At 64.1% G+C, this 57671-nt stretch carries 48 protein-coding genes, 3 tRNA genes and 1 pseudogene (1 of these 52 running past the window's edge); 32 read left to right on the top strand and 20 right to left on the bottom strand.

Annotation, left to right across the window (positions count from 1 at the left end):
- Positions 1 to 237 precede the first annotated feature (237 nt).
- Positions 238 to 648: an LPP20 family lipoprotein gene (locus tag JKV55_RS09215; RefSeq protein ID WP_202084485.1), complete on the bottom strand. Its 411-nt coding sequence runs from the start codon at positions 646 to 648 to the stop codon at positions 238 to 240.
- Positions 638 to 1378, bottom strand: a complete 741-nt coding sequence (locus JKV55_RS09220) for a FlgO family outer membrane protein (protein ID WP_202084486.1) — start codon at positions 1376 to 1378, stop codon at positions 638 to 640. Before JKV55_RS09220 ends, JKV55_RS09215 begins: the two co-directional genes overlap by 11 nt.
- A 168-nt stretch (positions 1379 to 1546) precedes the next feature.
- Between JKV55_RS09220 and JKV55_RS09225 the strand changes: the two genes are divergently transcribed.
- The 3 genes from JKV55_RS09225 (at position 1547) to JKV55_RS09235 (ending at position 3754) form a co-directional block, all read left to right on the top strand.
- Positions 1547 to 2686, top strand: a complete 1140-nt coding sequence (locus tag JKV55_RS09225) for a flagellar assembly protein T N-terminal domain-containing protein (protein WP_202084488.1) — start codon at positions 1547 to 1549, stop codon at positions 2684 to 2686.
- An 80-nt stretch (positions 2687 to 2766) separates the two neighbouring features.
- Positions 2767 to 2842: transfer RNA gene (locus tag JKV55_RS09230), tRNA-Arg, on the top strand.
- A gap of 81 nt (positions 2843 to 2923) precedes the next feature.
- Positions 2924 to 3754 carry an SDR family oxidoreductase gene (locus JKV55_RS09235; protein WP_202084490.1) on the top strand — a complete coding sequence of 277 codons (831 nt, stop codon included), beginning with the start codon at positions 2924 to 2926 and terminating at the stop codon, positions 3752 to 3754.
- 3 nt (positions 3755 to 3757) lie between these two features.
- Here the strand turns inward: JKV55_RS09235 and JKV55_RS09240 are convergent, their stop codons facing one another.
- Positions 3758 to 4096 (bottom strand): DUF1904 domain-containing protein, encoded by a 339-nt coding sequence (locus JKV55_RS09240; RefSeq protein ID WP_202084492.1) that lies wholly within the window; start codon positions 4094 to 4096, stop codon positions 3758 to 3760.
- Between the two features lie 76 nt (positions 4097 to 4172).
- Between JKV55_RS09240 and JKV55_RS09245 the strand changes: the two genes are divergently transcribed.
- From JKV55_RS09245 to JKV55_RS09265, 5 genes are all read left to right on the top strand, one after another.
- Positions 4173 to 5030, top strand: coding sequence for a TraB/GumN family protein (locus JKV55_RS09245; protein ID WP_202084494.1), 858 nt, complete (start codon positions 4173 to 4175; stop codon positions 5028 to 5030).
- A gap of 69 nt (positions 5031 to 5099) precedes the next feature.
- Entirely contained in the window at positions 5100 to 5240 is a 141-nt protein-coding gene (locus JKV55_RS09250; protein WP_202084496.1) for a DUF3149 domain-containing protein, read from the top strand.
- Between the two features lie 235 nt (positions 5241 to 5475).
- Positions 5476 to 6951: a carboxypeptidase M32 gene (locus JKV55_RS09255; RefSeq protein WP_202084498.1), complete on the top strand. Its 1476-nt coding sequence runs from the start codon at positions 5476 to 5478 to the stop codon at positions 6949 to 6951.
- Between the two features lie 65 nt (positions 6952 to 7016).
- Positions 7017 to 7394, top strand: coding sequence for a thiol-disulfide oxidoreductase DCC family protein (locus tag JKV55_RS09260; protein ID WP_202084500.1), 378 nt, complete (start codon positions 7017 to 7019; stop codon positions 7392 to 7394).
- Between the two features lie 104 nt (positions 7395 to 7498).
- The gene (locus tag JKV55_RS09265; protein ID WP_202084502.1) at positions 7499 to 8581 is read left to right on the top strand and encodes a ketoacyl-ACP synthase III; all 1083 of its coding nucleotides are present in this window, start codon (positions 7499 to 7501) and stop codon (positions 8579 to 8581) included.
- A gap of 60 nt (positions 8582 to 8641) precedes the next feature.
- On the opposite strand, the gene JKV55_RS09270 is transcribed toward JKV55_RS09265, so the two are convergent.
- Positions 8642 to 9118 (bottom strand): VC2046/SO_2500 family protein, encoded by a 477-nt coding sequence (locus JKV55_RS09270; RefSeq protein ID WP_202084504.1) that lies wholly within the window; start codon positions 9116 to 9118, stop codon positions 8642 to 8644.
- Between the two features lie 123 nt (positions 9119 to 9241).
- Between JKV55_RS09270 and JKV55_RS09275 the strand changes: the two genes are divergently transcribed.
- A tRNA-Tyr gene (locus tag JKV55_RS09275) sits at positions 9242 to 9326 on the top strand.
- 55 nt (positions 9327 to 9381) lie between these two features.
- Positions 9382 to 9466: transfer RNA gene (locus tag JKV55_RS09280), tRNA-Tyr, on the top strand.
- 193 nt (positions 9467 to 9659) lie between these two features.
- Here JKV55_RS09280 and JKV55_RS09285 read toward each other — a convergent pair.
- Complete coding sequence (locus JKV55_RS09285; RefSeq protein ID WP_202084506.1) at positions 9660 to 12752, bottom strand: efflux RND transporter permease subunit; 3093 nt, start codon at positions 12750 to 12752, stop codon at positions 9660 to 9662.
- Entirely contained in the window at positions 12739 to 13761 is a 1023-nt protein-coding gene (locus JKV55_RS09290) for an efflux RND transporter periplasmic adaptor subunit (protein WP_202084508.1), read from the bottom strand. Before JKV55_RS09290 ends, JKV55_RS09285 begins: the two co-directional genes overlap by 14 nt.
- 188 nt (positions 13762 to 13949) lie before the next feature.
- On the opposite strand from JKV55_RS09290, the gene JKV55_RS09295 reads away from it, so the two are divergent.
- Both JKV55_RS09295 and xthA read left to right on the top strand, forming a co-directional pair.
- On the top strand, positions 13950 to 14711 hold the full coding sequence (locus JKV55_RS09295; protein ID WP_202084510.1) for an SDR family oxidoreductase: 762 nt from the start codon (positions 13950 to 13952) through the stop codon (positions 14709 to 14711).
- A 48-nt stretch (positions 14712 to 14759) separates the two neighbouring features.
- Entirely contained in the window at positions 14760 to 15569 is an 810-nt protein-coding gene (gene xthA, locus JKV55_RS09300; protein WP_202084512.1) for an exodeoxyribonuclease III, read from the top strand.
- Between the two features lie 235 nt (positions 15570 to 15804).
- On the opposite strand, the gene JKV55_RS09305 is transcribed toward xthA, so the two are convergent.
- From JKV55_RS09305 to JKV55_RS09320, 4 genes are read right to left on the bottom strand one after another with little or no spacing between them, the layout of a single operon-like run.
- On the bottom strand, positions 15805 to 16497 hold the full coding sequence (locus JKV55_RS09305; RefSeq protein WP_202084514.1) for an ABC transporter permease: 693 nt from the start codon (positions 16495 to 16497) through the stop codon (positions 15805 to 15807).
- Between the two features lie 3 nt (positions 16498 to 16500).
- Entirely contained in the window at positions 16501 to 17241 is a 741-nt protein-coding gene (locus JKV55_RS09310; RefSeq protein WP_202084516.1) for an ABC transporter permease, read from the bottom strand.
- Positions 17242 to 17289: 48 nt separating this feature from the next.
- Positions 17290 to 18066: an ABC transporter substrate-binding protein gene (locus JKV55_RS09315; protein WP_202084517.1), complete on the bottom strand. Its 777-nt coding sequence runs from the start codon at positions 18064 to 18066 to the stop codon at positions 17290 to 17292.
- Between the two features lie 44 nt (positions 18067 to 18110).
- Entirely contained in the window at positions 18111 to 18878 is a 768-nt protein-coding gene (locus JKV55_RS09320) for an ABC transporter ATP-binding protein (protein WP_202084527.1), read from the bottom strand.
- Positions 18879 to 19340: 462 nt separating this feature from the next.
- On the opposite strand from JKV55_RS09320, the gene JKV55_RS09325 reads away from it, so the two are divergent.
- The 8 genes and pseudogenes from JKV55_RS09325 (at position 19341) to ycaO (ending at position 29895) form a co-directional block, all read left to right on the top strand.
- Entirely contained in the window at positions 19341 to 20249 is a 909-nt protein-coding gene (locus JKV55_RS09325; RefSeq protein WP_202084528.1) for a LysO family transporter, read from the top strand.
- A 431-nt stretch (positions 20250 to 20680) separates the two neighbouring features.
- Complete coding sequence (locus JKV55_RS09330) at positions 20681 to 22588, top strand: PTS mannitol transporter subunit IICBA (RefSeq protein WP_202084530.1); 1908 nt, start codon at positions 20681 to 20683, stop codon at positions 22586 to 22588.
- A 275-nt stretch (positions 22589 to 22863) separates the two neighbouring features.
- On the top strand, positions 22864 to 24015 hold the full coding sequence (locus JKV55_RS09335) for a mannitol-1-phosphate 5-dehydrogenase (RefSeq protein ID WP_202084532.1): 1152 nt from the start codon (positions 22864 to 22866) through the stop codon (positions 24013 to 24015).
- A 39-nt stretch (positions 24016 to 24054) separates the two neighbouring features.
- A complete protein-coding gene (locus JKV55_RS09340; RefSeq protein WP_202084534.1) occupies positions 24055 to 24594 on the top strand; it encodes an MltR family transcriptional regulator in 540 nt (179 codons plus the stop codon).
- 112 nt (positions 24595 to 24706) lie between these two features.
- Complete coding sequence (gene asd, locus JKV55_RS09345) at positions 24707 to 25810, top strand: aspartate-semialdehyde dehydrogenase (protein WP_202084536.1); 1104 nt, start codon at positions 24707 to 24709, stop codon at positions 25808 to 25810.
- 264 nt (positions 25811 to 26074) lie between these two features.
- Positions 26075 to 26623: a PAS domain-containing protein gene (locus JKV55_RS19945; RefSeq protein ID WP_237332789.1), complete on the top strand. Its 549-nt coding sequence runs from the start codon at positions 26075 to 26077 to the stop codon at positions 26621 to 26623.
- Positions 26624 to 27296: 673 nt separating this feature from the next.
- Positions 27297 to 27644, top strand: a pseudogene (locus JKV55_RS20285) (methyl-accepting chemotaxis protein); the annotation flags it as partial.
- Positions 27645 to 28137: 493 nt separating this feature from the next.
- Entirely contained in the window at positions 28138 to 29895 is a 1758-nt protein-coding gene (gene ycaO, locus JKV55_RS09355) for a 30S ribosomal protein S12 methylthiotransferase accessory factor YcaO (protein WP_202084540.1), read from the top strand.
- A gap of 277 nt (positions 29896 to 30172) precedes the next feature.
- On the opposite strand, the gene JKV55_RS09360 is transcribed toward ycaO, so the two are convergent.
- Both JKV55_RS09360 and JKV55_RS09365 read right to left on the bottom strand, forming a co-directional pair.
- Entirely contained in the window at positions 30173 to 30901 is a 729-nt protein-coding gene (locus tag JKV55_RS09360; protein WP_202084542.1) for a DsbA family protein, read from the bottom strand.
- Positions 30902 to 30969: 68 nt separating this feature from the next.
- Positions 30970 to 31596: an energy-coupling factor ABC transporter permease gene (locus JKV55_RS09365; protein WP_202084543.1), complete on the bottom strand. Its 627-nt coding sequence runs from the start codon at positions 31594 to 31596 to the stop codon at positions 30970 to 30972.
- A 276-nt stretch (positions 31597 to 31872) separates the two neighbouring features.
- On the opposite strand from JKV55_RS09365, the gene JKV55_RS09370 reads away from it, so the two are divergent.
- From JKV55_RS09370 to JKV55_RS09390, 5 genes are all read left to right on the top strand, one after another.
- Positions 31873 to 32820, top strand: a complete 948-nt coding sequence (locus JKV55_RS09370; RefSeq protein WP_202084545.1) for a TAXI family TRAP transporter solute-binding subunit — start codon at positions 31873 to 31875, stop codon at positions 32818 to 32820.
- Positions 32821 to 32954: 134 nt separating this feature from the next.
- Positions 32955 to 34967, top strand: coding sequence for a TRAP transporter permease (locus JKV55_RS09375; RefSeq protein WP_202084547.1), 2013 nt, complete (start codon positions 32955 to 32957; stop codon positions 34965 to 34967).
- Positions 34967 to 35341, top strand: a complete 375-nt coding sequence (locus tag JKV55_RS09380) for a DUF1850 domain-containing protein (RefSeq protein WP_202084548.1) — start codon at positions 34967 to 34969, stop codon at positions 35339 to 35341. Before JKV55_RS09375 ends, JKV55_RS09380 begins: the two co-directional genes overlap by 1 nt.
- Positions 35342 to 35475: 134 nt before the next feature.
- Entirely contained in the window at positions 35476 to 37107 is a 1632-nt protein-coding gene (locus tag JKV55_RS09385; protein WP_369409633.1) for a sensor histidine kinase, read from the top strand.
- Positions 37088 to 38413, top strand: coding sequence for a sigma-54-dependent transcriptional regulator (locus JKV55_RS09390; RefSeq protein ID WP_202084550.1), 1326 nt, complete (start codon positions 37088 to 37090; stop codon positions 38411 to 38413). Before JKV55_RS09385 ends, JKV55_RS09390 begins: the two co-directional genes overlap by 20 nt.
- On the opposite strand, the gene JKV55_RS09395 is transcribed toward JKV55_RS09390, so the two are convergent.
- A complete protein-coding gene (locus JKV55_RS09395; protein WP_202084552.1) occupies positions 38389 to 38838 on the bottom strand; it encodes an RrF2 family transcriptional regulator in 450 nt (149 codons plus the stop codon). The genes JKV55_RS09390 and JKV55_RS09395 overlap by 25 nt on opposite strands.
- Positions 38839 to 39049: 211 nt before the next feature.
- On the opposite strand from JKV55_RS09395, the gene JKV55_RS09400 reads away from it, so the two are divergent.
- Complete coding sequence (locus tag JKV55_RS09400; protein ID WP_202084561.1) at positions 39050 to 40585, top strand: GGDEF domain-containing protein; 1536 nt, start codon at positions 39050 to 39052, stop codon at positions 40583 to 40585.
- Here the strand turns inward: JKV55_RS09400 and JKV55_RS09405 are convergent.
- A complete protein-coding gene (locus JKV55_RS09405) occupies positions 40564 to 41307 on the bottom strand; it encodes a DUF3108 domain-containing protein (RefSeq protein WP_202084563.1) in 744 nt (247 codons plus the stop codon). The genes JKV55_RS09400 and JKV55_RS09405 overlap by 22 nt on opposite strands.
- 358 nt (positions 41308 to 41665) lie before the next feature.
- Here JKV55_RS09405 and JKV55_RS09410 point away from each other — a divergent pair, with 358 nt between their 5' ends.
- Positions 41666 to 42304, top strand: coding sequence for a response regulator transcription factor (locus JKV55_RS09410; protein ID WP_202084565.1), 639 nt, complete (start codon positions 41666 to 41668; stop codon positions 42302 to 42304).
- Between the two features lie 44 nt (positions 42305 to 42348).
- On the opposite strand, the gene JKV55_RS09415 is transcribed toward JKV55_RS09410, so the two are convergent.
- Together JKV55_RS09415 and JKV55_RS09420 are read right to left on the bottom strand one after the other, a co-directional pair.
- Positions 42349 to 45810 (bottom strand): hybrid sensor histidine kinase/response regulator, encoded by a 3462-nt coding sequence (locus JKV55_RS09415; protein WP_202084601.1) that lies wholly within the window; start codon positions 45808 to 45810, stop codon positions 42349 to 42351.
- Positions 45807 to 46952, bottom strand: coding sequence for a 3-phenylpropionate MFS transporter (locus JKV55_RS09420; protein WP_202084573.1), 1146 nt, complete (start codon positions 46950 to 46952; stop codon positions 45807 to 45809). Before JKV55_RS09420 ends, JKV55_RS09415 begins: the two co-directional genes overlap by 4 nt.
- 86 nt (positions 46953 to 47038) lie before the next feature.
- Between JKV55_RS09420 and JKV55_RS09425 the strand changes: the two genes are divergently transcribed.
- Entirely contained in the window at positions 47039 to 47938 is a 900-nt protein-coding gene (locus JKV55_RS09425) for a ChaN family lipoprotein (RefSeq protein ID WP_202084575.1), read from the top strand.
- A 31-nt stretch (positions 47939 to 47969) separates the two neighbouring features.
- Here JKV55_RS09425 and JKV55_RS09430 read toward each other — a convergent pair whose 3' ends face one another.
- Genes JKV55_RS09430 through JKV55_RS20160 form a run of 3 tightly spaced genes read right to left on the bottom strand, consistent with a single transcriptional unit; the run spans position 47970 to position 52220 of the window.
- Complete coding sequence (locus tag JKV55_RS09430; RefSeq protein WP_202084577.1) at positions 47970 to 50099, bottom strand: putative bifunctional diguanylate cyclase/phosphodiesterase; 2130 nt, start codon at positions 50097 to 50099, stop codon at positions 47970 to 47972.
- A gap of 11 nt (positions 50100 to 50110) precedes the next feature.
- Positions 50111 to 51019: a nitrate- and nitrite sensing domain-containing protein gene (locus JKV55_RS09435; RefSeq protein ID WP_202084579.1), complete on the bottom strand. Its 909-nt coding sequence runs from the start codon at positions 51017 to 51019 to the stop codon at positions 50111 to 50113.
- A 7-nt stretch (positions 51020 to 51026) separates the two neighbouring features.
- Positions 51027 to 52220 (bottom strand): methyl-accepting chemotaxis protein, encoded by a 1194-nt coding sequence (locus JKV55_RS20160; RefSeq protein ID WP_202084581.1) that lies wholly within the window; start codon positions 52218 to 52220, stop codon positions 51027 to 51029.
- Positions 52221 to 52595: 375 nt separating this feature from the next.
- Here JKV55_RS20160 and JKV55_RS09445 point away from each other — a divergent pair, with 375 nt between their 5' ends.
- On the top strand, positions 52596 to 53327 hold the full coding sequence (locus JKV55_RS09445; protein ID WP_202084583.1) for a glycerophosphoryl diester phosphodiesterase: 732 nt from the start codon (positions 52596 to 52598) through the stop codon (positions 53325 to 53327).
- A gap of 42 nt (positions 53328 to 53369) precedes the next feature.
- Here the strand turns inward: JKV55_RS09445 and JKV55_RS09450 are convergent, their stop codons facing one another.
- A complete protein-coding gene (locus tag JKV55_RS09450) occupies positions 53370 to 54266 on the bottom strand; it encodes a LysR family transcriptional regulator (protein ID WP_202084585.1) in 897 nt (298 codons plus the stop codon).
- Between the two features lie 109 nt (positions 54267 to 54375).
- Between JKV55_RS09450 and JKV55_RS09455 the strand changes: the two genes are divergently transcribed.
- The 3 genes in view from JKV55_RS09455 to JKV55_RS09465 are tightly spaced (at most 49 nt apart) and all read left to right on the top strand, a layout consistent with a single transcriptional unit that may run on beyond the window.
- Positions 54376 to 55434 (top strand): 4-oxalomesaconate tautomerase, encoded by a 1059-nt coding sequence (locus tag JKV55_RS09455; RefSeq protein WP_202084587.1) that lies wholly within the window; start codon positions 54376 to 54378, stop codon positions 55432 to 55434.
- Positions 55435 to 55483: 49 nt separating this feature from the next.
- Complete coding sequence (locus JKV55_RS09460) at positions 55484 to 56563, top strand: type 2 periplasmic-binding domain-containing protein (RefSeq protein WP_202084589.1); 1080 nt, start codon at positions 55484 to 55486, stop codon at positions 56561 to 56563.
- Between the two features lie 33 nt (positions 56564 to 56596).
- Positions 56597 to 57671, top strand: the 5' portion of a protein-coding gene (locus JKV55_RS09465; RefSeq protein WP_202084591.1) for a tripartite tricarboxylate transporter permease. It continues 881 nt past the right edge of the window; the window shows 1075 of its 1956 coding nt (coding positions 1-1075); its start codon is at positions 56597 to 56599; its stop codon lies off the right edge, out of view.

Raw genomic sequence — 57671 nt, forward strand, 5'->3', positions numbered from 1 at the left:
ACTCTACGTGCGAGGTCAGCGAATGCTGCCTCCAGGGTCCAACGGCCTCCCCGGTAACTGTTTTTAACTCTATCAGTTCATCTCGCTTCAACATACAAGGGTCCACTTCAGTGGAGCTCTCACCCACGGCGCCGGGGTTTGGTCGAATAAATTCGACCCTACGGGTCCGCTGCAGGATCCATTTCAATGGACCACCCCGACAACGGTGTCGCAAAGCGGAGATCCACTCCCCCAGGCTCACTGCCCCCGCCGCAGGCGCTGATAAAACGCCAGATCCAGCTCCAGCTCGGTGACATACATATCACCGTCCGGATAGCTGTTGACCACCCGAGCTCCCCGCACCATGCCCCGGCTGCTGCTGCTGACGGTACCGTCCTGCAGCACGTGGCTGTTCAACTGGCTGGAGCTGGAGGTCATCACGCCACTCAGCTGTTCGGTCAGCTCCCGGTAGGCATCGAGCTTGGAAGCCCGCATGGCATGCAGCAATTTCTGCTGGTAATCGGCGGGCCGTTGCAGGCTGATGGGTGCATAGCCCACCGCATAGAGGTGATTCTTCCTGGCCGGCACATCCTGGCTGCCATGGCCGCCCTGGGTACCGCTGCAACCGGTCAGCGCCAGCAACAACAGGGCACAGACTTTATTTCGCATAACGGCTCCTTTGCTCCGGTGTCATCACCACCTCGGGCCCGCGCTCCTTGAGCATGCCGGCCACCAGGTATTCGGGAATAAATTGCTGGGCGCTGGCCACCAGGCTGTTGTCGCCCATCGAGACCAGGCGGGCATTGACCAGGCGTCCGCCCATGGTCTCGCTGACGGTACCATGCAGCAGGTAACGGGCGCCGATCCGTGAGCCGAGCTGGCGATAATCGCGGCTGGTGCTGATGTCCCCCTCGGGGGTGATACGGATAAAGGGCAAGGCCTTGAAGTCGACCACCCGCAAGCCGTACTGATTCAGCTGGAACATCATGGTTTCCGACAGCAGGCGACCGAAGTAGTCCTGACCGCGGTAGTCTTCCTGGCTGACGAAACCGCTGACCGCGATGCCGGACTGGGCATCCAGGCCATGGCCGCTGGACACCAGCCGGTAGGCCAGGGCCGACATATGCTGCTGCAGCTGGGTCTGGCCGCCCACCAGCGAAGGGCCGGCGGAAGGCAGCTGGGCACTGCGGCTACCGGCGCTCATGCGCATGGGTACGCCGTCCTGGCTGTGCCGGGGCGAGCTGGCCGGCGCCGGTACCGGCCCCAACGGCTTGCGGCTGGTGTAGTGGGAAGCATGATCATGGGGCAGATGGTGGCTCTGGCTGTCGAACCGCTGCCCGCCCAGGCCGGCACAGGCTGACAGCCCCAACACGGCCACAAGCATCAATGGTCTTGTCATCAACAAGCTCCCGAAAAATTAACATGAAACTGGCTCTGTATCGGCCCCGGTTTGCCAAACTTTAACCGGCACCGGCAAGCTATCGGGCAAGAATTTTGCATAATTCTTGCCAAGATTTGACCCGGGCCGTGCTTTTATTGCCGCCCCTTTGTTACACAGGATCTCAGAGTGCCGAGAAAAGCCTTAGTTACCGCCCTGCTGCTTTCGCTGCTGCCCTTCGCCGCCCAGGCCGACTGGTATCAGGCCGACGGCTCGGCCCCGCTCAGCCTGGGGGTGGAAACCGCCCGCCAGCAAGCGCTGGAGCAGGCCCTGGCCGATACCCTGCTGCAGGCCGGCGCCTCCCTGACCACGGTGCAGTCGGTCACCAACGGCATGTTCTCGGGCCAGCAACTGGACATTGCCGCCCAGGGCGAGCTGATGGACTATGTGATCCTGGACGAGCGCCGCAGCCAGGGCCGGCTGTGGCTGACCGTGCGGGCCGACATCTGGCCCAATGAAAACGTGCAGCCCCAGTGCGTCGGCCGTTACCGGCCGGGCCTGGCCCTGACCGCCCTGGCCCTGCAGCATCCGGAGCAGGGCCAGATCGGCCAGATCTACGAACTGGGCAATGCGGTCACCCACCGCCTGGCCCAGCGCCTCGGCAACAGCGTCAATCTTATGACGCAGCTGCCCCACCAGCTCACCACGGATCCCCGGCTCCCGCGTAATCCCGGCCTGCGCCAGGGCGGCGACATCCTGAGCCATCGGCAGCAATCCCGGCTCTTGCTGAGCGGCGTCATCGAAGACATCAGCATGAATGACGGCAACTGGGTGGACTGGCGCTTCAAGGAGCAGGCCCGCCAGTTCCGGCTGTCGCTCACCCTGGAAGACGGCCTCACCGGCGAAACCCTGCTGCAGCAACGCTACCAGGCCCAGTCTCCCTGGACGTTCAAGCGGCACGCCAAGGTGAATGTGCACGAGCAGGGCTTCTGGCAGTCCGCCTACGGCCAGGCGGTGGATCAGCTGCTCGCCCGGGCCATTCGCGATCTGGTTCAGGCCCAGTCGTGCATGAAGGCCGTAGGCCATATCCTGCAACAGTCGGAGGAAGGCATACTGATGGATCTGGGCCGCCAGGCCGGCATCCAGGTCGGCGATCGCTTTACCCTGGTCCATCGCCGCCAGTTGCAGCCCGGTTACTACAGCGAAACCTCGGCCCAGGCCCAGTTCGTGGTGAGCCAGAGCCACCCGGATTACAGCCTGCTGACGCCGGCCGACGGCGCCGCGCGGCAGGTTCGCATCACCCCCGGCGACATCCTCACCCAGCGTTGAGACGCCGGTTGTCGATTTTGTGTGCACTCGCGCAGGCGGCAGGTTCTCATCGGGGCCGGAGTTATATATACTCGCCCCACGCTCTCATAGCTCAACAGGATAGAGCACCCGCCTCCTAAGCGGGCGATCCAGGTTCGAGTCCTGGTGGGGGCGCCATGTCGCGCTTTTGTTTTACCCCTTCTTGCACCGGCTTGCCGCAGGCGGCAGAGTAATAGCCTCGTTACTCAGGAGCCCTTTATGTCCAAAGCTGTTCTGATCACCGGCTGTTCGTCCGGCATCGGCCATTGTGCCGCCCATTATCTGCACCAGCAGGGTTTCCAGGTAATCGCCTCGGCCAGAAAAGCGGAAGATGTGGTACGGCTGAAGGAAGAAGGGCTGGAGGCCGTGCTGCTGGATCTGGCGGACGAAAACAGCATAGAGGCCGGGCTTGCCCAGGCGCTGCAACTCACCGGCGGCAGGCTGTACGGCCTGTTCAACAACGGCGCCTACGGCCAGCCCGGCGCGCTCGAAGATCTGCCGACGGCCGCCCTGCGTGAACAGTTCAATACCAACCTGTTCGGTACCCATCACCTCACCCGGCTGGTGCTGCCGCCGATGCTGGCCGCCAACGAGGGGCGCATCATCCAGAACAGTTCGGTGCTGGGGCTGGTGGCCATGCAGTTCCGGGGCGCCTACAACGCCACCAAGTTCGCCCTGGAAGGCTATACCGACACCCTGCGCCTGGAGCTGGCGGGCACCGGGGTGCACGTCAGCCTGCTGGAGCCCGGCCCCATCGAAACCCGCTTCCGCGCCAACGCCAGGGACGCCTTTCTGCGCCATATCGACCCGGAGCAGAGCCGGCACCGGCAAGGCTACCGGCAAACCCTTGCCAGGCTGCAAAAGCCCGGGCCCAGCTCCCGTTACAGCCTGCCACCGGAATCCTGCCTGGCACCGGTACTCCATGCCCTGACCAGCCCCAGGCCCAAAACCCGTTACCCGGTGACCCGGGCTACCCTGATGATGAGCTGGCTGCGTCGCCTGCTGAGCGACCGGGCGCTGGATCGGCTGATGCTGAAGGCGGGCGGTTGAGCCTTAGCCCCCGAAATGGCTGCCGTTTTCGTAGTAATTGCGCCCTTCCAGCCGGGTGAACACCACGCCGATGTCCAGCCCCTCGCCCACCCGGGCGCGCAGCGCCTCGGTGATGGCGGCGGCCACCTGGTCCTGCACCTCCAACGGGCGCTCGAACCAGAGCACCTCGACGAAGGGATAGCCGTTCACCACATGTCCCTGTTGCACGAACTCGGCGGGAATGAATTCCAGGGTAAAATGCTCCTTGGGACTGCCGGCCAGGGGCGACAGGGTATCCACCAGGGTCTTGCTGACCTGTTTTACCGTGTCCCGGGTCAGGCCGCGAAAGCGCAGATGAGGCATAACGACTTCCTTTTTCTAAAATGAATAACAATTCCGGCATCATAATCAAAGCCGGTAGACAAAACAGCGGGGAGCTATGAAAATTTTCTGGCATTTACTGTTATGGCTCTGGTGCGGCCACGGCCTGGCCACGCCGGCCCTGTGGTCGGCCAGCAAGGACGAACAACAGCTGTGGCTGTTCGGCTCCATCCATATCGCCGATGACCGGCTGGCCGAGCTGCCGCCGGCGCTGCTGCAGGCGCTGGATGAGGCCGGGCTACTGTTGCTGGAGGTGGACCCGCGGACCATCACCCCCACCAGCCTGGCCCCCTACCTGCGCATGCCGACCGGGGAAAGCTGGCAAAGCCGGCTGGGCCCCAGCCTTTCCGCCGAGCTCGACGCCGCCGTCAGCCAGGCCGGCCTGGCCCAGCTCAGGCCCTTACCGCCCTGGTTTGCCGCCCTGCAACTGACCCAGGCCAAGGCCATGGCCTTGGGCTTTGCCGGCGAGCAGGGGGTGGATATGCAAATGCTGGCCCACGCCAGTGCCCGGCAGATCCCGATTGCCGGGCTGGAATCGGCCAGTACCGTATTCGGCATGCTGGCCTCGCTGCCCGCGCGGCGGCTGGAAGCCGACTTCGTACGCCATAGCCTGGATGAGCTGAACGACATGCAGCAACACCTGGACCGCTTGCTCGACACCTGGCTGAGCGGCGACGAGGAGGCCCTGAGGGACCTGCTGCAGGAGGAAGCGGGCGCCGAGCTCAAGGCCTTTATCGAACAGGAGCTGCTGCTTTCCCGCAACCGGATGTGGCTGGAGCAGCTGCACCGGCTGGATCCGCCCAGGGCGCTGCTGGTGGTGGGTGCCCTGCACCTCTATGGCGAACACGGCCTGCTCAGCCTGCTGGAGCAGGCCGGCTATACCCTCAATAAAATCGAGGACAAGGCGCTTTATTGATCAGGATCAGCATGGCTCCGTCCCGGCTCGCTAAGATGCCTCCATGGTGCAGACGAAAGGAGACGACCAATGGCATTCTGGCTTGATTTAATGTTTGGCAGCGATGTCGGCTTGATGTCCATGATAGTGATTATCGCCACCGCGCTGCTGATCAGCTTCTATGCGGGCTATTTCATCTACAAGGTGAAGAAAGCCACTCCCCAGCAATAAGCCCGGTTTAACAACGGTGGGCCCCGACCTCCTCCTCCCCCGGGGTCTGCCGTTTCCCCTTTTGCCCAACTTGCTTATACTGCGGCTATTCCCGTTATTGAGGAGCCGCCGCCATGTCTTCTTCAGAATGGTCTTCCTTTCTCGGTAAGCTGGACGGAATAACCCCGCTCCGGCAGGACACCCGTCAACGTCATCAGAGCCGACCCGGCTGATTATCTGAACAAGGAATCGAAGCATGTCTTACACCGCGCTGGTGGAACATTTTGAACAGCTGCACCACCTGCAGCACCTGGGTGCCATTTGCGGATGGGATCAGGCCACCATGATGCCGCCCGGCGGCAACGAGGCCCGGGCCGAAGCCCTGGGTACCCTGGCGGTACTCTGCCACCGGCAACTGCAGGAGGCACAACTGCCCGACTGGTTTGCCGCCGCAGAAGCCGGGCCGTTAACGCCGGAGCAGGCCGTCAGCCTGCACGAAATGCGCCGCGCCTGGCGCGACGCCAACATGCTGCCGGCCGATCTGGTGCGCGCCCGCTCCCTGGCCGGCTCGCGCTGCGAACACGCCTGGCGCAGCCTGCGCCCGGCCAACGACTGGGCCGGCTTTTTGCCCCTGTTCGAAGAGGTGCTCAACCTGTCCCGCCAGGCCGCTTCCGCCCGGGCCGAGGCCCTCGGCCTGTCCCGCTACGACAGCCTGCTGGAGCAATACGAACCCGGCATGCGCAGCCGGCAGCTCGACCAGCTGTTCGGCAACCTCGGAGGCTGGCTGCCCGACCTTATCCGGCAGGTACAGGAGCGGCAGCGCCATGAGCGGGTGCTGGCGCCAAGCGGCCCCTTCCCCACCACGCAACAGAAGGCGCTGGGGCTGGAGGTGATGGCGCTGCTCGGCTTCGATTTCGCTCACGGCCGGCTGGACGTCAGCGCCCACCCCTTCTGCGGCGGGGTCGGCGAAGACGTCCGGCTCACCACCCGCTACGATGAGCAGGACGTGACCCAGGCCCTGATGGGCATCATCCACGAGACCGGTCACGCCCGCTACGAGCAGGGCCTGCCGGCGGCCTGGCGCAAGCTGCCGGCAGGCCAGGCCAGATCCATGGGGGTGCACGAATCCCAGAGCCTGTTCTTCGAGATGCAGCTGGCCCGGCATCCGGCTTTTCTGGCCCGGCTGGCCCCCATGCTGGAGCGGCACTTCGGTCCCCAGCCGGCCTTTGTCCCGGACAACCTGGCCCGGCTGTATACCCGGGTCGAGCCCGGTTTTATCCGGGTGGACGCGGACGAGGTGACCTACCCGGCCCACGTGATGCTGCGCTTCGAGATAGAACGGGATCTGATCGAGGGACGCATGGAGGCCCGGGACCTGCCCGAACGCTGGGATCAACTGATGCAGCAATACCTGGGGCTGTCCACCAAGGGCAACCACAAGGACGGCTGCCTGCAGGATATCCACTGGACCGACGGCAGCTTCGGCTATTTCCCGAGTTATACCCTAGGCGCCATTTATGCCGCCCAGCAGGCGGCCGCCATGCAGCAGCAACTGGGCCCGCTGGACAGGCTCATCGGCGAGGATCTGCCCGCCATCTTCGGCTGGCTGCAACAGCACATCTGGCAGCACGCCAGCCTGCTGGAAACCGGCGTTCTGCTCAGCCGGGCCACCGGCCAGGCGCTGGATCCCGCTCCCTTCCGGTTGCATCTGGAGCAGAGATATCTGGCCTGATTCAGGCTACGCTTAAGCCACGGTCGCGCACGGAGGCACGACCTCAAGCCCAGGAGGGCGATGCGATGGACGGAAAAAAGCCCCGCCACCAGTTGGTGGTGTTTTACGATGGCAGTTGCGAAGGTTGTATCAAGGACAGGGCCCGTTATGAACGCTGGGCCGGCCCTGGCGGTGACGACATCTACTGGTTTGATATTACCGGACGGGAAGAAGTGCTGCTGAGCCTGGGGATCAGCCCGCAGAAGGCGTTGCGGGAGCTGCACGTGCAAACCGCCGACGGCGAGATCTTCTCGGAGCTGGATGCCTATATCCTGCTGATGAAAAGGGTTCCGCGGCTCAAGTTCCTGGCCTGGCTTATCGGGCTGCCGCTGATCCGCCCCTGCCTGTCCTGGTTGTACCGCACCCTGGTAAGGCGCCGGCTGGAGCAGGAAGGGCGGCTGTAACCCACCGATGGCCTGCTCTAATGATGTTGCGTTCACATGACAGTCCCCGGTGGCTAAGGCATAATCAGGCTCATTGACCCTACAAACAGACAAGCGGGCCTGCCATGCGCTATGCCAATATCACCGGTTGGGGCAAATGCCTGCCTCCCGCCGCCCTCAGCAACGAGGATCTCGGCACCTTTCTCGACACCTCCGACGACTGGATTTATAGCCGCACCGGTATCAAGTCCCGTCGTATCGCCCATGTGAATACCTCCGCACTGGCCACGGTCGCCGCCCGTCATGCCCTGGCCGCCGCCGGACTGGACGCGGAACAGCTCGACGGCATCATCCTGGCCACCGCCAGCCCCGACAGCCTGGTGCCCAGCGCCGCCTCGGCGGTACAGCAGGCCCTGGGCGCCGGCCGCGCCGCGGTGTTCGACCTGAACGCCGCCTGTACCGGCTTTATCTACGGCCTGAGCGTGGGCAGCGCCCTGATCAAGGCGGGCGGCATGCAACGGGTACTGGTGATCGGCGCCGAGCGGCTGACCCACTACCTGGACTGGACCCAGCGGGACACCGCCGTGCTGTTCGGCGACGGTGCCGGCGCCGTGCTGCTGGAAGCCAGCGATGAGCCGCTGGGGCTGATTGCCGACCGGCTGGGCTGTGACGCTGAGGCCAGGGATATCCTCGCCGTGCCCGATTCCGGCACCTGCCGGCGCCGTTTCGCGCACGTGGACGGCCTGTTCGAGGTCAATTTCGAGGGCAAGGAAATCTTCAAGCGGGCGGTGAAAGGCATGGGCGATGCCGCCAGTTTCGTACTGGAGCAGGCCCGCGTGAGCGAGCAGGACATCGATCTGCTGCTGCCCCATCAGGCCAATATCCGCATCATCGAGACCCTGGCCAAAAAGATGGCGCTGCCGGACGAAAAAGTCATGATCAACATCGGCCAATATGGCAACACCTCCGCCGCCACCGTGCCCATCGCCCTGTGCGAAGCGCTGGAACAGGGCCGCATCAAACCGGGGGCCCTGCTGCTGACCGCCGCCTTCGGCGCGGGTCTGACCTGGGGCGCCGGCCTGGTTCGCTGGGGCGAGCGGGTCACCCCCCTGGCCCAATCCGATGCCGCCCTGCCGCCCTGCGAGCAAACGGCCCTCGAACTGCTGGCCCCCGCCATCGAAGGCTGTCGCCAGGCCCGCGGCGGCTAAATCCCCAGTCACCTGGGGCCCATTTCAATGGGCCCTCCCGCCAACCACGCAAAACCGGCCTCAAGCCATCGCCTTGACCGACTCCAGCACCTCCAGCATGCGGGCGGGCTGCACCGGCAGCCCCACCTTCAGCTCCCCTTCCAGCCGTGCCAGGGTACGCGGATTGAGGTTGCCGCTGACCTCCGCCGGCAGCAGTGCATCACTCACCCGCAGCGGCTCGGCCCGCATCGCCAGCAACAGCCGCAGGCTGTCTTGCTGCAGCGCTCCGGCCAGGGCCGACAGCTGCGGCGCACGGATGTTGTCCTGCGCCTCGGCATAAAACGGGCTGGCAGCGGGCAGCTCGAAATGGCGCCGCCAGTCGGGCTCTCCCTGCGCGTCTTTCGGCTCGTCGAGGCGCGGCAGATCCCGGGCATCGTCCGACAGCAGCGCCAGCAACAGGCCGAAATCGCCACGACGCCCCTGGTGGACCGCCTGGTTGAGGCTGTCACCGAGCTGACTGTCATTGACGAGCAGGTTGGCGGAGATGTCTGGCAGCATAAAAAGTGCAAATATTAGGCATTTAAACTGTTATCGGCAGCAAGCTGCCTTTTTTTAGCAAAAAATTACTTTCAAGGGGTTCACAAGCCGCATCTTTTTGGTAGTATGCGCCCCACAAAGTGTGGAGGGGTTCCCGAGCGGCCAAAGGGATCAGACTGTAAATCTGACGGCTCAGCCTTCACTGGTTCGAATCCAGTCCCCTCCACCATTTATCCTCGATTAATGCCGTGCGCGCTAATCTACAATATAAAAAGTTTACTCGTGGAGGGGTTCCCGAGTGGCCAAAGGGATCAGACTGTAAATCTGACGGCTCCGCCTTCACTGGTTCGAATCCAGTCCCCTCCACCATCTTTCAAGCCGGTGCATTGCACCGGCTTTTTTGTTTTCCGCCTGCGCGGAGGTGACGGAAATCCGCAGCCGCTGTCCGCCACACGGCTGAAGCCGTGTCTACCAAAAACTGGGGACTGGGGACTGGGGACTGGGGACTGGAAATTATCATCCATCCCAAATCCCGGATCTACAGTCCCTGTAACCGCCTGGCCTATTCAGGCTTTTCCCGCAATGCCTTGTTCAGCAGCCGCTGCTGGTGCTCCGGCGAAGTGGTATGGCGCGCCAGCATGCGGTACATGGCCGGCACGATAAAGAGGGTGAGCAAGGTGGCCAGGGCCACCCCGGCAAACACCACTGTCCCCACCGCCTGACGGCTTTCGGCCCCGGCGCCGCTGGCCAGGATCAACGGAATCGAGCCCGCCACCGTGGTGAAGGCGGTCATCAGGATGGGCCGCAGCCGGCGCACCGCCGCCTCCACCAGCGCTTGGTGGAACTCAACCCCCTTGTCCCGCAGCTGATTGGCGAATTCCACTATCAATATGCCGTTCTTGGTCACCAGGCCTATCAGCATCACCATGGCGATCTGGCTGTAGGCGTTGAGGGTCATGCCCGCCAGATAGAGCCCCAGCAAGCCGCCCAGCAACCCCAGGGGCACCGTCAACAGCACGATAAAGGGGTGGATAAAGCTTTCGAACTGGGCCGCCAGGATCAGGAACACTACCACCAGCGCCAGGCCGAATACGAAGGCCACGTCGCCCTGGTTGTTCTTGTACTCCAGCGACTCGCCCTTGTAGTCGACCGAGGCCTGCTCGGGCAGATGCTCCCGCACCAGTCCATCCAGGTAATCCAGCGCCTCCCCCAGGCTGTAGCTGCCGACCAGGTTGGCGCTCAGGGTGATCGCCTTCTTGCGGTTGTAGTGGTTGAGCGACGGCGAGGCGCCCTGTTCGTTGAGCTGTACCAGGTTGTCCAGCGACACCAGATCGCCGTTGCTGCTGCGCAGGTAGATACCGGCCAGATCGCTCAGCCGGCTGAAGGCGTCTTCCCGCCCCTTGAGGTAAACGTCGTACTCCTCTCCCTGGCGGGAATAGGTGGTTATCGCCTGGCCGCCCAGCATCACGTTCAGGCTGTCGGCCACCTCGGTCACCGAAATACCGAGCTTGGCGGCCCGTTGCTGATCCACTTCCACCAGCAGCTCGGGCTTGGTCTCGGCATAATCCAGATCCAGGTCGCTCAGCCCCGGATTCTGCCGCGCCAGCTCCCTGAGCTGTTCGGCCCACAGATACAGCTCATCGTAGTCGGCCCCGCCCAGCACGAACTCCACCGGCGAGGTCGAACCGCTGCGGATGGAGGACGGCAGTATGGGGATCACCAGCACATCGGCCACGTCTCGGGTCAGGCTGCGGATGCGGCTCGCCAGCGCTTCCGCCGACAGATCCCGCTTGTTCCAGCTCTCCAGGGCGGTGATCACCATGCCGCTGTTCACGCCGCCGCCGAAGCCGGGGGTACGCACCGTCAGGCTGGTGACGACGCCCTCTTCCAGCAGCGGGGTCAGGCGCGCTTCCACCTCGCCCATGGCCCGGCTCATGCGCTCGAAGCTGGCGCCCTCGGCGCCACGCACCATCACGAACACCACGCCCCTGTCTTCCTTCGGCGTCAGGCTTTGGGGAATTTCACGGAACAGCAGGGCAATCAGCCCGAGCGCCGCCGCCATCACCACCGGCGCCCACCACACATGGCCCAGCTCGTTGCCGAGCAGGCGGCGATAGCGCCCTTCCAGCCAGGCGAAACCGGCATCGAAATGGCGGGCCAGCCAGCCGGACTGGCGGTGCGGCCGCAATATCTTGCTGCCCATCACCGGGGTCAGGGTCAGCGCCACCAGGGAGGAAAACGCCACCGCCGCCGCCAGCAGCACCGCGAACTCGGTAAAGATGCGGCCGATGATGCCGCCCATGAACACTATGGGCAGGAACACCGAGATCAGGGTCAGGGTGGTGGCGACGACCGCAAAGCCCACCTCCCGGGTTCCGTGGTAGGCGGCGGCCAGGGGCGAGCTGCCCCGTTCCAGGTGGTGATAGATGTTCTCCAGCACCACTATGGCATCGTCCACCACCAGGCCGATGGCCATGATCAGGGCCATCAGGGTAATGAGGTTGACGGTGAAGCCCATGGTGGAGGCCACGATAAAGGCGCTGATCAGCGACACCGGCACCGTGATCGCCGGGATCAGGGTGGCCCGCACCTGGCCGAGGAAAATGTAAATCACCAACACCACCAGGGCCATGGTGATCATCAGGGTCTTGTAGACTTCACTGATGGCGCTGTCGATAAACACCGAACTGTCGTAGGTCCAGGTCAGTTCGGTGCCCTCCGGCAAAAAGGGCCGCTGGGCCAGCACCGCCTCCTTGACCACCGCCACCACGTCCAGGGTGTTAGCCTGGGTCTGCTTGACTATCCCCAGGCCCACCACGTTCTGGCCGTTGGAGCGGAACAGGGTGTCCTCGGGCTTTTCCCCCTCCCACACCTGGGCCACGTCGCGCAGGTAGACCCGCTCCCCGCTGCCGATACGGCGAATGGTCAGGGTCTCGAAATTCACCGCCTGGTCATAGCCGCGCTGAATGCGGGCGGCGAAGTTCTGCTGGGCGTTCTCCAGGGTGCCGGCGGGCAGTTCCACGTTCTGGGATCTGAGCGCGGCGGCAATGTCGTCCACCGTCACGCCCCGGGCCGCCATGGCGGCGGGATCCAGGCGCACGTTCATCACCCGCTCCTTGCGGCCCCCCACCCACACCGAGCTGACCCCGTCGAGCAGGCTGAAGCGGTCCGCCAGCACGTTCTGGGCATAATCGCCCAGATCCAGCGGCGACATGCCGGTGGATCTCAGGGTCACCCACAGGATGACGTCGTTACGCCCGGTGTCCTTGGTGACGATGGGGGCGTCGGCTTCGGATGGCAGCCGCCGGGAAGCCCGGGCCACCGCCTCGCGCACATCGCTGGCGGCATTGTCCAGATCCCGGCTGGGATCGAACTCGATGGTGATGCTGGAGCGGCCATCGGTGGTGGTGGAGCTGATGAACTTAACGCCGCTGATGCCCGACAGCTCGTCCTCCAGCCGCTTGGTCACCTGGGTTTCCAGTACGCTGGCGCTGGCGCCGCTGTAGTCGGTGCGCACCGTCACCACCGGCGAGGTGGTGTCGGGCATTTCCCGCAGCGGCAATTGCAGAAAGGAGATCAGGCCGAACACGCACAGCATCAGGCTGAGCACTATGGCCATCACCGGCCGGGCGATGGCAACATCAGAGAGCTTCACGCTTGACCTCCACCTGCATGCCGTCGCGCACCTTGACCGTGCCTTCGCTGATCACCTGCTCGCCGGGGGCCAGGCCCTGGGTAATGGTGACCGAATCCCCCATGTTGCGGCCGATCTCCACGCTGCGCCGGCTGGCCTTGCCTTCCTCGTCCACCACGAACACATAACGCTGGTTGCCCGCGTAAAGCAGGCTCTGGGCCGGGATCACCGCCTGCACGCTGCTGTTCAGGGGCAGGCGCACCCGCACCAGCATGCCCGGCACCAGCAGGCCGGCGCTGTTGTCGAACAGCAACCTGGCGCCGGCATTGAGGGTATCCGGATTGACGCTGGGGGCGATCACCGCCAGCTCACCGATAAAAACCTGCGCACCGTAGGCATCGGTGGTGGCGGAAAGTTGCTCCCCCACCTTGAGCTGGCGGAAATAACGCTCGGGCACCGCCAGATCCAGTTTGAGGGTACTGAGATCGAGCAGCTCCGCCACCGGCGTATTGGCCGCCAGCAACATGCCGGAGGCCACGTCGGACAACCCGATCACCCCGGCGAAGGGCGCGCGCAGGCTCAGATAGTCGGCCTGCACCCGGGCCGCCTGCAACTTGGCCTCCGCCATGGCCACCGCCGCCTGCTGGCCTTCGAGTTCGGTCTGGGTGACCGCCTTGCGGTTGAACAGGGTCTGGAAGTTGTTGAGAATACGGCGGGCGTCCATCAGCGCGGCTTCCGCCTCCTTCACCGCCGCCTGGGCGGCGCGGTCGTCCAGGCTGAGCAGCAACTGGCCCTCTTCGACCCGCTGGCCGGGCACAAAGTGCACCCGGGTGACCCGGGCGCTGACCTGGGGCGCAATCGCCACCTCCTGATTGGCCTTGAGGGTGCCGATGAGTTCAATCTCGGCCTGCACCGGTTGCTCGGTCACCCGCACCGTGGCGACCACGGGGCCGGTCTGGGCCGACACCGTCATCGACAGCCCCAGCAGGCCGCCGCACAACAGCCCCAGGTACTTGTTATTATTTAACATTATTCCATCCCATAGCTAACGCTCGCTCCAGTTTACCCTGTTAACTCCCCCAGACTATGTCAGACGGCGGGAAAGATGTGACAAAGTGTGGCAAGCCCTCTTGCGAGGCCCCGAGCAGGTGCGAAAAATCCCACTACGCTTAGTAAAAGACCCGAGATACCGGTATTACTTTTGGTCAAGGAGACAGCATGAGCCAGGGAAAAATTCTGATCACCGGGGCGGCTCGCGGCCTGGGGCTGGGCATGACCCGCTATTTTCTGCAACACGACTACCAGGTGCTGGGGCTGGACATCGACAAATACGCCCTGACCGAGCTGGATGAAGCCCAGTTGCCCGGCTTGCAGCTGGTGCATCTGGACGTGGCCGATGAACAGTCGGTACAAACCCTGAGCCGGCTGGTCGAACGCCAGTTCGGCCATCTCACCGGCATCATCAACAATGCCGCCATCAGCCTGCCCTACCACGAACCGATTCATCATCTGTCCCTGGCTCACTGGCAGCGGGTGCTGGCGGTCAACCTCACCGGCCCCATGCTGATCTGCAAGCATCTGTCGGGCCTGCTGCGGCCGGGCTCGGCCATCATCAACATCGGTTCGACCCGGGCCCACCAGTCGGAACCCGACAGTGAGGCTTATGCCGCCGCCAAGGGCGGCCTCATCGCCCTGACCCACGCCCTGGCCATCAGCCTGGGTCCGGGGCTGCGGGTGAACGCCATCAGTCCGGGCTGGATCGATGTCAGCCACCTGCAACCGGAGCGGCAGGGCATGGCGCCCGGCCCGGACGATCACCGCCAGCATCCGGTGGGGCGGGTCGGCGAAGCCGAAGACGTGGCCGCCCTGGCCCGCTTCCTGCTGTCTTCCCAGGCGGGCTTTATCACCGGCCAGGAATACATCATCGACGGCGGCATGAGCAAACGGATGATCTATCCCGACGGCCCGGCTGCCGACTAGGCCGCTTTCTGCTAGCATGGTGCCAAATTTGATTATATTGGCATCCTTATGAAAGTTATTTCCTTCAATATCAATGGTCTCAGGGCTCGCTTACCTCAGTTGCAGGCACTGATCGACAAGCACCAGCCGGACATCATCGGCCTGCAGGAAACCAAGGTGCACGACGACGCCTTTCCGCTGGCGGAAGTGGAGGCCATGGGCTACCGGGTCCACTTCCACGGCCAGAAAGGCCACTACGGCGTGGCCCTGATGAGTAAAGAGGCGCCACTGGAGATCCGCAAGGGCTTTCCCACCGACGACGAAGACGCCCAGCGCCGGATGATCATCGGCCGTTTCGCCTGCCCCGACGGCAACCAGGTCACGGTACTCAACGGCTATTTCCCCCAGGGGGAAAACCGCAGCCACGAAACCAAATTTCCGGCCAAGACCCGTTTCTACCAGGATCTGCAAAACTACCTGGACGAATACCACCAGCCGGACGAGGCCCTGGTGATCATCGGCGACATGAATATCTCCCATACCGACCTGGATATCGGTATCGGCGAGCCCAACCGCAAGCGCTGGCTGCGTGACGGCAAGTGCTCCTTCCTGCCGGAGGAGCGGGAGTGGATGGACCGGCTGCTGGGCTGGGGCCTGGTGGATACCTGGCGACTGCAACATCCGGAGGAAAACCAGACCTATTCCTGGTTCGACTACCGCAGCAGGGGCTTTGATGACAACCGCGGCCTGCGCATCGACCTGATCCTGGCCAGCCGCCCGCTGGCGGCACGGCTAACCGACACCGGCATCGATTACGAGCTGCGCGGGCTGGAGAAGCCCTCGGATCACGCCCCCATCTGGGCCAGTTTCGGGAAATAAGGCGCAGGGATTGGGGCTCGGGCAATAGCCTCAGTTCCCGCTCCCGTAGATCCATTTCAATGGACCATCCCGGCGTTTACCAAGGAATTGGAACCTGCCGGCGCCAACATACCCCGTAGGCGCGGTTTCAACCGCGCGATCCCGCACCCTCGTCACTCCCGCGAAGGCGGGAGTCCAGTGCAATCTGTCATGGACCTCCGCCTTCGCGGAGGTGACGAGGGTTCGGTCACGGCCCTTAAGCCGTTCTCGGCTTCAGATGCCGGAACCAGCGGTTCTCCAGTCGGCGGAAGCCCCATACCAGCAGGAAGGTCAGGCACATATAGACCAGGCCTGCCGCCAGGAAGGCTTCGAACGGCGAATAGTAGCGGGAGTTGACGATGCGCGCCGCGCCGGTCAGATCCACTATGGTGATCACCCCCGCCACCGCCGAGCCGTGCAGCATAAAAATCACCTCGTTGCTGTAGGCCGGCAGGGCGCGACGGAAGGAGTTGGGCAGGATAATACGGCGCAGGGTGGTGAGCTTGCTCATGCCATAGGCATAGGCCGCCTCGATCTGGCCCTTGGGCATGGCGTTGATGGAGCCACGGATGATCTCGGCGGTATAGGCCCCGGTATTGAGGGTAAAAGCCAGGATGGCGCAGAACCAGGCCTGGCTGAACAGGGTCCAGGCCGGGGACTGCCGCAGCCATTCCCACTGCCCGGCCCCGTAGTAGATCAGGAACAGCTGTACCAGCAGGGGCGTGCCGCGGAAAAAATAGATATAGGCCCAGGCCGGCCCCTTGATCAGCCAGTTGTGGCTGTTGCGACAGATGCCCACCGGCACCGCGATGAGCAGTCCCAGCAACAAGGAAATGGCCACCAGGAAGAGAGTGGTGTAGAGCCCTTCCCAGTAGACGTCCCACTCGTTGACGATGATTGAAAAATCCATGGTTTACCTCGTCTGGATGGCGTAGTGGCGCTCGGCCCACTTGAGCATGGAGGTGGACAGGGTGGTGAACAGCAAAAAGATCACCGCCACCGCCATATAGAAGGTAAAGGGCAACTGGGTGGCCCCCGCCGCCAGCGACGCCTTGCGCACCATGTCGTCGAGCCCGATGATGGACACCAGCGCCGTGGTCTTGAGCAACACCAGCCAGTTGTTGCCCAGGCCCGGCAGGGCATGGCGCATCATCTGCGGAAACAGGATCCGCCGGAACACCAGGGTCGAGCTCATGCCGTAGGCCCGGGCCGCCTCCAGCTCGCCCTTGTCCACCGCCAGTATGGCGCCGCGGAAGGTCTCGGTCATGTAGGCCCCGAAGATAAAACCGATGGTGACGATGCCCGCCATAAAGGGGCTGATTTCCACATAGTCGGGCAGGTAGCCGACCCACTGGTGATCGGGGTTGCCGCCGCCGATCCACTCGTTCAGCTTCTGATTGAGCGAATAGAGGGAGTTATTGAGCAATACCTGGCCGCCGAAGAAGATCAGCATCATCAGCACCAGATCCGGAATTCCCCGGATCACGGTGGTGTAGCCGGTAGCCAGCCAGCGGGCAGGTTTGAATGAAGAGAGTTTGGCCAGCGCCCCCAGCAATCCCAGGGTTACCGCCAGCAACAATGACAACAGGGCCACCTCTATGGTCACCCAGGCCCCTTCCATCAGGGCGCGTTCGTATCCTTTCAGATCCAGCATAACGACTTCCTATCATACCGGCCCCGAGCCGGGGCCGGTAGCCGCTGATTAACCGCCGTACACGTCGTATTCGAAGTACTTGCCGTTGATTTCCTGGTACTTGCCGCTTTCACGCAAGTCCAGGATCGCCTGGTTCAGCATCTCCTTCAGCTTCTGATCCTGCTTGCGCACGGCGATACCGAAGCCTTCGCCGAACCATTGCTCATCGGTGACCGAAGGACCGACGAATTCGAACTGGTCCCCGCCGTCCTTGTTGAGCAGGCCTTCCTCGATGGCGGTGGCATCCAGGAACACATAGTCGATGCGGCCGGCCTTCAGATCCAGGTAGGCCTCGTCGGCGGTGCCGTAGCGCACCAGAGACACCTCACGGCCGAAGTTGTCGGTCAGGTACTTGTCGTGGGTGGTGGCAATCTGCACGCCGATGCGCTTGCCGGCCAGGCCTTCCTGGCTCAGCTCCAGCTCGCTGCCTTTTTTGGCGGCGAACTTGTTGGGCACCAGGGCATATTTGCCGGTGAAGTCGACGGTGCGCTTGCGCTCCTCGGTAATGGACATGGCGGCGATGATGGCGTCGTACTTGCGCGCCAGCAGCGCGGGGATGATGCCGTCCCAGTCCTGGGCCACCAGTTGGCACTGCACCTGCATCTGCTCGCACAGGGCATGGGCCATGTCCACGTCGAAGCCCTGCAGCTGGCCGCTTTCATCGGTCCAGGAAAAGGGAGGATAGGCACCTTCGATGCCGAAGCGTACGGTTTTCCAGTCCTGGGCCTGAACCGCGCCTGTAGCCAGTGCGGCCATCATGGCGCCTGCAACCAACAGTTTTTTCATAAACCTTGCTCCTTGTGTAACGTCCTTGGTATTGCCTGTGTAGATCAATAAACCGAAGAGATAAATTGCTTGAACCGCTCGGAACTGGGGTGGGCGAACACGTGCCTGGGATCGCCCTGCTCTTCCACCACCCCCTGATGCAAAAACATCACCTTGTTGGACACGTCCCGGGCGAAGCTCATCTCGTGGGTCACCACCAGCATGGTCCGGCCTTCTTCCGCCAGGCCGCGCATCACCCCCAACACTTCGCCCACCAGCTCCGGATCCAGCGCCGAGGTGGGCTCGTCGAACAGCATCACCTCGGGGTCCACCGCCAGGGCGCGGGCGATGGCCGCCCGCTGCTGCTGGCCGCCGGACAGGTGGCCGGGATAGTACTCCCGCCGCTCATAGAGCCCGACCCGCTGCAGCAGGGTCTCGGCCTTGTCGATGGCCTCTTTCTTCGGCACCTTGAGCACGTGCACCGGTACTTCGATGATGTTCTGAAGTATGGTCATATGAGACCATAAATTGAAACTCTGGAAGACCATCGCCAGCCGGGAGCGAATTCGCTCCACCTGGCGCATGCTCACCGGCTCGCGCTCGCCGGCCTTGTTGGTGCGCATTTCGATCAGTTCGCCATGCACCCGCACTTCCCCCGCCGACGGGGTCTCGAGCAGGTTGATGCAACGCAGGAAGGTGGATTTACCGGATCCGGAAGAACCGATAATGGAGATCACATCGCCGTTGACGGCGCTTAAATCGATACCTTTGAGCACTTCCAATGAGCCGTAATGCTTGTGCAGGCCCGACACTTCCAGGGCAGGTTTACTCATCCGTTAGACCTTTATTCCCGATGCCGACAGGGCGGCATGTATTTCATCCATGGTTAACGACTTGTTAACCGCTACCGGAAAACTACCATCAGTTCCGACCAATAACAACATAATCACCTTCATAATGCTATTAAGGTCGGTTTTTTATACAGCATTAACATCTTTTTGCAGTATAAAATTATTCAAAAATAGCGAATAAATCATCAAAAAGGTAATCTCCCTCCTACCCCTCCCCCGATGAAAGATGGCGGTTGTTATCCCAGCCCATGCAGATTTATTCAAAATAACACCAAGGGGTTAACTGCGAAAACCCGCAACCAATGCAGCCGAGTCCCAAGTCCCCAATCTCCAGCCCTTAAGCAAATATTCGGCTTTTTTTTCCATATCGGCTCACGTATTCTGTCAGAAATGGAATCGGTGGTTAAAAATCCAGCCACATCAATAAATTGGAAGATAAACTCTATGTACTCCGGCTTGCTTATCGTGTTGCTGCCCCTGGCACTGGGCTATTGCATTCCCTGTCGTTCCCAATCCATCGTCCACTTTATCAATGTCTCGGTGGCGCGCATGGTCTATCTGATCCTGTTTCTGATGGGGATCAGCCTCGCCTTCGTCGATAACCTGAGCGCCCACCTGGGCACTATCTTCAGCGTCTGCCTGGTCTTTCTCGGCTGTATCACCCTGGCCAACCTGGCCGGATTATGGTTGCTCGATATCAAACGGGGCCGGCTCAGCGGTGAACGGGGCGCCCCCGCCATCAGCAAATGGGCCCTGCTGCTGGACTCCGTCAAGCTGTGCCTGGTGATCGTCGGCGGCGTGCTGCTCGGCCAGTTCCTGGACCCGGAATGGTTCGCGGTGGACAACCTGAGCGAGTGGGCGCTGATGCTGCTGCTGCTGCTGATCGGCATCCAGCTGCGCAACTCCGGCATGAAGCTGCGGCAGATACTGCTCAATCCCTGGGGCCTGGCCATCGCCCTGGTGGTCATGAGCAGTTCCTGGCTGGGCGGCCTGGCCGGTGCCTGGCTGCTCGACATGCCCCTGAGCCATGGCCTGGCCTTCGCCTCCGGCTACGGCTGGTATTCCCTGTCCGGCATCCTGATCAGCGATCAATTGGGGCCGGTGCTCGGCAGCGCCGCCTTTCTCAACGACCTGGCCCGGGAGCTGGTGGCCATACTGATCATCCCGGCGCTGATGCGCCGCCACCCCTCCTGTGCCGTCGGCTACGGCGGCGCCACCGCCATGGACTTCACCCTGCCGGTGCTGCAACGCGCCGGCGGGGTCACGGTGGTACCGGTAGCCATCGTTTCCGGCTTTATCCTGAGCCTGGCCGGTCCCGTCTTTATCCTCAGTTTTTTATCGCTCTCCGCCTGAGTTCGGCATGTAATTTTATTACATGTTGACGCCCCTGGCCGCCGTTCACTCCGGGGGCCTGTCGCCACCCGAAATCAAACTGTGACATAGATCACCACAAGGCGCCTTGCACTTGAAAAATATTACTTAAAATGTGATAAAAATCACCATTCATTACCCATCCCGTCAGGTGAATAGCGTGATATACATCACAAACAAAGAGCTGGCGATTTCCCATTTTGTTAAATGTTGTAAAACTACCACTCAGCAATGTGACGAACATCACCTTAAAAACCAGGGGGCGGTTTACAAAAAGAGAGGCCGATCACGATAAATACACCCATGACTCCCGCCCGCCGCAGAAGTGTTAGATTTCCTACGAGCTCAACAACCAGGCGTGGCTATCGCCTACCGACAACGGAACTGACATCGCACCAGGCGGGGTTAAAGTTATGCTATCCCAGAACAGCAAGATCAAAATTCAGAACTTCGGACGTTTCCTGTCCAATATGGTGATGCCCAACATCGGCGCCTTTATCGCCTGGGGTTTTATCACCGCTCTTTTCATCCCCACCGGCTGGTTGCCGAACGAAACCCTGGCAACCATGGTCGGCCCCATGATCACCTACCTGCTGCCGCTGCTGATCGGCTACACCGGCGGTAAGCTGGTGGGCGGCGACCGCGGCGCCGTGGTGGGCGCCATCACCACCATGGGGGTGATAGTGGGCACCGACATCCCCATGTTCATGGGCGCCATGATCGTCGGCCCCGCCGGCGGCTGGGCCATCAAGCATTTCGACAAGGCCATCGAGGGCAAGGTCAAGAGCGGCTTCGAGATGCTGGTCAACAACTTCTCCGCCGGTATCATCGGCATGCTCTGCGCCATCGTCGCCTACCTGCTGATCGGCCCCTTCGTCAAGCTGATGTCCACCGCCCTGGCCGCCGGCGTCGGCTTCCTGGTGGATGCCGGCCTGCTGCCGCTGACTTCCATCTTCGTGGAAGTGGCCAAGATCCTGTTCCTCAACAACGCCATCAACCACGGCATCTTCACTCCGCTCGGCGTGCAGCAGGCCAGTGAATTCGGCCAGTCGATCTTCTTCCTGATCGAAGCCAACCCGGGCCCGGGTATGGGCGTGCTGCTGGCCTACATGTTTTTCGGCCGCGGCAACGCCAAGCAGTCCGCCGCCGGTGCCTCCATCATCCACTTCTTCGGCGGCATCCACGAGATCTACTTCCCCTATGTGCTGATGAACCCGCGCCTGCTGCTGGCGGTCATCGCCGGCGGCATGACCGGAGTCTTCACCCTGACCCTGTTCAACGCCGGCCTGCAGGCGCCGGCCTCTCCCGGCTCCATCTTCGCGGTGATGCTGATGACCCCCAAGGGCGCCCATGCCGGAGTGGTGCTGGCGGTACTGGCCTCGATGGCGGTGTCCTTCACCATCGCCTCCCTGCTGCTGAAGACCCAGCGCCAGCCCGAAAACGGTGACGAACTGGCCGCCGCCGCCGCCCGGGTACAGGCGATGAAGGCCGAAAGCAAGGGGGCCGGCCCGGCCGCCGGCATCACCAAGGATCCGGCTGCGGTCCGCAAGATCATCGTGGCCTGCGATGCGGGCATGGGCTCCAGCGCCATGGCCGCCAGCATGCTGGCCAAGAAGGTCGCGGCGGCGGGGCTCGGCATCTCGGTCAGCAACCTGGCCATCAACAACCTGGACGACAGCGTCGATATCGTGCTCACCCACAGGGATCTGACCGACCGGGCCCGTCGCCACGCGCCCCAGGCCGAGCATATCTCGCTCACCAACTTCCTCGACGGCTCCTTGTACGACAGCCTGGTCGCCCGGCTGAGCAAGGCGCGCGCCAAGGCCGAACCGGCAGCGGTCGCCGCTCCGGTTGCTGCCGAAGCGGCGGTACAGGACGACAATGCCCCCTTCCGGCTGCAGGCGAAAAACATCCACCTGGGCCTGAGCGCCGCCAGCAAGGAAGAGGCCATCCGCTTCGCCGGCGAACAACTGGTGAAAGGCGGCTACGTGGAGCCCTCCTACGTGGACGCCATGCTGGCCCGGGAACAGCTGACCTCCACCTATCTGGGCGAGTCCATCGCCGTGCCCCACGGCACCAGCGACGCCAAGGACGCGGTGAAACAGACCGGGGTCATCGTCTGCCAGTACCCGCAGGGGGTGAAGTTCGGTGACGACGAAGACGACATCGCCAGGTTGGTGATCGCCATCGCCGCCCGCAACAACGAGCACCTCGACGTGATCGCCGCCATCACCGGCGCCCTCGACGACGACGCCGTGATCGCAAAACTGACCAGCACCGGCAATGTGGACGAGGTACTAAAGGCGCTCAATCCGGCCTGAGCGAGAATAACCATGAGACCAGCGATTGTAATAAGTGGTGGCGGCGAAAGCGGTTAGCTCAGCCGACCATCCGCGCCAAGGCCGGAAAATGCTCCTGCCGTTCCGGCATTCCCGCCATCCATGGCGGTCAGATGCGCGGCTGAGCCCCCATGGATGGGTTTACGGCGAGTCGGAGGAGCTAATGCTTTTGTCGCCTAGCACCTCAACCGCAGGTTTCATGGCCAGAATTTGTCAGCAACCCGAGGCCCTCGGGCCTCCCTTAAACAGGTGAACCCATGACAACCGCCATTCATTTCGGCGCCGGCAATATCGGCCGCGGCTTTATCGGCAAGCTGCTGGCCGACGCCGGCATCCAGGTGACCTTCGCCGACGTCAACCCGCAACTGGTAGAGGCCCTGAGCAGCCGGCACTGCTACCCGGTGCATATCGTCGGCCAGGAGGTGCGTACCGACACCGTCACCGGCGTCGACGCCATCGACTCCCGCCGCCCCGAGCTGCTGGAGCTTATCGCCCACACCGACCTCATCACCACCGCCGTGGGCCCGACCGTGCTCACCCTGATCGCCAAGACCCTGGCCGAGGGCCTGCAACGGCGCTTCGAGCGCGGCAACGCCGCCCCGCTCAACATCATCGCCTGCGAAAACCAGGTGCGCGGCACCAGCTTCCTCAAGGGCGAAGTGCTCAAGCACCTGGACGCCCGCTACCGGCCCGAGCTGGAGCAGTGGGTCGGCTTTGTCGACTCGGCGGTGGACCGCATAGTGCCGCCCTCCACCGACCAGAGCGATCCCCTGGCGGTCACGGTGGAAACCTTCAGCGAATGGATAGTGGATCAGACCCAGTTCAGGGGCCCCGTTCCCGCCATTGCCGGCATGGAGCTTACCGACAACCTGATGGCCTTTGTCGAGCGCAAGCTGTTCACCCTCAACACCGGCCACATCATCACCGCCTACCTGGGCGCCTTGGCGGGCTACCGCACCATAGGCGAGGCCATTGCCGATCCGGCGATCCGGGCGCAGGTCAAGGCCGCCATGCAGGAAAGCGGCGCCGTGCTGATCCGCCGCTACGGCTTCGACCAAGCGCAGCACCAGGCCTACATCGAGAAGATCCTCGGCCGCTTCGCCAACCCCCACCTGGTGGACGAAATCGACCGGGTCGGCCGCCAGCCCATCCGCAAGCTGGGCCCCGAGGACCGGCTGATCAAGCCCCTGCTCGGCACCCTGGAATATGGCATCGACAACGCAAATCTGTTAAAAGGCATTGCCGCCGCCTTCTGCTACCGCAACCAGGACGATCCCCAGGCGGTGGAACTGCAGCAGCGGCTGGCGACGGAGGGGCTGAAAGCCACCCTGGCCCACTACACCGGGCTGGATGCCGCCAGCGTCGTCGCCGGACAGATAGAGCAGAGGTACCGCGAGCTCAGCCGCTGAGCCGGGCCGGACAACATTGAGCAGTGTAAGAGCCAGAACATGATAAGCCGCGAGCAAGAAGCCGACATATTCGAACGCCTTAACCAGACCCCTTCCGCCCGGGGCTTTGTGATCGCCATGGTCGAGGTGTTCGACGACATGCTCGACCAGTTGATCCAGAAAGTCTTTCGCAAGGACGACTACGCGGTCAAGTTCGCGGTCGAGCCGCTGCTCGGCACCACAGGGCCGCTGGCGGATCTGGCGGTACGGCTCAAGCTGATTTACGGCCTCGGCATCATTTCGCAGCAGCTGTACCAGGATATCGACCGGCTGCTCAAGCTCAGGGATTACCTCAACAGCCAGGGCCAGGAATACCGGCTGACCGACCCGGAAATCGCCGAACCGCTCAAGGCCCTGCATATGGTGGCCGCCATGGAGGTGCAGCCCTTCGTGGTGCTGCCCCCGGCCGGCGAGTTGGATCCCGGCCTGCTGCAGATGCAGCAGCAACGCCAGGAGCAGGTAATCCGCTCCGCGCTGGCGTTGGCGGTGGTCGCCGCCTGCAACGACATGATGCGCAGCAACCCGCTGATTGCCGGCTGAAGCGCCCAAAAATCCCCGCTTATCCCCCTTTGCCCCTTGCACCTTTGCGCTCAATCAGTATTGTGAACGGGGTATCTTTGTTTATTCACTTCCAAAGGAAGGACATTTGATTATGAAAAAAGTAGGTCTGGTCGGCTGGCGTGGCATGGTCGGCTCCGTCTTGATGAGCCGCATGGTGGAAGAAGGCGATTTCGCCCGTATCGATCCGGTCTTTTTCACCACTTCCCAGGCCGGCCAGCCTGCCCCCGACTTCGGTAAAGACGCCGGTACCCTGCAGGATGCCTACGACATCGACGCCCTCAAGGCGCTGGACGTGGTGCTGACCTGCCAGGGTGGCGACTACACCAAGGAAGTCTATCCCAAGCTGCGCGCCACCGGCTGGGACGGCTACTGGATCGATGCCGCCTCCGCCCTGCGCATGGACGACAGCGCCCTGATCGTGCTGGATCCGGTCAACGGCAAGCAGATCAAGCAGGCGCTGGAAAGCGGCGTCAAGACCTTCGTCGGCGGCAACTGCACCGTCAGCCTGATGCTGATGGCCCTGGGCGGCCTGTTCGAACAGGATCTGGTGGAGTGGGTGTCCGTGGCCACCTACCAGGCGGCGTCCGGCGGCGGTGCCCGCCATATGCGCGAGCTGGTAACCCAGATGGGCCTGCTGCGTGATGAAGTGGCCGATGAGCTGGCCGATGCCGGCTCCGCCATCCTGGAGCTGGAGCGCAAGATCACCGAGAAGACCCGCAGCGGCGACCTGCCGGTGGACAATTTCGGCGTGCCCCTGGCCGGCAGCCTGATCCCCTGGATCGATGTCCAGCTCGAGAACGGCCAGAGCCGGGAAGAGTGGAAAGGCCAGGCCGAAACCAACAAGATACTGCAGACCAATGCCGCCATTCCGGTGGACGGCCTGTGCGTGCGCATCGGTGCCCTGCGCTGCCACAGCCAGGCCTTCACCATCAAGCTGAAGAAAGACATCTCCCTCCCCGAGATCGAACGGCTGCTGGCCGCTCATAACGACTGGGTGAAGGTGATCCCCAACGACCGCCAGCTGTCGATGGAAGAGCTGACCCCGGCCGCCGTGACCGGCACCCTGACCGTACCGGTAGGCCGCCTGCGCAAGCTGAATATGGGCCCCGAGTACCTGTCCGCCTTCACCGTGGGCGACCAGCTGCTGTGGGGCGCCGCCGAGCCCCTGCGCCGCATGCTGCACCTGCTGCCCTGAACCGGCCTCCGGCCGTGAGCAACGCCCGCCCCTGGCGGGCGTTTTGCTTTGTCCCGCCCGTCGGGGTGACACCGGGATAAAGGTGGCGCCCTTCCCCTTCCAAACCGAATAATACTTGTCCTGGATCATAAAGCGCCGCCCGCTTGGCACTAAAGTATGATGTCTTCGAGCGAATCCGCTTGAGGGAATCCGAGCCACCCTCCGTTGCCAGTATGCAGCCTGAGCCGACCCCGAGGGATCATTCTATGGGACCAAGGAAAAACGATGATGACCAGGCATTCCCAAGGCCGCCGGATCACCTGGCCGGCCGACCAGTTGATCGTCAGCAAGACCGATCTGAAAGGCCATATCACCTATGCCAACCGCACCTTTATGGCGGTATCCGATTACGCCGAGCCGCAACTGCTGAGCCGCCCCCATAACCTGATCCGTCATCCCGACATGCCCCGCGGGGTATTCAAGCTGCTGTGGCAGACCCTGCAACAGGGCAAGGAATTTTTCGGTTTTGTCAAAAACAGTACCGCCAATGGCGATTACTACTGGGTCTATGCCAATATCACCCCGTCCTACGATCTGGACGGCCGGAAGGACGGCTATTTCTCGGTTCGTCGCTATGCACCGGAGGCCGCCGTCGGCACCATCAGCGCCCTGTATCGACAACTCAAAATACAGGAGCAGGGGCTGGAGCGGCAGGAAGCCACGGAAGCGTCTTATCGGGGGCTGTGCGACTATCTCGAGCAACGGCAGCAGAGTTATCACGACTGGGTCACTCGCCTGTACCGCGACACCATGGAGGTGGCCCATGTCGGCTGACGTCCGCCATAAACGCTCCCGGGCGCCCTTTTTCTATTCCCAGTTTGTGATTTTTTGCCTGATCATCCTCGGCCTGATGCTGCTGCAATTGATACTTCATCACTGGTTGCCGCAGCATTTCGGCTGGTTCCTGAGCGCCAGCCTGCTGCTGGCCCTGACCCTGGTGATGCTGTCGGTCGGCGAGGCGCGCAAGGCGGCCATGACCCAGCAGCAAATCAGCCAGCGCCTGCAGAATGCCGCCTCCGGCCACATCTACCAGCGGCTGGGCGATACCCGCAACAAGGGCGAAATCGGCCAGGTGGCCTGGGCCCTGAACGACCTGCTGGATGTGATTGAAACCTACTTCAAGGAGGCATCGGCCTGCTTCTCCCATGCCGCCGAAGGAGATTTTTCCCGCCAGGCGATGACGGTCGGCCTGCCCGGTGACTTTCGCCAGTCGCTCGGCAAGATCAACGACGCCATGGCCGTCATGTCCCGAGTGCAGACCCTCACCAGTGAAAACCGGCTGAGCGCCGGCCTGCATCGGCTCAACTCCCGGCACCTGCTGCAGGATCTCAATATCACCGAGCAGGATCTCGGCCATATCGATCAACTGATGGCACAAGTGAGCAAACTGGCCGAACACAGTGCCGCCAGTGCCGAAGACGCCCAGGGCCGGATCCGTGAAGTCAGCGACGCCAGCCGGCAGATCCAGCAGCATATGCAGGAAATGAGTCTGTCCGCCCGGCGCCTGGAGCAACATCGCGGCCATATCAATGCGGCCCTGGCCATGATCCGTGAGATCACCGAGCAGACCAACCTGCTGGCCCTGAACGCCAGCATAGAGGCGGCGCGGGCCGGTGAGCACGGGCGCGGGTTCAGCGTGGTGGCCAATGAAGTCCGGGCCCTGTCACAACGAACCCAGGCCACCGCCGCCGGTATTGCCGAGCATCTGGCGGCCTTTGAAGTCAGCATGCAGGAGCTTGGCCTGCGCCAACAGCAGAGCGAGCAGCAGGCCGGGCAGGCCGATGCGGCCATCCGCCATGTCGCCGAGGTGGTCATGACCACCAATAGCGCCGCCAGCCAAACCCGGGAGTTGGTAGAGCAGGCCCGCTGGCTGAGCCTGCAGTCGCTGCTCAAGGTAGAGCACCTGGTGATCAAACAGGTCGTTTACCGCCTGCTCGAAGACCGTCACGAACAACAGGCCCGGACACGACTGACACAGCTGCAACAACAGGGGCGCTTTCGCCAATGGTTGGCGGAGCAACCCGCCGGTGCGCAGACAACCCGACTCGAGCAGCACCACCGGCAGCTGGAACTGGCCTTCACCACCGCCATCGCCATCAGTAACGGCAGCCATGTCGACGAGCAGCAGCTGTTGCATCAGGTCGGCCAGGCCGAACAGTTTTCCGCCGCCTGGCTGGCCGAGCTGGCCCACCGGCGTCTGCCGGCGCCGGCCTGAAACAGCGCTTGTTCAAATTATCGCCTCGGGTTAGGATCGGCCCCCTTTTTTGCCGATCACGCCCGAGGACACCATGAAAACCTTTATCCCCAGCAAAGACGCCGCCCTGGAAGACTCCATCAGCTACTTCCAGCGCCAGCTCCAGTCCCTGGGTTTCAATATTGAAGAGGCCTCCTGGCTGAATCCGGTGCCCAACGTCTGGTCGGTACATATCCGCGACAAAGACTGCCCGCTGTGCTTCACCAACGGCAAGGGCGCCAGCCGGAAGGCGGCCCTGGCCTCGGCCCTGGGCGAATACTTCGAGCGTCTGGCCACCAACTATTTCTTCGCCGACTTCTACCTGGGCCGGGACATCGCCGCAGGCGAGTTCGTGCACTACCCCAACGAGAAGTGGTTCCCTGTTCCGGCGGACAACCGCCTGCCCGCCGGCCTGCTCGACGACTTTACCCGCGGCTTCTACAACCCGGACGATGAACTGACCGCGGACATGCTGATCGATCTGCAATCGGGCAACGAGGAACGCGGCATCTGCGCCCTGCCCTTCGAGCGCCAGGGCGACAATGAGACCGTCTACATCCCGATGAACATCGTCGGCAACCTCTATGTCTCCAACGGCATGAGCGCCGGCAACACCAAAACCGAAGCCCGCACCCAGGGGCTGTCGGAAGTGTTCGAGCGCCATATCAAGAACCGCATCATAGCCGAGCGCATCAGCCTGCCGGGCATCCCCGCCGAGGTGATGGCCCGCTACCCGCACATCCAGGAATCCATTGCGGCGCTGGAAGCGGAAGGCTTCCCCATCCACGCCTTCGACGCCTCCCTGGGCGGCCGCTACCCGGTGATCTGCGTGGTGCTGTTCAACCCGGCCAACAGCACCTGTTTCGCCTCCTTCGGCGCCCATCCACGTTTTGAAGTGGCGCTGGAGCGCACCGTCACCGAGCTGCTGCAGGGCCGCAGCCTGAAGGATCTGGACGTGTTCGTGCCGCCCTCCTTCGACGACGACGAAGTGGCCGATCACCACAACCTGGAAACCCACTTTATCGACTCTTCCGGCCTGATCAGCTGGGATCTGTTCAAGGACCAGGCCGATTACGACTTCGCCGACTGGGACTTCAGCGGCAGCTCCGAGCAGGAATTCAACCACCTGATGGCGGTGTTCAACGAGCTGGAGCAACCGGTCTATATCGCCGACTACGAGCACCTGGGCGTGTACGCCTGCCGTATCCTGGTGCCCGGCATGTCCGACATCTACCCGGTGGAAGACATGCTGCTGGCCAACAACAATATGGGCGCGGGACTCAGGGCGACACTGCTGAGCCTGCCCACCAGCGATGCGGACGGCGACCAGCTGATGGGCCTGTACGAGCAGTTGGAAGAAGAAGGGCTGGACGACTTTACCCGGGTGCGGGAGCTGCTCGGCATCGCCCCCAACAAGGGCACCGCCTGGCACACCCTGCGGGTGGGCGAATTGAAGTGCATGCTGGCCCTGGCCGCCGGCGAGCTGGAAACCGCCCTGGACTACGCCGACTGGACCCTGAGCTTCAATGCTTCCGTCTTCACCGAAGAGCGCCACCGCTACTACCGTTGCCTCAAGGCGTCGCTGGAGCTGCATCTGGATGACAACCGCGAACCGGTGCAATACAGAGCCGCCTTCGACAGCATGTTCGGCGCCGACACCGTAGCCCAGGCCTGGCAGCAGATCGCCGGCGAGGCCCGTTTCCACGGCCTCACCGCCGCCGACGAAAGCCTGCAGGACTTCGCCGCCCACCAGGCCCTGCTGGCCACCTACGAAAAGCTGCAGAAGGCCAAACGCGCCGCCCAGTGGGGATAAGAACCTGTAGATGATCGGCACGGTCGGCCCGTTGGCCAACTCATACCGATAAGACAGGCAACACCCTTGCCCAAACAGGCGGACAAAGGGAACGGCTCCGCCGACCGTCACATGCCATGGATGGCATGTGCGAGCCTACATGGACGTACTTGCGGCGTGTCGGCGGAGTTGGCCCGTTGGCCGACTCATACCGATAACACAGGCGACGTTGTCAACAACCAAAACCCCGGCATTCACCGGGGTTTTGTTTTATATCATCGCCAAGGTCGGGGCAAACTCAGGACTGCTTGTCCTTGAGCACGTCCTTCAGCCCGGCGGCATCGATGGCGCCGGGGATCAGGGTACCATCGGGGAACACCAGCGCCGGGGTGCCGTTCAGGCCCAGGCCGCGGAACAGGGCCATGTTCTCGGTCAGCTTGTCGGCGATGTCCTTGCTGTTGGCCTTTTCCTGCAGGGCCTTGGCATCCAGCCCGGCCTTGCCGGCGATGGTGGCCAGGGCCGCCGCCTGCACCCGCTGCTGGTTCATCAGTGCCTGGTGCAACTCCTCATACTGCCGGGGCGCGTCCTGGGCGGCGGCCAGCGCCAGCCGGGCGGCCTGCACCGAATCCGGCCCCAGAATGCCGATGTCCTTGACGATCACCTTCAGTTCGGGCTCGCTTTTCAGCACTTCCAGCAGGGTCTGGTTCATCCGGCGGCAATAGGGACAGTTGTAGTCGGTGAAATACACCATTTCGATCTTGCCCTTGCTGTTCCCCATGATGCCATCGGTCTTGTTGGCAAACAGCTGTTGCGATTGTTCCTTCAACTGCTGCGCAAACTGCTGCTGCTGGGCCAGCTGGTCCTTCTCTTCCAGCTTGATAATGGCCTCGCGCAGTATCTCCGGCTGCTCGAGCAGGGTTTCGCGCACCAGTTGCTGGAATTCTTCCCGGCTCATCTCGGCCTGAGCGGCGGGCAACAGGCCCAGGGCCAGTACCGGCATCAAGGTTTTCAGTACTCTATGCTTCATCGGATTCTCGCTTCAGGTTATTTCAGGGCAGCCTAACAGACAGGCTCGGCCGCCAGAAGTGTTCAAGACTACTTGTTGTTCAGGTAGTCCCGGTCATAAAAGGTACGGACCCACTGGGGCCGGAATACCACCAGCAGGGTAATGGCCATGCCGTTGAGCAGCGCTTCCGGGAACAGCAGCAGCGGCAGTATGCTGACATAGTTGTCCAGCACCGTCGGCCAGGCATATTGACCCGACCAGGTCAGGTAGCCGGCGAAGGCCAGGGTCTTGGCGGCGATGGCCAGGGCCCCATTGAAAAAGCCGGCCACAAAGATATACACGAACAGGTGCCGGTACAGGTAACTGTAGCTCAGCAGGAACACGAAATAGCTGACCGCAAGCGGCAGTATCACCCCCAGCAACAGGTTAATGCCGAAGTCGCTCCAGGACTCGACGCCGAACAGGGTCACCAGCAGCAGGCTGAGCAGCGCCGTCAGCTGGCTCAGGCGCCAGCCCAGCATCAGCGCCAGGGTGGTCAGGCCGAGAAAGTGGATCTCCAGCCCCTCCTTGACGCCGGCCTGCAACATCCACAGGGGCACCAGGGCGATGGCCGCCCCGAAACACAGGTGCTGCCGGGTTTTATCCGCCAGCCATGCGTGCCAGTCCAGCCCCCGGGCTGCCACCAGCAACACCACCATACTCAGCAATATCGACATCGGCATCGGCTCCTTGGTGCGCTTCCGGTTCACTGATATTCCGCTCAGCATACTAGCATGTCTCAGGCCCCCGGGACCCCTGATCAGGGTAACCGCATCCAGAACGACAAATTCCGGAAAACCGGAAGCACCACACCGGAAAATTCTGAAAAACCAGAATACCCATTACCGGCCCCCATGGAAAATCAACAGGTTACAGAATGAAACATGCCATTAACCCTTGGCACCAAAAGTGCAACCTTATTGCTGCACACTCATAACCAAGGAAGCTAACCAATGAAGGTCATCAAACACTGTCTGCTCGGCGCCACCCTGGCCCTCTCCGCCACCGCCACCCAGGCCAACGAGTTCATCAACGTGCTCACCGGCGGCACCAGCGGCGTCTACTACCCGCTCGGGGTGGCCATGTCCCAGCTTTATGGCGAGCACATCCCCAACGCCCGGGTGCAGGTGCAGGCCACCCGCGCCTCGGTAGAAAACCTGACCCTGCTGGAGCGGGGCCGGGGCGAAATCGGTTTCGCCCTGGCCGACAGCGTGGGCGATGCCTGGAACGGGGTGGAGGAAGCCGGCTTTCAGGCACCGCTGAAGAAGCTGCGCGCCGTGGGCTCCACCTATTCCAACTATATCCAGATAGTGGCACGGGCCGACAGCGGCATCAGCAGCCTGGAAGATCTGAAAGGCAAGCGCATCTCGGTCGGCGCGCCCCGCTCCGGCACCGAGCTCAACGCCCGCGCCATCTTCAAGGCCGCCGGCCTCGGCTACGAGGATTTCTCCCGCACCGAATACCTGCCCTTCGGCGAGTCGGTGGAGCTGATGAAGAACCGCCAGCTGGACGCCACCCTGCAGTCCGCCGGCCTCGGCATGGCCGCCTTCCGGGATCTGGCCTCCCACGCCCCCGTGGTGTTTATCGCCATCCCCGAGGAGGTGGTCGCCCGCATCGGCAACGACGCCTACCGCACCGGGGTGATCCCCGCCGGCACCTACACCGGCCAGGACGCGGACGTGCCCACCGTCAGCATCAGCAACCTGCTGGTAACCCATGAAAAAGTCTCGGACGACACCGCCTACCAGATGGCCAAGCAGGTCTATGAAAACCTGCCCGCCCTGGGCAACGCCCACAGCGCCGCCCACGGCATCGATCCCGCACTGGCGGTGGACGGCCTGCCGCTGCCGCTGCATCCGGGTGCCGAGCGCTACTTCAAGGAAAAGGGCCTGCTGAACTGAGGACCAGGGCCACGGGCGTACCGTCCGTGGCCCACCAACGAATCACCGAGACCAACAACAAGACAGGGCCGCAGTCGGCCACCGAACAACCAGCAGCCAGGCCGCCGAATGACGGTACCGGCTGAGGAGTGATGATGAACAGTGCCAATACCCGGCCCCATGCGCTGATTTTCTACGGCGCCCTGGCCTTTTCGATCTTCCAGATAGTGACCGCCGCCTTCAGCCCCCTGTCCACCACGGTAGTGCGGGCCATCCACGTCGGCTTTCTGCTGTTTCTGGTGTACCAGCTTTACGGCGTGCGCGGCCAGTCCCTGTCCCGGCCGTCGGTGTGGGGCATGCTGCTGGGCGCCCTCGCCCTGCTGTTCGCCTTCTACCACTGGTGGTTCGAGGCGGACCTCATCTATCGCGCCGGCGACATGAACCAGGCCGACTGGGTCATCGGCAGCGTCACCCTGGTGATGGTGTTCGACGCCGCCCGCCGGCTGATGGGCTGGGCCCTGCCGCTGATCTGCCTGGCGTTCGTGGGCTATGCCCTGTTCGGCCAGTACCTGCCCGACGCGCTGATGCACCGGGGCTACGGCCTGGATCAGGTGGTGTCGCAGCTGGCCTTCAGCACCGAAGGCATCTACGGTACCCCCACCTATGTGTCCTCCAGCTACATCTTCCTGTTTATCCTGTTCGGCGCCTTCCTCGAGCAGGCGGGCATGCTCAAGCTGTTCAACGACGTGGCCATCGGCTCGGTCGGCCATACCCGTGGCGGCCCGGCCAAGGTGTCGGTGCTGTCCTCCGGCATGATGGGCACCATCAACGGCTCCGGCGTGGCCAACGTGGTCAGCACTGGCCAGTTCACCATTCCGCTGATGAAGAAGTTCGGCTACCGGGCCGAGTTCGCCGGCGCGGTGGAAGCCACCAGCTCCATGGGCGGCCAGATCATGCCGCCGGTGATGGGCGCCGTCGCCTTTATCATGGCCGAAACCATCAATGTGCCCTATGTGGAAATCACCAAGGCCGCGCTGATCCCCGCCGTGCTCTATTTCTTTACCGTCTTCCTGATGGTACACCTGGAAGCGGGCCGCGCCGGCCTGCACGGCCTGCCCAAGGAAGAATGCCCGAGCCCCCTGGCCGCGCTCAAGAGCCGCTGGTACCTGCTGCTGCCGCTGGTGGCGCTGGTGGTGATGCTGTTCTCCGGTTTCACCCCCCTGTTCGCCGGCATGATGGGCCTGGCGCTCACCGTGGTGCTGATCATGGGTAACGGCATCGCCAAGCACCTGGGCCCCAAGGGGCTGCGCTACGCCTTCTGGATAGGGCTGGGCCTGGCCTGCGCCACCTTCAACCAGTTCGGCATCACCGCCATCTTCGTGATCGTGGCGGTGCTCACCGTGCTGTTGCTGGCCAAGCGCGAGCAGGGCATCTTGTCTACCGTGGTCAACGCCCTCTACCAGGGCGCCCTGCATGCGCTGCCGGTGGGCGTGGCCTGTGCCCTGGTGGGCGTCATCATCGGCGTCATCTCGCTCACCGGCGCCGCCACCATCGTCGCCGGCTACATCATCCAGCTGGGCGAGCACAGCCTGCTGCTGTCCCTGGCGCTGACCATGCTCACCTGCCTGGTGCTGGGTATGGGCATTCCCACCATCCCCAACTACATCATCACCAGCTCCATCGCCGCCCCGGCCCTGCTGGAGCTGGGGGTGCCGCTGATCGTGTCGCACATGTTCGTGTTCTACTTCGGCATCATGGCGGATCTGACCCCGCCGGTGGCCCTGGCCGCCTTCGCCGCTTCGCCCATCGCCAAGGCCTCGGGGCTGAAGATCGGCATCCGCTCGCTGCAAATCGCCATCGCCGGCTTCGTGGTGCCCTATATGGCGGTGTACGCCCCCGAACTGATGCTGCAGGGGGACGCAGGCTTACTGGCCACCGTCTTCGTGGTGTTCAAGGCGCTGCTGGCGGTGTCGCTGTGGGGCATGGGCGCCATCGGTTACTGGCTGCGTCCCTTCGCCTGGTGGGAGCGGCTGGCCGCCGTGGCCGCCGCCGCCCTGCTGGTGTTCTCGTTGCCGCTCACCGACGAACTCGGCCTGGGCCTGGCCGCCCTGCTGCTGGGCCGCCACTGCTGGCAATACCGTCGCCAGCGGGCGCTGGCGGTGGCCTGATGATCTGCCTGGCCACGGCCACCGCCACCCTGATGCTGCTGACCGGCGGCATCAGCCTGAGCTGGGACCATTCGGTGGAAAAGACCCGCTGGACCGAGTATTACCGGGCAGAGGCCGGCCTGCTGCACTTGGTGGAGGCCAGGGTGCAGGGCGCGGGCGCCGGCATGGAAGCGCCCCCGGGGGCGCGGCTGGTGCAGGGCAGCTGGCGCTGGCAGCCGGACCTGCGGCTGGCGCGGCTAACCCTTGCCAGCTCGGAATTTACCGGGGATTATACCCTGTGCCCGGACTCGGGCCCGTGCCGGCCCCTGGGTCACTGGCTGCCGGCCGGGCACGGCGTTACCCTCACCGCCTGTGAGGTTGCGGAGGTCGACTGAACACCCCACTCAAGAAGCGGCTGCTGTGGTCGCTCGGCATCATCCTTTTTGCCCTGCTGCTGGCCTGGATCTGGCACGGCAGCTGGCAACGCCAGGCCGTCGAGCAAGAGCTCAGGGCCCAGCAGCAACTGCTGGTGTACCGGGCCGCGCTCGAATCGGAGATCGCCCGCTTCGAAAACATCCCCCGCGCCCTGCGCTCCCATCCGGTGCTGACCCGCGCCCTGGCCTCGCCCCGCGACGCCGACGCCGTGCACCAGGCCAATCTGCTCTTGCAACAGCTGGCGGAAGAAACCGGGGTGGAGGCGCTCTACATGATGGATGCCGGAGGCGCCACCCTGGCCGCCAGCAACTGGCACCAGCCCCACTCCTTTATCGGCCAGAACTACCGCTTCCGTCCCTATTTCACCGATGCCCTGCAGGGCAGCGTCGGCGAGTTTTACGGCGTCGGTGCCACCACCGGCATCCCCGGCTATTTCTTCGGCCTGCACCTGGGCCGGGAGACCGGAGCAGAGGGAGTGCTGGCCGCCAAGATCACCCTGCTCGAGCTGGAGCTGGGCTGGCAGCCGGCCCGGGATCTGGTGATGGTGGTGGACGCGGATCAGGTGATCGCCCTGGCCTCCCGCGCCGAACTCAAGTTCCAGACCCTGGCGGCCCTGAGCCCACCGGCCCGGGAGCGATTGGAACGCACCCGGCAGTACACCCCCATGCCGCTCGAGCCCCTGGCGCTGGGCCGCAAAGGCGGCCAGTGGTCCTGGCAAGGGCAGCAGTACATGGTCAGCGAAGTGCCCCTGCCCCGGTTGCAATGGCGGCTGCAGCTGTGGTGGCCGAGCCGGCCGCTCTACACCGGTGCCAACCTGATCACCGCCGTCGCCGGGGTCAGCCTGATCGCGGTCGTCCTGCTGCTGCTGTACTGGCGCCAGCGCCGGCGCTACATACAGGCCCAGCTCAAGGCCAAGGGCGAACTGGAGCGCAAGGTGATGGCCCGAACCGCGGCCCTGGCCGCTTCCAATCATCAGTTGGAGCGGCAGGTACAGGAACGGATCCAGGCCGAGGCCCGGCTCAGATCCATGCAGCACGAGCTGATCCACATCAACCGGCTGGCGGCCCTGGGCCAGATGGCGGCCAGCGTCGCCCACGAGGTCAACCAGCCACTGACCGCGCTCAAGAACCAGTCGGTCAATACCCTGCTGCTGGCCCGCCGCGGCCATACTACCGAGCTCGAACAAAGCCTGCAGACCATGGGCCGGCTGGTGGACAGGATTGCCCGCCTCAGCTCCCAGCTCAAGCTGTTCGCCGCCACCCGCCGCAAGACCCGCGGCCTCGCCCGCTTCGATGAGGCCCTGGACAATGTGCTGAGCTGGCTGGCGCCGCGGCTGGAAGAGCAAGGGATCCGGCTGCAGCGTCCCGCCGCGGCGGGGCTGCAGCTGCCCATGGAATTGCATGCCCTGGAGCAGGTGCTGGCCAACCTGCTCGGCAACAGTATCGACGCCCTGGCCGGGCAGCCCGCGGCCTGCATCACCCTCGCCGCCGCCCCCCATCGCCTGTGCCTGTGCGACAATGGCCCCGGCATCGCCCCCGAGCTGCTCGACAAGGTCACCGAACCCTTCTTTTCCACCAAGCAGGCGGGACAGGGGCTGGGCCTGGGGCTGGCGATAGTGCGGGATCTGGTGGAAGCCAGTGGCGGCCGCCTGGAGATAGACTCGCCCCCCCGGGGCGGCGCCCGATTTACCATTAGCTGGAGAGATGATGAAGCTCCCCCCCATTGAAGTCTGGCTGGTCGAAGACGACGACGACGTGCGCCAGACCCTGCTGCAGACCCTGCTGCTGTCCGATATCAAGGCGCGCGGCTTTGCCCGGGCCGAACAGGCGCTGCAGGCACTGATGCCGGAGGCGCCGGTGGTGGTGCTGTCCGATGTGCGCATGCCGGGCATGGACGGCCTGGCCCTGCTGCAACAGCTGCAACAGCGGGATGCCGAGCTCCCGGTCCTGCTGCTCACCGGCCATGGCGACATTCCCATGGCGGTGGCCGCCATGCGCCTGGGCGCCCAGGACTTCTTCGAGAAACCCTATGAACCGGAACAACTGCTGCACAGCCTGCGCCGGGCCATGGACAAACGCGCCCTGGTACTGGAAAACCGCCGCCTCCGCCAGCAGCTGGCCGCCAACCAGGGCCAGCCCCTGCTGCTGGGCCATACCCCGCAAATCGAGCAGTTGCGCCGGCAAATAGACAATATCGCCGATACCAATGCCAGCGTGCTGATCCTGGGGGAAACCGGCACCGGCAAGGAAATGGTGGCCCGCAGCCTGCACCAGGGCAGCGGCCGCAAGGGGCACTTCGTGGCCCTGAACTGCACCGCCCTGCCCGAGTCGATTTTCGAGAGCGAAATGTTCGGCGCCGAGCCCGGAGCCTTCACCGGGGTCACCAAGCGCCGCATCGGCAAGATAGAGCATGCCAACGGCGGTACCCTCTTCCTCGACGAAATCGAGGGCATGCCGCTGGCGCTGCAGGCCAAGATGCTGCGGGTATTGCAGGAGTCGGTACTGGAACGCCTCGGCGGCAACAAGCTGATCGAGGTGGATGCCAGGGTGGTGGCCGCCACCAAGCTGGATTTGCTCACCGCCAGCGAGGCGGGCCTGTTCCGGGCCGATCTCTACTTCCGGCTCAACGTGGTGACCCTGTACCTGCCGCCCCTGCGCGAACGGCGGGCCGACATCCCGCTGCTGTTCCTGCACTTCGTCGAGCAGGCCAAGGCCCAGTACAACCGGGAGGTGCCGGCGCCATCCGACCATCTGCTCCAGCAATTGCTGAAGCGGAACTGGCCGGGCAACGTGCGGGAATTGCGCCACCACGCGGAGCAATATGTGCTGGGCGTGCTGCCGTCACAGGAAAACGAGGTGCGCCTGAGCCTGCCGCAACAGCTGGCGGAACTGGAGCAGCAGTTGATCCAGGCCGCCATGGCGCGGGCCGACGGCAATGTGGCCCTGGCCGCGGAGCGGCTCGGCATCCCGCGCAAGACCCTGTACGACAAGTTGGCCAAGTACCGACATCACGCCGCCGGCGAATCCTGGTAGAGCAGCTCGATACATTGCTCCCGCACCCTGACCGGCATCAGATCCGCCAGGGTATGCTGGTCCAGCACCATCAGAAACTGCTTCAGCGCCAGGCTGAACATCTGCCGGCCCCGGCAGGCCGGTGCTATCACACAATGATGGCGTGATTCGAAACAGTCGGTCAGCTTCATGTCCGGCTCCAGCTCCCGCACCAGGGTGCCTATCACTATCTGCTCCGGGGCCCGCAACAGGTGCAAGCCTCCCCCCTTGCCCCTGATGGTGGTGACATAGCCCCGCTGGTGCAGATCCTGGATCACCTTGCGCAGATGGTGATGGGATACCTTGAAATGGGCGGCGATCTCCGGTGCGGTACAGCGGCGCGCGCGGTGCAGGTTCAGGTATATCAATACCCTGAGGGCATAATCGGTGTAATGGGTCAGGCGCATAATCACTCCCGGGGTCAGGCATTCATCCCCTCTGCTGGCCCCATACTGTGGCATCGGCCCCGATACCCCGTTGATCTGGATCAGGTAAAGTTGCATATTACTTACTGTTTATAGTTTTGATACTCCCCCCGAAAGCCGCTCCTGATATCCCCCCTCGACTAGAATATAAACACCGGGACAACAAGGAGCCCCCAGGCTGACAGGTGCAAGGATGATGCCGTCAAAGAATTCCCGTTTGCTGCCGCAAGACTACTACTTGTTTGGCGCTATCCTGTTGCTGCTGCTGCTGGTCGCCCTGGCCTGCTGGTTTATGAGCCGCCACTGGATCCACCAGCGCATCCTGGCCCAACTGGATGAACTACACCAACAGAGCACCCTGGCGGCCACGACCGCGAGCCAGGACCTGCAACGGGACACAAGGCAAATCCAGCACATGGCCCAGGCCCTGACGACCCTGTCAACAACCCGGCACTTTCTGAAAAATAACGGCAATCGCGGTGCATTACAGGCGGATTTGGATAAATTCGGCGCAGCGTTCGAACTCAACGGGATCTGGCTTGCCGGCCCGCAGGGCGAGGTGCTGCTGCGGAGCCCCGCCCTGCAGCCGCTGCCCTCCTTTCTGCAGGCCATCCCTATACCGCAACGCTTTCGTCGCCTCGTGCTCGACCCGGAACTGAAACAAGCCACCTATTACTATGCGGCGCCCATCGAGATCGAGGGAACCACAGTGGCCTCACTGCTGCTCAGCGCTTCGGTGAATGGCTTCAGCCGGCCAGGATTTCGGACCGAGCTGCTGGTCACCGACCACGAAGGCATCATTTCGATGGCCGACAATCCCACCTGGCTGCTGCACTCGCTGAACGAAGCTCATCTGTCTTACCGGCCCAGGCCCTCCGCCGAACCAGGTCCGCCGCTATTTCCCATCAGCAGGAGTCCATTGTTGCCGGAGGTACTGCTGCTGGGTCCCCAGCAAAGTCCCATCGTCCTGGCCAGCCACGGGATGGATGAAAGCGGTTATCAGGTACATGCCCTGGCCGACGCCCAGCATATTTATCATCTGGCCCAGGAGCAGGATCGGTGGGCCACCATTATCAGCCTCGCCACTACAGGTTCCCTGTGGGGGGGCTTGCTGACCCTGCTGACCCTGAAACGCAACCGGCGCCACCGCCTGGCATTCAGCAGGGCCAACAATGAGCTGGTGCGCCTGAACCAGCAACTCAAACAGCTGGCCACCACCGATGCCCTCACCCTGTGCCCCAACCGTCGCGCCGCCGAGGCCCGGCTGCAATATGAACTGGCCAACCTGCAGCGCTACCACCACCCCTTCTGCATCGTGATGGTGGATATCGATCACTTCAAGCATATCAACGACCAGCATGGCCATGACATCGGGGACAAGGTATTGCGCCACTTCGCCCACACCGGCAGGCAGGCGATACGGGAGACCGATGTGCTGGCGCGCATCGGGGGCGAGGAGTTTTTACTGATATTGCCGGAGACCGAACACCAGCAGGGCCTTCAGCTGGCACGGCGGTTGCTCGATACCATCTCCGCCACCCCGCTCTATCTGGCCGACAGGACCATCAGTATCAGCTTCAGCGGCGGCCTGACCGAAGCCCGCAAGACCGACGGCACCAACGACCTGCTGGTCAGGGCCGATCGGGCCCTGTACCAGGCCAAGGAAAAGGGCCGCTGCCGGATCTGCAGTGAACATCCGCTCCAGGATCAATCGGCGGCGGTCGGCTGAGGCTCCCGGGCCGTCAGTTGCTCCTGCCCATCCACCAGAGAATAACCCAGCTTGTCCAGGGTCACGGTCACCGCCAGCTGGCGGTTTTCCTCGTGGCTTATCTGCACCAGCAGGTAATCCAGCTCCGGCGCCACCCAGAAGCGGGTCTTGCGCTTGCTGTCGCCCCGGTCACGCTCGACGATCAGGGTATCCAGGGTGCCGACGCCGGTCCGGATCGCTTCCTCTCCCACCACCTTGAAGGTGGTGGACTTGATCTCGCCGTCCCGCACCACGGGGTAGGTCATCTCCGTCTTGCCGGCCATCAGGTCGCACCGGGCCTCGAAGAAAAAGCTGACCGGATCGAAGGCGCCGCCCTCGGCGGAAAGCAGCTGGTCACCACTGCGATCCTGATAGAGCACCATATCGGTCTGCTGATCGAACACCAGCCGCTCTTCCCGTCGTACTCCCATGGCCCTGGCCTTATAGTTGAAGGTATCGGGATGGGCCGTACAGTCCGCCCAGTTGAAGCTGGCTTTCTGCTCTACGTCCAGCAGCCAGTGCTTCAGGGCGAAGTGCACATGGTAGCGTTCCTTGTTGCGATCTATGGTCAGGGTATTGACACCCCGGGTCTGATCGCCGTTGAGCAGGACGGAAAACTCGGCCCGCAATTGCTCTATATCCCGGGCCGAGGCGGTAGTCGCCGCCATCAGCCCACACAGCGCCAGCATGCATTTTCGAATCATTCAGGTTTCCTCATTTAGCTCTCTGCCCGGAAATCCGGCACTCGCTGTTTCCACCATACACCAACAGGCCACCAGGGCGAAAACACCCGTATGACCCCGGGGACGGATAATAGTGCCCGTCGGCACCACATCCTGGCGCCGGCCGGCGGCGGACCGGGTCCGCCGCCTGTCGGCCAAGGGCGGAGCAGTGCGTCATGGCTTGCCGGTGGCGGCCTCGCCATCATGCCGCCCTTGGCGGATCACGAAAATCGCCACGATCGGTTCTCAGGCCGGGACTAAAGCCCTATCATAACAGGGGAAAAAGCGATGGGATAAGTTTCCATTCACCACTCACGGATACAAGGATTCAGACTACACCATGGAAACGGGCTACAGCATTATCATTGCCGATGACCACCCCTTGTTTCGCAATGCCCTGCACCAGGCGGTACAACTGGCCGTAGAAGGTGCCCAGCTGCAGGAAGTCGACAGTATCGATAACCTGATGCAGCTGCTGACCGAAGTCGAGGACGTCGACCTGCTGCTGCTGGACCTGAAAATGCCCGGCGCCAGCGGTTTTTCCGGCCTGGCCCAGTTGCGCAACCAGTATCCGGATCTGCCGGTGGTGGTGGTGTCCGCCAGCGAAGAGCCCGCCGTGGTACAGCAGGCGATGCGCTTCGGCGCCCTGGGTTTTATCCCCAAGTCGGCCCCCATGCGCACCCTGGTGAGCGCCCTCAATAGCATACTCGAAGGCGACACCTGGTTTCCCGAAGGCATCAGCCTGGAAGACGCGCCGGCAGACCACCTGGCCGAACGCCTGGCCAGCCTCACCCCCCAGCAATACAAGGTGCTGACCATGCTGTCGGAGGGCAAGCTCAACAAGCAGATCGCCTACGAGCTGGAGGTGTCCGAAGCGACCATCAAGGCCCATGTCACCGCCATCTTCCGCAAGCTGGGGGTGAAAAACCGTACCCAGGCGGTGATTGCCCTGTCCCAGCTGGATGGCGGGGAGCGCTGAGCCGGGGCTGGGGACGATAACCTCCCTCATCCCCAGCCCTTGGCTCAAGCCACCAGGTGCTGCAACAGCGCCCTCAGCTTGAGCGGCTTGACCGGCTTGCTCAGGTAGCTCAGCTGCAAGCTGTGCAGCTGGGCCTGCAGCTCCGGCTGCCGGTCGGCGCTGATCACCACCGCCGGTATCCGCCCGAACTCCAGCCGCAGCATATGGATCACCGCCACCCCGGTTTCACCTTCATCCAGATGATAATCCGACAGTATCACCTGGGGCCTGAAACCCTCCCGGCAATGGGCGCGCGCCGCCCGCCCGTCGGCGGCCAGCCGCACCTCGCAGCCCCAGCGCGCCAGCAGGCTGGCCATGGCGGTGAGGATATCCGCCTCGTTGTCGATGCACAGCACCTTGAGGCCCGCCAACTGGCCGCTGGCCGGTGCCCGCACCACCGGTTCGACCGGCTCGACGCCAGGCTCGGCCCGCGGCACCGTCACGCTGAATACCGAGCCCTTGCCCTCTTGCGAGCGTACCGCCAACCGGTGTTCCAGGATGCCGGCCAGCCCCTGGGCGATGGCCAGGCCCAGCCCCAACCCCTGCTGGTGGTGGCGCTGGCCGTGCTCCAGACGCAGAAACTCGTCGAAGATCACCTCCAGCTTGTCGGCCGGAATGCCGGGGCCGTTATCCCATACCTCGATGCGCAGGCTGTCACCGCAGTGGCGAATACCGAGCAGGATGCGCCCGCCCGGGTTGTAGCGCAGGGCATTGGTGAGGAAATTCTGCAGTATGCGGCGCAACAACCGGGGATCGCTGTGTACCCCGAGCCGGCTGGAGACCAGGTCGAAACGGCCGCCGTCCTGCTCGGCCAGCGCCCCGAACTCGACCTTGAGGGTATCGAACAGCGTCTTCAGGGCAAAGTCCCTGGGCCGGGCGGTGAGTTTGCCCGACTCCAGGCGGGACATGTCCAGCAGGTCGCCGATCAGTTCTTCGGCGGCCCCGAGGGAGCGGTCGATATGACCGGCCAGCCGGCGGCTTTCCTCGTCCCCCGAGGTTTCCAGCCAGGAGGAGGTGAACAGCTTGGCGGCGTTGAGCGGCTGCATCAGATCGTGGCTCACCGCCGCCAGGAAACGGCCCTTGGAGGCATTGGCCCGCTCTGCCTGGCGGGTGGCGGCCAGCAACTGCTGGTTCACCGCCGACAGCTCCCGGGTGCGCTCGGCCACCCGGGCCTCCAGCACCACATTGGCCTCTTTCAGCACCTGCTCCGCCTGGCGGAAGGTGGTGATGTCGTTGAAGGTCATCACGAAGCCGCCGCCGGGCATGGGATTGCCCTGCATCTCGATGACCCGGCCGTCGGGGCGGGTGCGCGCCGAGATATGGGCGGTGCCGGCACTCATATGAGCGACCCGCCGGGCGACCTGGGCGTCCACCTCGCCGGGGCCGCACAGGCCTTTTTCGGCGTTGTAGCGGATGATGTCGGCGATCGGCCGCCCCACCCGGATCAACCCCGGCGGATACTTGAACAGCTCGATATAACGGCGGTTCCAAGCCACCAGCTTCAGCTCTTTATCAACCACCGAAATGCCCTGGCCGATATGCTCGATGGCCCCCTGCAGCAACCCCCGGTTGAAGCGGAATACGTCCCCGGCCTCGTCCACGATGGCGGCCAGTTCCTCCAGCTCCATGGAGCGTCCCTGCAGCGCCGACGACAGCACCAGCCGTGCGGAAGAGGCCCCGAACACCCCGGCCAGCACCCGCTCGGTGTGGCGGATCAGGCTGGCGGGGGCCTGCATGCTGCCGTCCAGGGTGCCCTGCTCGCCGGCGTAGCGGGCGAAGGCCCGTTTGACCCGGGCTTCCCCCACGAAGCGGGACGCCAGCTGCTCCAGATCCCGCACCGTCACCTTGGCCCGGTACACATCGCCGTCGTCCTTGTGCTGGCGGCCGACGAAGGCCGCCGCCTGGAAACGTTCGCTCACCGGGGGCACCGACAGCCAGGAACCCAGCAGGTAGCCCGCCAGGTTGAACAGCAGGCTGAGCAGTATGCCCCAGGTGGCGGGGCTCATCTCGCCCACCGCGCCCCAGGCCGGCGGCGTCAGCAGCCACAGCAGCACGTTGGTGTCCGCATCGCCGGCGAAGAGCCCGGTTTCCGCCATCAGGTTGAGCAGCCACATCAGCATGCCCAGGCTCAGGCCCCAGTAGGCGCCGCGTCTGTTGCCGCCGCGCCACAGCAGCCCCAGCACCAGGGCCGGGGCGAACTGGGCGATGGCGGCGAAGCTGAGGTAGCCGATGCGCGACAGGCTGTGGATCTCCCCCAGCCAGAGGAACACCAGCCAGGCGGTGACCATGATGACGATGATGGCGGTGCGGCGCACGTTGAGCAGCAGCTGGGCGAAATCCTCGAACCCGGCCCCCTGCAGCTGGCGCCGGCGCAGTATCATCGGCAGCACCAGATCGTTGCTCACCATGATCGCCAGGGCGATGGTGGAGATGATCATCATGCCGGTGGCGGCGGACGCGCCGCCGATAAAGGCCAGCACCGCCAGGCCCGGATAGTCCAGCGCCAGGGGCAGGCTGATCACATAGGTGTCCGGCGCGGTGTCCGCCGACAGCCACTGCTGGCCGGCCAGGGCCAGGGGCAGCACGAAGAACCCGAACAGCAGGAGGTAGAGGGGAAAGATGCGCTGGGCCCAGCGCAGGTCCGCCGGGTCATGGTGCTCCACCACGGTCACGTGGAACTGGCGCGGCAGGCAGATGATGGCGCTCATGGACAGCAGGGTATAGACCCCCATGTCGAGCAGGTTACCCCCGCCCACCTCGGTCAGGCCGCCGATAAAGTCCTCGGTGATCATGGTGCGCTGCTGGTTGGGGAAGGCCAGGATCAGCCAGAGCGCGAAGCCCCCCACCACGATAAAGGCCACCAGCTTGACCACCGACTCCAGGGCGATGGCGACGATGACCCCGCGCTGGTGCTCGGTGGCGTCGATATGGCGGGTGCCGAACAGCAGGATGAAAACGGTGAACAGCAGCGCCACCATAAAGGCCACTTCGCCGGCGTCCCGGCCGTCCCCGCCCACCACGTCCGGCGCCACCAGGTTGAGCCCCATGACGATGGCCTTGAGCTGGAGGGCGATATAGGGCAGCACCCCGACGATGGCGATCAGGGTGACATAGACCGCCAGCCGCTGGGATTTGCCGTAACGGGCGGCGATAAAGTCGGCGATGGAGGTGATGTGCTCGCGTTTGGCCACCTCGATCAGCCGGGCGATAAAGGGCCCGGCCAGGGTGAACACCAGTATGGGGCCCAGGTAGATGGGGAAGTAGGACCAGGGATCGGTGCTGGCCTGGCCCACGGTGCCGAAGAAGCTCCAGGAGGTGCAGTACACCGCCAGCGACAGGCTGTACAGAAGCGGCCGCAGGCGGCGGGCCCGGGCCCCCAGGCGCACCTTGTCGCCCAGCCAGGCGCAGAGGAACAGCAGGGCCAGGTAGGCCAGGGCGATATTGATGACGGTCCAGCCCTGCATCAGGCCTCCTGGAGTCGGGTGGTCAGGGGTCGGCGCAACAGCCAGGCCACCGGCAGCACCGCCGCGCCCATCAGCCAGAAAGTCTGGCCACCGAGCAGCGGATAGAGCTGGCCGGACAGCACCAGCAGCAGCGCCACCGCCAGCCCCATGGGAATGGCCGCATACAGGGCCTGGGCGCCGATCACCGCCGGGCCGTCCAGATCCCGGCTGATATAACGGATGGCCCCCAGGTGGCTCAGGCAGAAGCTGCCCCCATGCAGCAACTGGGCAACGACCAACCCGCCCAGTTCGGTGGTGGCGCCCAGCAAGGCCCAGCGCAGCAGGGCGCAGGCGGCCCCGGCCAGCAGCAGGTGGCGGGCACTCAGGCGTTCGAACCAGCGCTTGTTCATGGCGAACACCAGGATTTCAGCCAGCACCCCCAGCCCCCACAGATAGCCGATCACCGCGGTGCTGTATCCCTGCTGCTGCCAGTAGAGGGCACTGAAGCCGTAGTAGAAGGCATGACTGCCCTGCAGCAGGGCGGTGACCAGCAGGAAGCGCATCATGCCCGGCCGGCCCCATACCTGCCGGATGCTGTCCCCCCGACGCCCCCGGTGGGTATCGGCTGGCTCCGGATTCATCGGCAGCACACTGATGGCCAGCATCAGCCCCAGCGACAGCACCATGGTATGCAGCACCCACTGGGGGCCCAGGCTGCCACTCAGGCTGCCGACCACCAGATTGGCGGCGATAAAGGCCGCTGATCCCCACAGCCGTGTCTTGCCGTAATCCAGGTGTACCTGCACGATGAGGCGGCTGGCGATGGCTTCGGATACCGGCATCAGTGCCGGATAGATCAGATTCACCAGCAGCATCAAGGCCAGCAGGGCCGCACTGGAATGCCAGCCGTAAAAGCCGGCGAAGGCAACCAGGCTCGCCAGGCACAGCCAGCGCGTCGCCGGCAGCAGGTGGGCCGCCGCCCGCACCCGGCTCATCACCGCCAGGTTGCCGGCGCAACGCGCCGCCATGCCCAGTCCCAGCAACAGGCCGATAAAGCCGGCATCGGCCCCCACATGGCTGAGCCATAACGCCCAGAAGGGCAGAAAGATGCCATAGCCGAAATAATAAATGGCGAAAAACAACGAAAGCCAGAGAGCAGGCGACATGTCCGGTACTGATAATAGAGAGATGCGGCCTATGATAATAACTTTACGGCTGAATTGCTGTTATCCATTGCGCCAAAGGTGGCTCCATGCGTGTACTTATGCTGTTGACCCTGCTGTTGCTCGGCGGTTGCCAGGCCGAAGCCAGCCCACCGGCGACCCCGTTCGACTATCAGTTGCACGACCCCGCGGGAGCGCCGCTGAACCTGAGCCAGGCGGCGAAGCAACTGGCCTCGGCGGATGTGATCATGGTGGGCGAGCTGCACGGCCACCAGGGTATCCATCGCTTTCAGGCCGATCTGCTGGCCCGGCTGCTGGCCCAACCCCGGCCCCTGGCCCTGGCCATGGAACAGTTCAGCCGGGATCGCCAACCGGTGCTCGACGCCTACCTGGAGGGAAAGCTGGGCGAGGACGCCTTTATCGAACAGGCCAGGGCCTGGCCCGGCTACCGCAGTGACTACCGGCCGCTGGTCGAACTGGCCCGCCATGCCGGCATCGATGTGCTGGCCGCCAACGCCCCCCGCCACATAGTGCGCTGTATCGGCCGGGAAGGACCGGGCTACCTGGACCGCCTGCCCGCCAGCCACCGGGCCTGGGTGGCCGAGCGACTGACCCTGACCGACGATGGCTACAAGGCCCGCTTCATGGCTTCCCGCCACCATGGCCAGCCGCCCACCGAGTTCCAGTTCGCCGCCCAGACCAGCTGGGACGACACCATGGCCGAAAGCATCGCCCACTACCTGCAGGCCCATCCCGGTTACCGGGTGATGCTGACCGTGGGACGTTTCCATATCGGTGACGGCCTGGGCACCGCCCAGCGGCTGCAACAACGGGCGCCACGGCTGCGGCTGGCACTGCTGTACCCGGTCACCCCCGGCGAAGCCGAACCGGCGCCGCCCCTGTGGCGGCTGAGGGTGGCCGAGCCCCCTGCGGCCAGGCCGACGGGCGAACCGGCGCCCGCTCTCGCGGCCGGCGAGCCTGAATGCTGAGCCGGTCGCGTCAACGGCGGAGGCCACCGACTCAGGCCAGGGCCCGCGGCAGCGCGTGCGGCGCCTGGTAGCCGCTGTCCGGATACTGCTTGAGCCATTCGAGGGTCTGCTCGGCGGGCAAGGGGCGGGCAAAGAGGTAGCCCTGGAACTCGTCGCAGCCCGCCTGGCGCAGGAAATCCCACTGGGCCCGGGTTTCCACCCCTTCCGCCACCACCGTCAGCCCCAGCTCACGGCCCAGCGAAGTAATGGCCCGCACCAGAATGGCGTCGCTGGAGTCCGGAGTGCTGTTGCCGACGAAGGACTTGTCCACCTTGAGGATATCGAGGGGAAAACGGCGCAGGTAGGCGAGCGAGGAATAGCCGGTGCCGAAGTCGTCCACCGCCAGCCGCACCCCCAGCGCCTTCAGCGCCTGCAGCTGCTCCACCGCCTTCATGTTCTTCTCCATCAGTATGCCCTCGGTCAGCTCCAGCTCCAGCCGGTGGGGTGCCAGGCCGCTCGTTGCCAGCGCTCGCTCCACCCGTCGGCACAGCTCGCCGGAGTAGAACAGCCGGGGCGACAGATTGACCGCCACCGCCAACTCATGGGGCCAGGTACAGGCCAGCCGGCAGGCCCGGGCCAGCACGAACTCGGTGATGGGCTCGATCTGGCCGGTATCCTCGGCGATGGGAATGAACACCGCCGGCGAAATGGCGCCGAACTCGGGGCTGTGCCAGCGCACCAGCGCCTCGAACGACAAGGGGCGTCCTGCCCGGTCCACCTTGGGCTGGAAGTGCACGTCGATCTCGCCCCGCTCCAGCGCCCGGCGCAACGCCGCCTCCAGCCGCAGCCGCTCCACCGCCGCCGAGTTGAGCAGCCGGTTGTAGAAACACAGGCCAGAGCGCCCGCGGGACTTGGCGGAATACATGGCCGCGTCCGCGTGCTGCAGCAGGGTTTCCAGGTTGTCGCCGTCCACCGCCAGCAGGGCCACGCCGATGCTGCAGGTCACCAGCAGTTCGTGACCGTCCAGCAACAGGGGCGCGGAGACCTCGGCCAGTACCCGCTCCAGCGCCTGGTGCAGACCCGCCGGCTCGCCCTGGTGCCGGAGCAGCAACACGAACTCGTCGCCGCCGTAGCGGGCCACCGTATCCTCGGGGCACAGGGCGGCCTCGAGTCGCCGGGCGATTTCAATCAGCAACCGGTCGCCGGCGGCATGACCCAGGCTGTCGTTGATCACCTTGAAGTTGTCCAGATCCACGAAGGCCAGGGCCACCTGCCCCCGCCCCGGAAGCAAGGCCGCCTTGCTCTGGGCCAGGCGTGTCTCCAGCAGATGGCGATTGGGCAGACCGGTGAGCAGATCGTAGTTGGCCTGGTATTCCAGCCGCTGTTGATAACGCTTGCGCTCGGTGATGTCCTCGACCGTGCCCTGGTAGTAGAGCAGTTCGCCGTCCAGATCGTGCACCGCATGGGCGGTTTCGGCGATCCACAGGGTGGAGCCGTCCTGGCGATACACCTCGGACTCGAAGTCGCTGACGAAGCCCCGCTCGCGGATCTGCTGCTTGAATTCGTCGCGCCGGCCGGGGCTGACGTAAAGCCGGTTGCCGATGTCCTGCACGCCGGCCATCAGGGCGTCGGTCGAATCGTAGCCGTACATCTCCGCCAGGGCCTGGTTGGCGGCCAGGTAGTGGCCGTCCGGCGTGCTCTGGAACATGCCGATCACCGAGTTGTCGAACAGACCCTGGTAGCGGGCCTCGGCCCGGGCCAGCCGATGGCGATCCTGCACCTGCTCGTGCACGTCGCTCAGCATGCCTTCGAATACTACCCCGCCCCCGCCGAGGGGCAGGGCCCGGCCGCTGTCCTTCACCCATTTCTGGCGGCCATCGCAACAGCGCAACCGGTATTCGAGCGCGTAATACCCCTGCTCGTCCCGCGCCCGCATCAAGGTCCGTTGCACCCGGGGCCAGTCTTCCTCCACCACCAGGGCCCGGTGCAAACCATGCTCCTGGCGTTCCAGCCAGCCGGCGTGATAACCGCACAGCGCCACGCTGCCGGTGCTGACAAAAGAGGCGGCCCCGCTCAGCCCGGCTCGGTAGATGAGTCCGTCCAGCCGGTTGAGCAGGGTGCGAAAACAGGGCTGTCCGGCCAGCGCCTGCCCTGCCACCGGTGGCGAGTGATTCAGATTCAACGCCTGCTCCGTCATAGCGCCCCTGGTGCGGTGTCGGCCCATGACGGCGCCCGGCGATCGGCCCGGGACAAGGCGCCGTCCAGCCGCAGCCGCTCCTGCTCCAGCCAGCGGAACACCGCGTCCACCGCCGCCGTGCCCAGGTTGAAACAGTCGGTGGCGGACAGGCCGGTGGCGTCCGCCGCCAGCAGCCGGCCGCGCAGGGCCGAGACGAAGGCCTGCACCGCCTGCTGGGCCGCGTCCACCTCGGCGCCCCGGCCGCCGGCGGCCAGGGCCTGGGCCAGCAGCGACTCGGCCCGCCCGGTGAGGAACAGCAGCCGCACCCGGGCCACCGGCGGACAATAGCGCCGCGCCGCCACCGAGCTGCCCAGGGCCCGGGCCTGGCCCAGGCACTCCGCCAGGGCGGGCAGGCGATGGCCGAAGTTGCGCTCGCTGTTGCCCTCGCCGGGCACCACCCCGGGCTGCTCGATGCGGGCCTCGGCCACCGCCGCCAGCCATTCGAGCAGTACCGACACCAGCCGGCAGTGGGCCTGGAAATTCTGCTCCGGGGTGCTGGCCGCCAGCCCCTGCACCAGGGCCTGCCACTGCCGCTGCAGCACCGCCACCTGCTCCCGGCTGAAGCAGCAGTAGCGCTCCCGCTGTTCCCGTTCGCCGTGGACCAGCAGCGCCTGGAAGCGGCGCTCCACCGCCTGCTGCTTGGCCGGCAGCCGGCCGGCGAAGCCCTGATCGCCGGCCAGCCAGGCTCCGCTCATGCCCCTGTGCTGCTGCATGTCGGCCACCAGCGCCACCAGATCGGCGGCGCAGTCGAGCCCGACCCGGGCCCGCTGCGGCAACAGCCAGGCCTGCAGCCTCCGCCTGCGCCAGCCCCACCACAGACCGCCCAGCAGGACGGCCGCCAATACCCCGATAATCATGCTGTTCATCTCGGCCTCACTCATAGCGGTAGCTCGCCACCCGCTCCTTGAGCCGGGCGACCAGTTGTTCCAGATAACGGGCCAGTTCGCTGCTCTCGCTCACCCGACTGGCGTTGCCGTCGGCCAGCTCCGCCACCTTCTGGTTGTCGATGGCGATCTGCTCCCCCGCCACGCTCTGGCCGGCGTTGGCCTCGGCGATCTCCTGCATGCGGCTGAGCGACGACAGCGCCGCCTCCTCGATGGAAGCGAGCGCCACCGCCGCCTCCGCCGCCTGGCGGGCGCTCTGCTTCGACTTGTCGTCGGCCGCCTCCACCACCTGGGTCAGGTAGCCGGCCTTGTGCTGGACGTCGCCGATCAGGGCATTGATGTCGCTGGTGGCGCTGGTGGTACGCTCCGCCAGCTGGCGCACCTCGTCGGCCACCACCGCGAAACCGCGGCCGGCATCCCCGGCCCGGGCCGCTTCGATGGCGGCGTTGAGCGCCAGCAGGTTGGTGCGCGCCGCTATCTCGGCGATGATGGTGGCGATGGAGCCGATCTTGCGGGAGCCGTCGGCCAGGGCGGCGGCGGCACCGGCGGCCTCGCTCACGTCCCGGGCCAGGCCGTGCATCGATTGATCCACGGCACTCACCAGGCCGGCGCCCTGGCGTGCCTCGGCCACCGCCATTTCCGCGGCCCGGGCCGCCTCGGCGGCGCCGTCCCGGGTACCGGCCAGGCTGGTGATCAGCTCTTCCAGGGTGGCGGCGGCCGACACCGTGGTGTCGCGCTGGGCGCGCACCCCTTCCTCGCCGGCGGCGGCATTGAGCGTCGCCTCCGCCGCCACGCTGTGCAGCTCGTCCGCCGCCCGGCCTAGTTCGATCAGTACGCCAGAAAAGCCCCGTATGGCACCATTCAGCTGTTCCGATACCGGGGTGAAGTCGTTCTCGCGGGCCGTCGGCAGCCGCGCCGTCAGTCGCCCGCCCCCCAGCTCGGTGGCGAAACCGGCCAGCGCCTGCAGTCCCCGGCGGTACTGGCGCCACAGCAGCAGGGCCGCCGCCAGGCCCGCCAGCGCCAGCAACACCGCCAGGGCGGCGGAGGTGGCCGACGGCAGCGCCCAGTACAGCACCAGCCCCAGGGCCGGCCCGCCCCAGGCCGCCACCAGCCAGCGCGCCAGGCTGCCTTGCCGCCCCTGGCTCCGCGTCCCTGCTACAGGGCGCTCCAGCAACTTGTCCATGTCTTCTCCTTAAACCCCGGGCAGCCGCTCGCCACTAATCCCATAGGGGTAATACCATAGAGTTAGTTTGGCTAAGCAATAATTGCGCCAGCTCCCGCCAGAAGCCCTGACCCGGCCGGATCAGGGAAAGGAGGGGAGAAACCGGGCCCCGGGCCGGTGCCGAATGCCTCCCCAAGGTGCGGGGCGCCGGCTCGGCGCCCCGAATAAGTGCAATAAAAGGCCGGCGCCGGCTTCATCACCCCCGGCCGGGCCCGGCAAAACGCCGGCCGGACGCACCATGGATAACGCGGGACCGCCTGGCTGGCGGTCTTGTCACAAATCTGTCATGGTGACGCTTTACCCTCGGCCAAGGACCCATTTTAGAAGGACATTGCGATGATCTTGTGCGGACACAGAGGGGTGGCCAGCCTGGCCCCGGAAAACACCCTGGCCGGCCTGCGAAAAGCCGCCGAGCTGGGCCTCTCCTGGGTAGAGATAGACGTGCAGCTGACCAAGGACGAGAAGGTGGTGGTGCTCCACGACGAAAAGGTCAACCGCTGCAGCGACGGCAAGGGCAAGCTGCGCAAGTACGACTGGGACCAACTGCGCAAGCTGGACGCGGGCAGCTGGTTCGACCCGGCCTTCGGGCAGGAGCGCATCCCCCGGCTCAGGGACTACCTGGCCCTGGCCCGGGAGCTCGGCATCAGGGTCAACGTCGAGCTCAAGGTATACGACAAGGACGACGCCGGCCGGCTGTGCCGCAAGGTCAGCAAGCTGATTGACAAGCACGGGGTCGACAAGGCCAGCCTGTTGTTCTCCAGCTTCGATCCCGACTGCCTGCGCTATTTGCAGGTGCTGCAGCCGGAGGTACCCCGCGGCCTGCTGGTGGAGCATATCCCCGACGACTGGCAGCAGCAGCTGGAGCAGCTCGAGTGCGCCGCCCTGCACTGCAACTACCGCTACCTAAGCCGGGAGCAGGCCGAGGCGGTCAAGGCCGCCGGCTACCGGCTGCACTGCTACACCGCCAATACCCCGGACAAGGTGAAGGACTTTCCCGCCTGGGGCGTGGACATGCTGTTCACCGACAAGCCCCAGGACTACCTGGACGCGGGCTGGCCCGCCGGCTGATATTGAACACGGGGCGGCGGCCCTGGCCGCCGCCCTCGGGTTTCAGGGTTTCGACCATTTATCCAGCAGGATGTTGATAAAGAGATCCGCCGCCGGGGTGATGCTGGTATGGGTTCGCCTGACCACCCCGATCACCCGTTTGATCGAGGCCCCCCGCAACGGCCGGCAGGTGAGCATGGAGCTGTCGTTGCTCGGCATCGCCAGTCGCGGTATCACCGCTATCCCCAGCCCCATTTCCACCAGCCCCAGCGACGTCGACAGGTGCTGCACCTCGTAAAAGCCGTTCAGCCTGACATTGCTTTCCACCAGGGCGCTGTCCAGCAGGGTTCGGTTGCCGCTGTCCTTGCTGACGGTGATGAGCTTGTGGGGCTCCATGTCCGCCCAGCCGATGTCCTGCTGTTGCGCCAGGGGATGATCCCGCCGAATGCAGACCACGAAGGGATCGTCCAGCAGGTGGGTAAAGCTGACTTCCGGATACTGGGCAATCGCCATGTTGATACCGAAATCCGCGTCCCCGCGGATCACGCACTCCAGCCCTTCATTGGCGCTAACGTCGAGGATCTTGATGCGAATACCGGGGTAAAGCTGGTTAAACTCGCGGATCACGCCGGGTAAGAAATAGAAGGCCGCGGTCGGTATGCAGGCGATAGTGACCTTGCCTTTCTGGTGGGTGGCCATTTCCTTGATGCCCAGCACCGACAGCTCGAAATCCTCCAGCATGCGGCGCGCCTTGGGCAGGAATTCCCGCCCGGCCGGGGTCAGCCAGGTCTTGCGGGTGGTGCGCTCGAACAAGGGCGTGCCCAGTATCGCCTCCAGCCGCTGCATGCGCCGGCTCAAGGCCGGCTGGGACAGGTGCACGAATTCCGCCGCCTCATGGAAGTTGCCGCTCTCGGCCACCCGGATAAAGATCGCCAGGTCCTTGAATTCAATCTGGTGCATAGGCTATTAATGCAAATAACAAATCAATAACCTATTTTCTTTGCATTTGATGCAAATGTCAAAACTGTGACAACCTCCCCTCCAAGAAAGCAACCTGTGGGAAACAACCATGTCACAATCCATTTCCTGTATCATCATGCGCGGCGGCACCTCCCGGGGGCCCTACCTCAAGCTCAGCGAGCTGCCCGCGAACCGTGATGATTGCGCCCTGATGCTGCAGAAGATCATGGGCTCTGGCCATGAACTGCAGCTGGACGGTATCGGCGGCGGCAACAGCCTGACCAGCAAGGTTGCCATGGTCGGACTCTCCACCGACCCCGCCGCCGACGTGGATTACCTCTTCGCCCAAGTAGGAGTCAAAGAGCACAGCGTGGATTTTTCCCCCAATTGCGGCAACATGCTGGCAGGCGTGGCCCCCTTCGCCATCGAAACCGGCCTGGTGGCCGCCGGCTCACCCGTCACCCAGGTGCGGATCCGCAACCTCAACACCAACAAGATCATTCACGCCCAGGTGGCGACGCCGAACGGCAAGATCAGCTACGAAGGCGATGCCCTGATCAGCGGCGCCCCCAACCCGGCGGCGCCGATCAAGCTGACCTTTCTGGATGTACAGGGAGCCAAGACCGGCCGGCTGTTTCCCACCGGCCGGGTCACGGATACCATCGACGGTATCACCGTTACCTGTATCGATGCCGCCACCCCCTGCGTATTGATCCGGGCCCTGGATTTGGGCAAGACCGGTTATGAATCCCCCGCCGAACTCGACCAGGATAGGGTGCTGCTGGCCAGGATCGAGCACATCCGTCGCCAGGCCGGACAACTGATGGGCATGGGCGACGTCAGCAACCAGGTGATCCCCAAGCCGGTGTTGCTGGCTCCCGCCCGCCATGGCGGTGATATCCACGCCCGCTATTTCGTGCCCCACAGCTGCCACAAGGCACTGGCGGTGACCGGCAGTATCGCCATCGCCACCGCCTGTGGCATCGAAGGCTCCGTCGCCTCGGGGCTGACGCCCGCTTCCGCGGCGGCCACCATCAGCATCGAGCACCCCTCGGGCATGCTGGAGCTGGAAATCAACAAGAGCGATAACGATGAGCACAGCATTACCGCCGTGTCCCTTATCCGCACGGCCCGCAAGATACTGAGCGGCACCATTTTTCTACCCTGAATAATGTGGCCATCACTCACCAGGCAAACTCACCATAGGAAGGTCAATCATGAAAAAACTGAAGATGTTATTGAGTGCCACCCTGCTGGCCGGCACCTGCACCCTCTCGGCACCCTTACTGGCGCAAGCCCTGCCCTCGACCATCAACTGGACCATCCCCTTCGGGGTCGGCGGCGGCACCGACGTCTGGGCCCGCTTCATGTCGCCCCACCTGACCAAACAGCTGCCCGGCTCGCCGACCCTGGTGATCAAAAACGTACCCGGCGGCGGCTCCATCACCGGCACCAACCTGTTCTACATGCGGGCAAGAAGCAACGGCAGCGAGATGCTGGGCATTTCCGCCTCCACCCTCTATCCCTATATGCTGGGTGATTCCCGGGTTCGCTACGACTTCGATAAATGGACCCCGATCATGGCCTCCCCCACCGGCGGCGTGGTCTATATCCAGCCCGGTCTCGGGGTCAGCACCGGCAAGGATCTGGGCAAGCTGGCCGGCGTGACCCTGCCCTTTGCCGCCCAGGGGCCCACCCAGCTGGAGCTGCCGGTAATGCTGGCGCTCGACCTGCTCGGCCTGGATCTGCGACCGGTATTCGGCATGACCAGCCGGGGCGAAGGCCGGCTGGCGTTCGAACGGGGCGAGGCCAAGATCGACTTCCAGACCACGTCCGCCTATATCAACTCGGTCACCGACCTGGTGAACGGTAACAAGGCGGTGCCCCTGTTCTCTCTCGGCATCATCAACGACGAAGGCCAGGTGATCCGCGACCCGGCCTTCCCGGATATCCCGACCTTCGAGGAGGTCTATAAGGAATACAGGGGCGAAGAGCCAAAAGGCATGCAGTACGACGCCTACCACAAGTTTCTGACCGCCGGTTTTGCCCTGCAGAAAGTGCTGCTGGTGCCCAAGGACATTCCCGCGCCCATGAAACAGGAGCTGCTGCTGGCGGTGGATCGCATGGTCGAGGATGAAGCCTTCCAACGGGATGCGGTCGAGCAGATAGGCCCCTATCAGAACCTGATCGGCGCCGTGGTGGAAGTGCACCTCAAGCAGGCGGTGAACATGACGCCGGAGCTGCAAGCCTGGGTCAAGGACTGGTTGAAGTCCAAATTCAATGTGTCGGTGGAATAAGCCGGCCTGATCCGGCCGCAAGGAGCTAACTTCATGAACGAATTACTGGCAGCACTGGGCCAGATCCTCACCGTCGTGCACCTCAGTTATCTGGTGCTGGGGGTGGTGATCGGCCTGATTATCGGGATCATTCCCGGCCTGGGCGGTATCGCTGGCATGTCCCTGCTGCTTCCCTTCCTCTATGGCATGGAGCCGTCCGTCGGCCTGGGCATGCTGATGGGGCTGGTCGCGGTGGTGCCCACCGGCGATACCTTCACCTCGGTACTGATGGGCATTCCCGGCTCCAGCGCTTCCCAGGCCACGGTCATGGACGGTTTTCCCCTCGCCAAGCAGGGCCAGGCGGCCCGCGCCCTCTCCGCCGCCTTCACCTCCTCGCTGATCGGTGGGGTGGCGGGGGCCATCATCCTCAGCGGCTTTATCATAGTGGCGCGGCCGTTGGTGCTGTCGTTTTCCTCGGCGGAGCTGTTCATGCTCACCCTGCTGGGGCTGAGCGTGGTCGCCGCCCTTTCCGGCGGCAGCCTGTTCAAGGGATTGGCCGCCTGTGGCGTCGGCCTGCTGGTGGGCACCATAGGCGCGGCCCCGGCCACCGGGGAGTTCCGCATGACCCTGGGCATCGACTATCTGTACGACGGCATCCCCCTGGTGGTGGTGGGACTGGGCATCTTCGCCCTGCCCGAAATCATCGAGCTGCTGATCCGCAACAAGTCCATCTCCGGCAAGGGCAACAGCCTCGGCAGCGGCTGGGGGCAGGGCGTGCGCGACGTGTTCAGGAACCTGCCGCTGGTGGGCAAATGCTCGGTGTTCGGCAGCCTGGTCGGCGCCATCCCCGGCCTGGCCGGCTCTGTGGTGGACTGGATGACCTACGGCTTCGCCATGCAGTCGAGCAAGGACAAATCCAGCTTCGGCAAGGGAGACATACGTGGTGTCATCGCCCCCGAGTCCGCCAACAACGCCTGCGCCAGCGGCAGCATGATCCCCACGCTGCTGTTCGGGGTGCCCGGCTCGGGCACGGCGGCGGTGTTCCTCGGCGGCATGCTGCTGCTCGGCATCCAGCCCGGTATCTCCATGGTGGGCTCCAACCTGAGCCTGACCTACACCATCGTCTGGT

It is taken from the genome of Zobellella iuensis (assembly GCF_016746085.1).
Lineage (GTDB): Bacteria > Pseudomonadota > Gammaproteobacteria > Enterobacterales > Aeromonadaceae > Oceanimonas > Oceanimonas iuensis.

Bases quoted from the DNA above. Each gene is read 5' to 3' on its own strand.
- JKV55_RS09215 (WP_202084485.1), bottom strand. From the start codon at position 648: ATGCGAAATAAAGTCTGTGCCCTGTTGTTGCTGGCGCTGACCGGTTGC.
- JKV55_RS09220 (WP_202084486.1), bottom strand. From the start codon at position 1,378: ATGACAAGACCATTGATGCTTGTGGCCGTGTTGGGGCTGTCAGCCTGT.
- JKV55_RS09235 (WP_202084490.1), top strand. From the start codon at position 2,924: ATGTCCAAAGCTGTTCTGATCACCGGCTGTTCGTCCGGCATCGGCCAT.
- JKV55_RS09240 (WP_202084492.1), bottom strand. From the start codon at position 4,096: ATGCCTCATCTGCGCTTTCGCGGCCTGACCCGGGACACGGTAAAACAG.
- JKV55_RS09245 (WP_202084494.1), top strand. From the start codon at position 4,173: ATGAAAATTTTCTGGCATTTACTGTTATGGCTCTGGTGCGGCCACGGC.
- JKV55_RS09250 (WP_202084496.1), top strand. From the start codon at position 5,100: ATGGCATTCTGGCTTGATTTAATGTTTGGCAGCGATGTCGGCTTGATG.
- JKV55_RS09255 (WP_202084498.1), top strand. From the start codon at position 5,476: ATGTCTTACACCGCGCTGGTGGAACATTTTGAACAGCTGCACCACCTG.
- JKV55_RS09260 (WP_202084500.1), top strand. From the start codon at position 7,017: ATGGACGGAAAAAAGCCCCGCCACCAGTTGGTGGTGTTTTACGATGGC.
- JKV55_RS09265 (WP_202084502.1), top strand. From the start codon at position 7,499: ATGCGCTATGCCAATATCACCGGTTGGGGCAAATGCCTGCCTCCCGCC.
- JKV55_RS09270 (WP_202084504.1), bottom strand. From the start codon at position 9,118: ATGCTGCCAGACATCTCCGCCAACCTGCTCGTCAATGACAGTCAGCTC.
- JKV55_RS09290 (WP_202084508.1), bottom strand. From the start codon at position 13,761: ATGTTAAATAATAACAAGTACCTGGGGCTGTTGTGCGGCGGCCTGCTG.
- JKV55_RS09295 (WP_202084510.1), top strand. From the start codon at position 13,950: ATGAGCCAGGGAAAAATTCTGATCACCGGGGCGGCTCGCGGCCTGGGG.
- xthA (WP_202084512.1), top strand. From the start codon at position 14,760: ATGAAAGTTATTTCCTTCAATATCAATGGTCTCAGGGCTCGCTTACCT.
- JKV55_RS09305 (WP_202084514.1), bottom strand. From the start codon at position 16,497: ATGGATTTTTCAATCATCGTCAACGAGTGGGACGTCTACTGGGAAGGG.
- JKV55_RS09310 (WP_202084516.1), bottom strand. From the start codon at position 17,241: ATGCTGGATCTGAAAGGATACGAACGCGCCCTGATGGAAGGGGCCTGG.
- JKV55_RS09315 (WP_202084517.1), bottom strand. From the start codon at position 18,066: ATGAAAAAACTGTTGGTTGCAGGCGCCATGATGGCCGCACTGGCTACA.
- JKV55_RS09320 (WP_202084527.1), bottom strand. From the start codon at position 18,878: ATGAGTAAACCTGCCCTGGAAGTGTCGGGCCTGCACAAGCATTACGGC.
- JKV55_RS09325 (WP_202084528.1), top strand. From the start codon at position 19,341: ATGTACTCCGGCTTGCTTATCGTGTTGCTGCCCCTGGCACTGGGCTAT.
- JKV55_RS09330 (WP_202084530.1), top strand. From the start codon at position 20,681: ATGCTATCCCAGAACAGCAAGATCAAAATTCAGAACTTCGGACGTTTC.
- JKV55_RS09335 (WP_202084532.1), top strand. From the start codon at position 22,864: ATGACAACCGCCATTCATTTCGGCGCCGGCAATATCGGCCGCGGCTTT.
- JKV55_RS09340 (WP_202084534.1), top strand. From the start codon at position 24,055: ATGATAAGCCGCGAGCAAGAAGCCGACATATTCGAACGCCTTAACCAG.
- asd (WP_202084536.1), top strand. From the start codon at position 24,707: ATGAAAAAAGTAGGTCTGGTCGGCTGGCGTGGCATGGTCGGCTCCGTC.
- JKV55_RS19945 (WP_237332789.1), top strand. From the start codon at position 26,075: ATGATGACCAGGCATTCCCAAGGCCGCCGGATCACCTGGCCGGCCGAC.
- ycaO (WP_202084540.1), top strand. From the start codon at position 28,138: ATGAAAACCTTTATCCCCAGCAAAGACGCCGCCCTGGAAGACTCCATC.
- JKV55_RS09360 (WP_202084542.1), bottom strand. From the start codon at position 30,901: ATGAAGCATAGAGTACTGAAAACCTTGATGCCGGTACTGGCCCTGGGC.
- JKV55_RS09365 (WP_202084543.1), bottom strand. From the start codon at position 31,596: ATGTCGATATTGCTGAGTATGGTGGTGTTGCTGGTGGCAGCCCGGGGG.
- JKV55_RS09370 (WP_202084545.1), top strand. From the start codon at position 31,873: ATGAAGGTCATCAAACACTGTCTGCTCGGCGCCACCCTGGCCCTCTCC.
- JKV55_RS09375 (WP_202084547.1), top strand. From the start codon at position 32,955: ATGAACAGTGCCAATACCCGGCCCCATGCGCTGATTTTCTACGGCGCC.
- JKV55_RS09380 (WP_202084548.1), top strand. From the start codon at position 34,967: ATGATCTGCCTGGCCACGGCCACCGCCACCCTGATGCTGCTGACCGGC.
- JKV55_RS09390 (WP_202084550.1), top strand. From the start codon at position 37,088: ATGAAGCTCCCCCCCATTGAAGTCTGGCTGGTCGAAGACGACGACGAC.
- JKV55_RS09395 (WP_202084552.1), bottom strand. From the start codon at position 38,838: ATGCGCCTGACCCATTACACCGATTATGCCCTCAGGGTATTGATATAC.
- JKV55_RS09400 (WP_202084561.1), top strand. From the start codon at position 39,050: ATGATGCCGTCAAAGAATTCCCGTTTGCTGCCGCAAGACTACTACTTG.
- JKV55_RS09405 (WP_202084563.1), bottom strand. From the start codon at position 41,307: ATGATTCGAAAATGCATGCTGGCGCTGTGTGGGCTGATGGCGGCGACT.
- JKV55_RS09410 (WP_202084565.1), top strand. From the start codon at position 41,666: ATGGAAACGGGCTACAGCATTATCATTGCCGATGACCACCCCTTGTTT.
- JKV55_RS09420 (WP_202084573.1), bottom strand. From the start codon at position 46,952: ATGTCGCCTGCTCTCTGGCTTTCGTTGTTTTTCGCCATTTATTATTTC.
- JKV55_RS09425 (WP_202084575.1), top strand. From the start codon at position 47,039: ATGCGTGTACTTATGCTGTTGACCCTGCTGTTGCTCGGCGGTTGCCAG.
- JKV55_RS09435 (WP_202084579.1), bottom strand. From the start codon at position 51,019: ATGAACAGCATGATTATCGGGGTATTGGCGGCCGTCCTGCTGGGCGGT.
- JKV55_RS20160 (WP_202084581.1), bottom strand. From the start codon at position 52,220: ATGGACAAGTTGCTGGAGCGCCCTGTAGCAGGGACGCGGAGCCAGGGG.
- JKV55_RS09445 (WP_202084583.1), top strand. From the start codon at position 52,596: ATGATCTTGTGCGGACACAGAGGGGTGGCCAGCCTGGCCCCGGAAAAC.
- JKV55_RS09450 (WP_202084585.1), bottom strand. From the start codon at position 54,266: ATGCACCAGATTGAATTCAAGGACCTGGCGATCTTTATCCGGGTGGCC.
- JKV55_RS09455 (WP_202084587.1), top strand. From the start codon at position 54,376: ATGTCACAATCCATTTCCTGTATCATCATGCGCGGCGGCACCTCCCGG.
- JKV55_RS09460 (WP_202084589.1), top strand. From the start codon at position 55,484: ATGAAAAAACTGAAGATGTTATTGAGTGCCACCCTGCTGGCCGGCACC.